The 57,671-nt window shown below is 49.6% G+C and carries 47 protein-coding genes (1 of these 47 running past the window's edge); 31 read left to right on the top strand and 16 right to left on the bottom strand.

Translation table 11 applies throughout. The features are described from left to right. The 3 genes from MELB17_RS17650 to MELB17_RS17640 form a co-directional block, all read left to right on the top strand. Positions 1 to 4,905: the 3' portion of an LPD1 domain-containing protein gene (locus MELB17_RS17650; RefSeq protein ID WP_007351687.1), read on the top strand. Its footprint begins 558 nt before the window's first position; the window shows 4,905 of its 5,463 coding nt (coding positions 559-5,463); the start codon falls outside the window, past its left edge; the stop codon is at positions 4,903 to 4,905. A gap of 173 nt (positions 4,906 to 5,078) precedes the next feature. Beyond that, entirely contained in the window at positions 5,079 to 6,302 is a 1,224-nt protein-coding gene (locus MELB17_RS17645; protein ID WP_157133342.1) for an EAL domain-containing protein, read from the top strand. Between the two features lie 18 nt (positions 6,303 to 6,320). Continuing rightward, positions 6,321 to 7,958, top strand: coding sequence for a hypothetical protein (locus MELB17_RS17640; RefSeq protein WP_007351685.1), 1,638 nt, complete (start codon positions 6,321 to 6,323; stop codon positions 7,956 to 7,958). A gap of 119 nt (positions 7,959 to 8,077) precedes the next feature. Here the strand turns inward: MELB17_RS17640 and MELB17_RS17635 are convergent, their stop codons facing one another. Together MELB17_RS17635 and MELB17_RS17630 are read right to left on the bottom strand one after the other, a co-directional pair. Next, positions 8,078 to 8,632, bottom strand: coding sequence for a hypothetical protein (locus MELB17_RS17635; RefSeq protein ID WP_007351684.1), 555 nt, complete (start codon positions 8,630 to 8,632; stop codon positions 8,078 to 8,080). A 125-nt stretch (positions 8,633 to 8,757) separates the two neighbouring features. Next, positions 8,758 to 10,047, bottom strand: coding sequence for a hypothetical protein (locus MELB17_RS17630; RefSeq protein WP_036185366.1), 1,290 nt, complete (start codon positions 10,045 to 10,047; stop codon positions 8,758 to 8,760). Between the two features lie 216 nt (positions 10,048 to 10,263). Between MELB17_RS17630 and MELB17_RS17625 the strand changes: the two genes are divergently transcribed. The 8 genes from MELB17_RS17625 to MELB17_RS17590 all read left to right on the top strand — a co-directional run bounded on the left by MELB17_RS17625 (position 10,264) and on the right by MELB17_RS17590 (position 17,465). After that, complete coding sequence (locus MELB17_RS17625) at positions 10,264 to 11,043, top strand: DotI/IcmL family type IV secretion protein (RefSeq protein WP_007351682.1); 780 nt, start codon at positions 10,264 to 10,266, stop codon at positions 11,041 to 11,043. Between the two features lies 1 nt (position 11,044). Continuing rightward, positions 11,045 to 11,998, top strand: a complete 954-nt coding sequence (locus MELB17_RS17620; protein WP_007351681.1) for a DotH/IcmK family type IV secretion protein — start codon at positions 11,045 to 11,047, stop codon at positions 11,996 to 11,998. Between the two features lie 3 nt (positions 11,999 to 12,001). Continuing rightward, on the top strand, positions 12,002 to 13,345 hold the full coding sequence (locus tag MELB17_RS17615; RefSeq protein WP_007351680.1) for a DotG/IcmE/VirB10 family protein: 1,344 nt from the start codon (positions 12,002 to 12,004) through the stop codon (positions 13,343 to 13,345). Between the two features lie 100 nt (positions 13,346 to 13,445). Further along, a complete protein-coding gene (locus tag MELB17_RS17610; RefSeq protein WP_007351679.1) occupies positions 13,446 to 14,888 on the top strand; it encodes a peptidoglycan-binding domain-containing protein in 1,443 nt (480 codons plus the stop codon). 11 nt (positions 14,889 to 14,899) lie between these two features. Continuing rightward, positions 14,900 to 15,505, top strand: coding sequence for a hypothetical protein (locus MELB17_RS17605; RefSeq protein WP_007351678.1), 606 nt, complete (start codon positions 14,900 to 14,902; stop codon positions 15,503 to 15,505). Positions 15,506 to 15,549: 44 nt separating this feature from the next. After that, complete coding sequence (locus MELB17_RS17600) at positions 15,550 to 15,945, top strand: hypothetical protein (RefSeq protein WP_007351677.1); 396 nt, start codon at positions 15,550 to 15,552, stop codon at positions 15,943 to 15,945. Positions 15,946 to 15,965: 20 nt separating this feature from the next. Beyond that, positions 15,966 to 16,751: a hypothetical protein gene (locus tag MELB17_RS17595; protein ID WP_157133341.1), complete on the top strand. Its 786-nt coding sequence runs from the start codon at positions 15,966 to 15,968 to the stop codon at positions 16,749 to 16,751. Positions 16,752 to 16,829: 78 nt separating this feature from the next. After that, positions 16,830 to 17,465 (top strand): porin family protein, encoded by a 636-nt coding sequence (locus MELB17_RS17590; RefSeq protein ID WP_007351675.1) that lies wholly within the window; start codon positions 16,830 to 16,832, stop codon positions 17,463 to 17,465. A gap of 207 nt (positions 17,466 to 17,672) precedes the next feature. Here MELB17_RS17590 and MELB17_RS17585 read toward each other — a convergent pair whose 3' ends face one another. Next, the gene (locus MELB17_RS17585) at positions 17,673 to 19,697 is read right to left on the bottom strand and encodes a type IA DNA topoisomerase (RefSeq protein ID WP_007351674.1); all 2,025 of its coding nucleotides are present in this window, start codon (positions 19,695 to 19,697) and stop codon (positions 17,673 to 17,675) included. 99 nt (positions 19,698 to 19,796) lie between these two features. Between MELB17_RS17585 and MELB17_RS17580 the strand changes: the two genes are divergently transcribed. The 11 genes from MELB17_RS17580 (at position 19,797) to MELB17_RS17530 (ending at position 31,590) form a co-directional block, all read left to right on the top strand. Further along, complete coding sequence (locus MELB17_RS17580; protein ID WP_007351673.1) at positions 19,797 to 20,654, top strand: hypothetical protein; 858 nt, start codon at positions 19,797 to 19,799, stop codon at positions 20,652 to 20,654. Then, the gene (locus tag MELB17_RS17575; RefSeq protein ID WP_007351672.1) at positions 20,651 to 21,205 is read left to right on the top strand and encodes a TcpQ domain-containing protein; all 555 of its coding nucleotides are present in this window, start codon (positions 20,651 to 20,653) and stop codon (positions 21,203 to 21,205) included. The genes MELB17_RS17580 and MELB17_RS17575 overlap by 4 nt, the downstream gene beginning before the upstream one ends. A 13-nt stretch (positions 21,206 to 21,218) precedes the next feature. After that, the gene (locus tag MELB17_RS17570; protein ID WP_036185363.1) at positions 21,219 to 22,838 is read left to right on the top strand and encodes a type II secretory pathway protein; all 1,620 of its coding nucleotides are present in this window, start codon (positions 21,219 to 21,221) and stop codon (positions 22,836 to 22,838) included. A 1-nt stretch (position 22,839) separates the two neighbouring features. After that, positions 22,840 to 24,171, top strand: coding sequence for a type 4b pilus protein PilO2 (pilO2, locus tag MELB17_RS17565; RefSeq protein ID WP_007351670.1), 1,332 nt, complete (start codon positions 22,840 to 22,842; stop codon positions 24,169 to 24,171). Further along, complete coding sequence (locus MELB17_RS17560) at positions 24,171 to 24,746, top strand: hypothetical protein (protein ID WP_007351669.1); 576 nt, start codon at positions 24,171 to 24,173, stop codon at positions 24,744 to 24,746. The genes pilO2 and MELB17_RS17560 overlap by 1 nt, the downstream gene beginning before the upstream one ends. A 15-nt stretch (positions 24,747 to 24,761) precedes the next feature. Continuing rightward, entirely contained in the window at positions 24,762 to 26,618 is a 1,857-nt protein-coding gene (locus MELB17_RS17555) for an ATPase, T2SS/T4P/T4SS family (RefSeq protein WP_007351668.1), read from the top strand. Beyond that, on the top strand, positions 26,618 to 27,706 hold the full coding sequence (locus tag MELB17_RS17550) for a hypothetical protein (protein WP_007351667.1): 1,089 nt from the start codon (positions 26,618 to 26,620) through the stop codon (positions 27,704 to 27,706). Before MELB17_RS17555 ends, MELB17_RS17550 begins: the two co-directional genes overlap by 1 nt. 112 nt (positions 27,707 to 27,818) lie before the next feature. Further along, the gene (locus MELB17_RS17545; RefSeq protein WP_007351666.1) at positions 27,819 to 28,400 is read left to right on the top strand and encodes a type 4 pilus major pilin; all 582 of its coding nucleotides are present in this window, start codon (positions 27,819 to 27,821) and stop codon (positions 28,398 to 28,400) included. A 98-nt stretch (positions 28,401 to 28,498) separates the two neighbouring features. Continuing rightward, positions 28,499 to 29,074 (top strand): type 4 pilus major pilin, encoded by a 576-nt coding sequence (locus tag MELB17_RS17540; RefSeq protein WP_007351665.1) that lies wholly within the window; start codon positions 28,499 to 28,501, stop codon positions 29,072 to 29,074. 14 nt (positions 29,075 to 29,088) lie between these two features. Beyond that, on the top strand, positions 29,089 to 30,198 hold the full coding sequence (locus MELB17_RS17535; RefSeq protein ID WP_036185359.1) for a hypothetical protein: 1,110 nt from the start codon (positions 29,089 to 29,091) through the stop codon (positions 30,196 to 30,198). A gap of 150 nt (positions 30,199 to 30,348) precedes the next feature. After that, positions 30,349 to 31,590, top strand: a complete 1,242-nt coding sequence (locus tag MELB17_RS17530) for a S8 family peptidase (RefSeq protein WP_007351664.1) — start codon at positions 30,349 to 30,351, stop codon at positions 31,588 to 31,590. Between the two features lie 55 nt (positions 31,591 to 31,645). Here MELB17_RS17530 and MELB17_RS17525 read toward each other — a convergent pair whose 3' ends face one another. Further along, the gene (locus MELB17_RS17525; protein ID WP_007351663.1) at positions 31,646 to 33,988 is read right to left on the bottom strand and encodes a hypothetical protein; all 2,343 of its coding nucleotides are present in this window, start codon (positions 33,986 to 33,988) and stop codon (positions 31,646 to 31,648) included. Between the two features lie 170 nt (positions 33,989 to 34,158). Here MELB17_RS17525 and MELB17_RS17520 point away from each other — a divergent pair, with 170 nt between their 5' ends. From MELB17_RS17520 to MELB17_RS17510, 3 genes are all read left to right on the top strand, one after another. After that, positions 34,159 to 34,503: a hypothetical protein gene (locus MELB17_RS17520; RefSeq protein ID WP_007351662.1), complete on the top strand. Its 345-nt coding sequence runs from the start codon at positions 34,159 to 34,161 to the stop codon at positions 34,501 to 34,503. Between the two features lie 710 nt (positions 34,504 to 35,213). After that, a complete protein-coding gene (locus MELB17_RS17515) occupies positions 35,214 to 35,906 on the top strand; it encodes a hypothetical protein (protein ID WP_007351661.1) in 693 nt (230 codons plus the stop codon). 30 nt (positions 35,907 to 35,936) lie between these two features. Further along, positions 35,937 to 36,248, top strand: a complete 312-nt coding sequence (locus tag MELB17_RS17510) for a hypothetical protein (RefSeq protein ID WP_007351660.1) — start codon at positions 35,937 to 35,939, stop codon at positions 36,246 to 36,248. A gap of 357 nt (positions 36,249 to 36,605) precedes the next feature. Here the strand turns inward: MELB17_RS17510 and MELB17_RS17505 are convergent, their stop codons facing one another. After that, positions 36,606 to 37,199 carry a hypothetical protein gene (locus tag MELB17_RS17505; RefSeq protein WP_007351659.1) on the bottom strand — a complete coding sequence of 198 codons (594 nt, stop codon included), beginning with the start codon at positions 37,197 to 37,199 and terminating at the stop codon, positions 36,606 to 36,608. 582 nt (positions 37,200 to 37,781) lie between these two features. Here MELB17_RS17505 and MELB17_RS17500 point away from each other — a divergent pair. Both MELB17_RS17500 and MELB17_RS17495 read left to right on the top strand, forming a co-directional pair. Continuing rightward, positions 37,782 to 38,834 carry a hypothetical protein gene (locus tag MELB17_RS17500; protein WP_157133340.1) on the top strand — a complete coding sequence of 351 codons (1,053 nt, stop codon included), beginning with the start codon at positions 37,782 to 37,784 and terminating at the stop codon, positions 38,832 to 38,834. Continuing rightward, the gene (locus MELB17_RS17495) at positions 38,827 to 39,963 is read left to right on the top strand and encodes a hypothetical protein (protein ID WP_007351657.1); all 1,137 of its coding nucleotides are present in this window, start codon (positions 38,827 to 38,829) and stop codon (positions 39,961 to 39,963) included. Before MELB17_RS17500 ends, MELB17_RS17495 begins: the two co-directional genes overlap by 8 nt. 31 nt (positions 39,964 to 39,994) lie before the next feature. Here MELB17_RS17495 and MELB17_RS17490 read toward each other — a convergent pair whose 3' ends face one another. Both MELB17_RS17490 and MELB17_RS17485 read right to left on the bottom strand, forming a co-directional pair. Further along, positions 39,995 to 41,320 carry a hypothetical protein gene (locus MELB17_RS17490; RefSeq protein WP_007351656.1) on the bottom strand — a complete coding sequence of 442 codons (1,326 nt, stop codon included), beginning with the start codon at positions 41,318 to 41,320 and terminating at the stop codon, positions 39,995 to 39,997. Next, positions 41,317 to 41,652: a hypothetical protein gene (locus MELB17_RS17485; protein ID WP_007351655.1), complete on the bottom strand. Its 336-nt coding sequence runs from the start codon at positions 41,650 to 41,652 to the stop codon at positions 41,317 to 41,319. Before MELB17_RS17485 ends, MELB17_RS17490 begins: the two co-directional genes overlap by 4 nt. A gap of 177 nt (positions 41,653 to 41,829) precedes the next feature. On the opposite strand from MELB17_RS17485, the gene MELB17_RS17480 reads away from it, so the two are divergent. Further along, on the top strand, positions 41,830 to 43,602 hold the full coding sequence (locus tag MELB17_RS17480) for a hypothetical protein (protein ID WP_007351654.1): 1,773 nt from the start codon (positions 41,830 to 41,832) through the stop codon (positions 43,600 to 43,602). Between the two features lie 896 nt (positions 43,603 to 44,498). After that, on the top strand, positions 44,499 to 45,344 hold the full coding sequence (locus MELB17_RS23340) for a hypothetical protein (RefSeq protein WP_007351653.1): 846 nt from the start codon (positions 44,499 to 44,501) through the stop codon (positions 45,342 to 45,344). A 477-nt stretch (positions 45,345 to 45,821) separates the two neighbouring features. Here the strand turns inward: MELB17_RS23340 and MELB17_RS17470 are convergent, their stop codons facing one another. The 4 genes from MELB17_RS17470 to MELB17_RS17455 all read right to left on the bottom strand — a co-directional run bounded on the left by MELB17_RS17470 (position 45,822) and on the right by MELB17_RS17455 (position 48,280). After that, entirely contained in the window at positions 45,822 to 46,232 is a 411-nt protein-coding gene (locus MELB17_RS17470; RefSeq protein ID WP_007351651.1) for a hypothetical protein, read from the bottom strand. After that, entirely contained in the window at positions 46,229 to 46,603 is a 375-nt protein-coding gene (locus tag MELB17_RS17465; protein ID WP_007351650.1) for a hypothetical protein, read from the bottom strand. Before MELB17_RS17465 ends, MELB17_RS17470 begins: the two co-directional genes overlap by 4 nt. Then, on the bottom strand, positions 46,603 to 46,794 hold the full coding sequence (locus MELB17_RS17460) for a hypothetical protein (protein WP_007351649.1): 192 nt from the start codon (positions 46,792 to 46,794) through the stop codon (positions 46,603 to 46,605). The genes MELB17_RS17465 and MELB17_RS17460 overlap by 1 nt, the downstream gene beginning before the upstream one ends. An 82-nt stretch (positions 46,795 to 46,876) precedes the next feature. Further along, on the bottom strand, positions 46,877 to 48,280 hold the full coding sequence (locus tag MELB17_RS17455) for a hypothetical protein (RefSeq protein WP_007351648.1): 1,404 nt from the start codon (positions 48,278 to 48,280) through the stop codon (positions 46,877 to 46,879). A 312-nt stretch (positions 48,281 to 48,592) separates the two neighbouring features. Here MELB17_RS17455 and MELB17_RS17450 point away from each other — a divergent pair, with 312 nt between their 5' ends. Continuing rightward, positions 48,593 to 49,288 carry a helix-turn-helix domain-containing protein gene (locus tag MELB17_RS17450; RefSeq protein ID WP_007351647.1) on the top strand — a complete coding sequence of 232 codons (696 nt, stop codon included), beginning with the start codon at positions 48,593 to 48,595 and terminating at the stop codon, positions 49,286 to 49,288. Between the two features lie 36 nt (positions 49,289 to 49,324). Next, positions 49,325 to 49,960 carry a nucleotidyl transferase AbiEii/AbiGii toxin family protein gene (locus MELB17_RS17445; protein ID WP_007351646.1) on the top strand — a complete coding sequence of 212 codons (636 nt, stop codon included), beginning with the start codon at positions 49,325 to 49,327 and terminating at the stop codon, positions 49,958 to 49,960. A gap of 241 nt (positions 49,961 to 50,201) precedes the next feature. Here the strand turns inward: MELB17_RS17445 and MELB17_RS17440 are convergent, their stop codons facing one another. The 5 genes from MELB17_RS17440 to MELB17_RS17420 form a co-directional block, all read right to left on the bottom strand. Continuing rightward, on the bottom strand, positions 50,202 to 51,098 hold the full coding sequence (locus MELB17_RS17440; RefSeq protein WP_007351645.1) for a hypothetical protein: 897 nt from the start codon (positions 51,096 to 51,098) through the stop codon (positions 50,202 to 50,204). Further along, positions 51,079 to 52,338 carry a hypothetical protein gene (locus tag MELB17_RS17435; protein WP_007351644.1) on the bottom strand — a complete coding sequence of 420 codons (1,260 nt, stop codon included), beginning with the start codon at positions 52,336 to 52,338 and terminating at the stop codon, positions 51,079 to 51,081. Before MELB17_RS17435 ends, MELB17_RS17440 begins: the two co-directional genes overlap by 20 nt. Then, positions 52,338 to 52,976: a condensin complex protein MksE gene (locus MELB17_RS17430; protein WP_007351643.1), complete on the bottom strand. Its 639-nt coding sequence runs from the start codon at positions 52,974 to 52,976 to the stop codon at positions 52,338 to 52,340. The genes MELB17_RS17435 and MELB17_RS17430 overlap by 1 nt, the downstream gene beginning before the upstream one ends. After that, positions 52,966 to 56,775, bottom strand: coding sequence for an ATP-binding protein (locus MELB17_RS17425; RefSeq protein ID WP_007351642.1), 3,810 nt, complete (start codon positions 56,773 to 56,775; stop codon positions 52,966 to 52,968). Before MELB17_RS17425 ends, MELB17_RS17430 begins: the two co-directional genes overlap by 11 nt. 229 nt (positions 56,776 to 57,004) lie before the next feature. Beyond that, positions 57,005 to 57,388 (bottom strand): hypothetical protein, encoded by a 384-nt coding sequence (locus MELB17_RS17420; RefSeq protein ID WP_227498958.1) that lies wholly within the window; start codon positions 57,386 to 57,388, stop codon positions 57,005 to 57,007. Positions 57,389 to 57,671: the final 283 nt, after the last annotated feature.

Here is a 57,671-nt window from a genome sequence, read left to right as displayed (position 1 = left end):
GCGGTTACCGAACCAATTATAGGCTTGGGCCTTGTTAAAGCAGGGCAAGCGTACGGCCCGCTGCAGAATTGGCCGCCCAATTTGCGCGAATGGGCTGACAGGCTGGCGGATGAGCGCGGGGAAGCTCACCCTGAAAGCACCCCCTTACCGGCAAATCTTTTGCTGGCGAACTCACTGACTCCAGATTACCGACCGGCTGTGGGTTCCGATATCAGTTGGACGGTCAACGGTCAGCGCGGCAAGGGTGCGGTCGTAGACCATGACCCGGATACGTTCGATGTGCTGTGGGTCAGCTCATCGACGTTAACAGAGACCATCAATGGTGTTTATTTTCCAAGTCGGAAGCGAATCACCGCAGACTGCATAGATGGATTGAACATCCCTGCACCGGTGAATGCCGAATCAGTCGTTTCAGCACCAGCTCCACCGGTGCGGTACGAGCCTTTAGTGCCGGTAAACCCCGATCTATTGAAACCGCAGGAGCGCTTGACGCCTAAGGAAATCGGGTCACCGTTTGATCAAACCCTGAAAAACGATCCGGATTTCTGGGACGAAGAGCTGCGCTTGCTGGAGTCCATGTTCCGGCTTGGGCGCCTGCAGGGGGAATCTCCACTCACTCCGTCAGCAGAAGCACAAAGCCACACAATGATCGAATACTGGTACGGCGGTACCCGCGATTTGATCATGAAAGATGGCATGGGCGATTCAGAGATCCAAGCGACCGTTTTTCTGCGCGACATGATCATGGACGACTTCAATCGTGCGCAGCCACCAACGCCCAACGGTGAACGCGGCTTCTTTGCTGTGTACCCGTCCAGAGCATTGGGAACGAATGACTACACGAACGACCTTACGGGTGCCGAAATTGAGCAAGTTCGCGCCCAGGAAATCTGCAGAGTTGGTGTACACCCAATCCACACAGTTCGGGTGCGTGAAGCCCTGCGTGACTGGGCTGTTCGTTTAAGCGATACCGCTGATGAGCTATCTCCTGAGCTTATCGACTCGTTAAAAGAAGATGTCGATGCAGTCACCAAGGCAAAACTGTGGACGCGTGGCTTGATTAAGCCAGCGATAGAACCGTTATACGCGGCATCGCAATTCGTCGCACACCGGGCCGGTAAGGATCGCATCAGGAATACAAATACCACTGAGAGCCTGAACATCCTGGCTGAAAATGCTGAAGAATTTTGTGCAACGCTTTTGGATACCATGTTTCCAAACTACAAAAGTGCCGGAGATTGGATCAACGGGCTGTCGCCGAACATAGTCCGAGTTACCGAGACGAACGAACGCATCCTACAGGCATTGAGCGATATCACCGATTCGTCGCTGGCCGACATTGAAAAAACGGACCACCCAGCGTTCGTGATCATAGATGCCCTGCACGAAGCAGGTTTGCCGCAATGCTCTAAGGCCCAGGCACTCGGCATGATGAACTGTGATTTGAGTAACCACTTAGACTGGGTAGGGCAACTGTCCTACCTTAACGGCACCAGCATTCGTTTAAGTCAAAGCACTAAATTGAGCCATGAGCATCCCGCCGAGACTGACATTAACCAGTTATTGTCCTACAACTTTCGTGAGGTAACGCAAGCTATGACGTCGACAGGCTGGATCGAGAGCCGGTCACAAAAGCGCCCATTCCAGATAACCATTGCTGCAACCAGTGAAAACTTGAATTTTGAAACGCAGAAGGCGTATCACGATAAATTGTTTACAGGCACTAACATCCTTTCCGTATCGAACCTGTTCTCACAAGAAGATACCCGACCCTTCCGACACGACTACACAAAGGTTCTGGCTGGCCTTGGCCGCATGGTGTCTCTACACGCAGACCACGGCCTTGAATTTGGCAAACCGATACACGACGAAATCGTGCACCCCGATTCTTTGGATGAGTTGCCACTGAATATCTTCACCATGAATCTCATTGCGGATATGGACAACTTCGGCAGTAGCTTAACAGGTACCTTGAAAAACACGGGTATCGCCAAGCTTGAAAACATACCTGTGGAGGCCATGGGTGACCTTCAGCCTGATGCCCTGTTACAACACTGCCAGGGCGCCCGCGACAGCTTGCTGACATTGGTGCCGAGCTGGCGGGACGACAGTGCTAAACGCGATCAGATGATGGAGGCTATTGAACTTTGGATTGATGAACAGAAGCATTTGAAAGTGTTTGCGAACAAATCGAAGTTTTGTCAGAAGGTGTCCGACAAGCTGGTGAGTTCCGTCGATAATGAAATCATCATTATGGCCACGAAGGGTACGCGCAATAAAGTATACAGCGACGTAACGGCTATAACGCGTGACGGCATCCTGGCCGCGGACAACAATCGGGCTTTGGCGGTTGAAAAAGCGCTACTTGAAATGAAATCGTCGCAGAGTTCTTTCATGTCTGGCTGGGACTTCTCGGCATTTGATGCTGCCACCGTTATGCGCCCGCAGGCACTGCGCGTGCTCAACGAACATCGTGAAGCCCTGCGATTAAAGTTCAACCAAGGCAATTCGGAAAACAACCTTCCGGATGCACCGGCCGTCAGTAAGGGCAAGCGCGGCAAGCGTCAGGACAAAGGGGTGGTCGCCGGGCTCTCAATTAAGGATCTGCGCGGCAAATCCACGGCGATCTTAAGCAACCTGTTATTTGCTTCATCAGAAGATCAGGCGAAGCACATCACCAAAGTGAAACTGTGGGAGACGCCCGACTGGACCTCGTTGGAAAGTCCGGATGATGAAGCTATTGATGATGGTGCTCGGGCAATGGAGCCCATCGTTGCCGCTTTTTTTGCGGAGGCGCGCAAAGACATCATGCCGGTGCCACCTGCTAATGTCCCAGAGGCGAATCAGGCGTTTGCAAAGCTTGTTCTGTCCTTTAGAGACGCGATGGGCGAGATTCGAACAAAAGACGAGCTTAAGGACGCCATTTTGCCGTCTGGTGCACTCATGCAGGCGTTAACTACGGCATCCAGAGAGTTCATGAAAATTGGGTTTACCGGCGACTTTATTGCTGGGCCTAGCTGGGCCATTTCATCCGTGCCCGAATATTGGCTTCGCCAGGCCAGCAGAAAGTCACTCCAGAACACAAAATGGCCAATAAAGGACGCAAAAACGGGCGTCAATCGACGTCAAGCAATTACCGATGAGACTGGGGCCATGCCAATGCTGTCAGCCCTGGTTCGGACCGGTGGAGATAACCATCGAGCTGACACCAGCATTGACGAACAAACCCTGATCACCACTTTCGGGTTCTCCGGTATTGAGTACGGTAATTCCATGACTCAGGCTGACCGGACCGAATACTTGAACCAGACCTATGACGGGTTTATGGATCTATCAAAGGTTTTGGGTGTTCCGCCCCTGGCAATGAGTCTGGGCGGGTCGCTGGGCCTGGCATTCGGCTCGCGCGGCCGCGGTGGCCGCAATGCGGCATTAGCCCACTTTGAGCCAACCAACAACGTGATCAACCTGACGCGCATGAAAGGCGCAGGCTCGGCCGCCCACGAATACGGTCACGCGCTTGCGAACTATTTTTATAGGCTTTCCCGCGGCATGCCTGGTAGTCGTAGCGGGGGGGATATCACTGAAACGCTGGACAGGCAGTTAAAAGCCACAGCAAGCGACCCTAAATTTATCTCTGGTAATTTGCGGAACCCCGTGGCCGAAGCGATTGGTGCAATCCTACAAAACATTCGTTACGAGCTGCCAAAAAAAGAAGATGGGCAGCCTTATACGCTGCAAGAGGCGTCCGAGCATCGGTACGCTGAGTCATCTTTAATTAAAGGTGCAAGAGTCGCAGACGCCAACAGGTCACGCAGTAGAGACAAAGTGAAGGCCTACTGGAATACACCTGAAGAGTTGTTTGCGCGTAGTTTTGAAACGTGGGTTCATACGGGCCTTCAGAAGTTATATCCAAATTTCCAGAATGACTTTTTAGTTCGCAAGGATAAGCTGGAAAGCTGGGGGTTACCCATCAGCATGCAGGACAAAGACAAGCCTTCGAAGGCACAACTGTACCCATCTGGAGATCAACTAAAGAACTTGGATCAAGCATTCAAAGGGCTCTTCAAAACGGTTAAGCAGAAAGATATTGAGGTCAACCACGAGCACCTGGGCAAGACCACACTCCCGATACTATACAGCCACGACACCGGCTCCATTGAGGCTATCACAACCTGTGAGCACCAAATCATTGCTGAGTGTGTCATGAACGAAGTGGCGCGGATGTGTGGCGATCAAGTTTGGGTTCAGTGGTCCCAGCACCTACAAGATAACAATGGGAAAAAGGTGGCCGGTCAATATCGCGACTTGGACGCCGCTGGATCTCGCATTGAGCGCAATGTTCGAGGGGTCATTGACCTAGCATACGGCGCCCGCATGGGTACCGCCTATCATGAAGCGTTCCATTTTGCCCAGTCAGCGCTGCTAAATGAGGGTGACCAGCAAATGCTGGATCGCGCGTACACCCCAGGCTCACCACTATTTGATGATCTGTGTGAGACCTTGGAAGGCACAAATAGGGCTCACTTAATTCCTCATTGCGAGAACAACCCGTGGGAAGCACAAGCTTATGCTTACGAATCATGGGTTGCCGGTAGCCTGAAAATAGAAAGCCATCAAAAGCCGGCAACCACCTTTGGTCGAATCAAGAAATTCTTTGGGGACATATTGAAGGCGGGCCAGCAAGCCAGTTTTAAAACACCAGACCAGCTCTTCAAGGCATTTTATTCTGGCCAGATGGCAAAACAAAATATTGAACAAAATCATACTCAATCCGTCGGTCAGGCGCCGGGAAAGCCTATGATAGACACTGCAAACGACAGCCCACTGGAGGCTGACACGAATTCCGTAAACGAGCACATTTACGAGGCGAACTCTGATGACGAAGAGTTGCCCGTCTGCCGTTGAAAACGACCCTACAGAGAAAGTAGAAGCCAATGATTAGCACCACGAAGGACAGCGAAACCATGCAGAGTCAGGGCGAAGGATTAGAGCAAATGTCAGCGGCATTTCTGATGATTCAACTGCCATCCCTGGACACATTTAAGCAAGGTTATGATCAGCCCGGGGAAGTAGACTTCATGATTCAGGGCGCCATTGGAGAGCTCGTTGACCTGCACATCGGGGATCACACGCTTATACCTATCAAGGGCAAGCTGGGCATTCAGGTCCATAGCGATCTACCAAAAGGCCATGGTCGAACCTGTATTGCTAACTTCGCAATGGCATTGGATCAAGGCATCACCCTGAAATTCAGTACAGCACATACTCAACTGCAGTGGGTAAGTCGCCCGCGAATAGGGGTACTGGAATCCTGCAAAAACGTTGACCTTGCGCAACGGATTGCCCAAGCCGCTGAAGCACTGGATTCTATGTCAAACATGGGGCACCGGTTGCGCGCGCCCATGAACGTGGCCTATTTCAATGATGTCAGTTCTGTCGTGAAAGGCGATCGCATGAGCAACTGGCGTAAAGAGCGCGTTCTTCGTGTTGCGCTTCAGGACCAGGAATTGGAGCTTGAATTTATCCCGGCTAAAGATGCGATCACTGATTCGCTGACAGGGTTCCGCGCTAGCTTTGCATCGATCGTGAAATACGATGGCGCGGAAGTTCGTTTGAAACACGCAGATATCATGCAAGCCAGCGACCGCCTTGGCTTGGCTAAAGAATGCAGCTTTCTCGCACTCAAGTCTGCACTGAATCAATGCAGGGTATGGCAACTCTTGGTCCCGGGTAATGACACCAGCATCACGATCTCGCTGGATGCCGATATCCTGATGCAAACTCAATCAAGCATCCTGGCCATGCTGAGAACCTACAAAGAGGTGGCAAACCAGGTAATCATAGCCTTGAACGTCAACAGCAATTCAGTTGTGGCCAACCAGCTTCGGTCGCTAAATGAAATGATCACTGACTTAAATGAATCCACCGGCGTTCGATTTGCCATTACAGAGTTTGGCATGAGCCACCTTAACCTCCAGATGGCGCAAGAGGTCGATGTCCAGGTCATTTATTTGGCTGGCCAGTGGCCTGATACGTCCACAAGCCACACCTTCAACGACCCAATACTGCCGAGCCTTATCGAATTATTGCACAGCTTCAGAACCGAGGTGGTTGCAACGAACATTGGCACAGAAGCTCAGCTAAAGAACCTCAAGTCCGCCAGGATCGACCGATACGAATCCAGCACTCTCAGGCATTCAGCACTGTGTGAGGACGAGGCTTTGCACCTTATCGAGCAACAACAAGTAGCCATATCAAGCACCATCATCAATGCGCAATTTCGTTTTAGACACGCAAACTAAACACTTTCGGAGGCACATATGAGCGAAAATTCAGAAGACCAAACCCTTCAGTCGGACGCGATAGGCGATATCTTTGCCGATTTTGCCTTGGCTGATGAAGACAACCCCGAAGTTTTTAAAAACGACATCCCAGAAGCTGTCATTAATGAAGCGGGAGAGGTGCCGGCACCAGAGCCCGAGCAAGGTCCAACCCAGGAAGCGCGGAGCAGGATTCATGCATTGGCTGACAAAATGCGCCAATCACAAATGCTGGAGCCGATGCTGATTGGCAAAGATGCAAATCTACTGCAGTACAATTCTGACACCGGTGCATTTGAACCGAAAAACGAAGAAGCACGACACATGCTGGCTGCCCTTGGCGAAGCTGCAGATATTGGCGTTGTGAATCCGCTAAGCGGCTCGCGAATGACCAAGCCAGTGAAGTTCAGTCTGACAGATGGGCTGGTGCCAAACAGTGCGAATAAGCCCGTCAAGGTGGCCACAAACCTCGACAGCAAAGAGAGCATGCAGATCAATTTTGAGACGACCGGAAAGCGCTTGGAGCGCTTAAGCGCCGACCGAAGTAAATCTGATGCAGTCGCTAAGGCAGCCGCAGCTGCGGCCACGCCAATCCCTGGTGACCCATCTTCTACACCAGGGGAAGGCGAGGATAAGGATAAGCCAAAGACAAAGACAGATGATGAGACAAAGCCTCCTGAGCCGAATCTACCACCAACAAATGGCCAGCTTTTGGCAACTGCTGCTGCCGGGCTCGCTACAACGGTTATTACCGCTGCGGATAAGACGATTAAGTTTGCTATTTCTGCGATTTCAATGACCTACTCGAAATGCGCTGAATGGCTGGATAGCAACCCGCAGGGGGGCTCTGAGGGCCCATCAACTCAACCTGGAATTATCGGAGGTCCATCAGCAAACGATGACCTATATGCACATGACGGGCAAGACGAAAGTGCGGCACATGTACCGAATCATGCAAACGATCCTTCAGCGACCGGTGATCCCATCACACCGACAGCGGAAACCAATGCAACCGCTGCCATTGGCGCATCGGGCATTGCCGAACGGGTGAGGCAATTTAACGATAAGCAGGCAGCCCCGGTAATAGCAGAAGCTAACAGCATTCGTGAAACCTACAAGCAATCCATTTCAGACGGGCTTAGCCAGGTTGAATCGGCATTGCGGCTCAACGAGATTGGACAAATCCCATTGGTGTCGCGGGACGACTTCGAAAACCGCCTGAAAACAGCTTCACCCGACGACAAGAGCAGAGCAGAGCAGGGCGTTAACGCGATGATGGCCGCCTCGGAGAAGTACCAAAAGGACACTAATAATTTTGTAATGGGGAACGGTGAAGGCCGATCCATCGATAAACTTGATAACGGAGAAGCAAGCCGTCAAATTGATGCTTTCGACAAACTGGCGGCTAATCCAGGCCAGGACATGGAAGACCATCAAAAGAGTTTACTCGACAAAATTTCTATGGGCGGGAAACCGCTTGGTGAGAGCATTTCAGATATGTTCGGGGCGTTGCGAAACATGTGTCAGTCCGCATTTTCACGCATCGCATCCTTGGGCAGCTCTCAGCGTAATGCTGAATCTGTACAAGGCCCATCGACTGCATCGCAGTCTTCACCAGCGGAACAGCGAATGGGATAATTGGCAAGCCCGCGGCTGAAAACAAGCGAACGCCCGGGCACAGACACAGAGGCTTCAATAGGCATAAAAAAGCCGCAATTGGTGCGGCTTTTTTATAGATCCTACGCTGCCATCCAACGTTACGGCCACCAGGCGACGGCCTGCCAGCCCGGGTTAGCGGGTGTCTTAACCAGCTTCGGGTTGTGGCCGACCACTTTAACGCAGCCACCATCAATAATAGCAGAGCCCAACTCAAGGGCGTCCATTGTCCAGCGCTGCTCGTCGCCTTTTTTACAGACTCCGATAATGTACTCGGCCCACCAGATCCAATCCTCAACGTGCATTTCCATCCTGGGTAGCAGCGGGGCCTTTTGAATGGCTTGAGAGCGTGTTACACCTTTTTTCACACCATCCACATACGCGTCCCAGAGGTCCTGGACGTTCATCATTCCAGCTAGCTGCTCGCGGAACATCGTGAACATCCAGTCTCCAAGTATGTGATACCCAAATGCGCCACATTTATAGATTAACTTGGCGCGATAGAATCGCCGGCTCCGGTCCTCCAATACAGACAACAGGGTGCTTTGGTCCATGTTGGCCCGCTGATTGACAGCCAACTCCAAGCCCTTCTTAACAGGAATGCGCATCGCGCGACCAGCTTCAGGGTTATCAAACATGTGAGTTCTGCGGGTCATGGCGACCTCCTTTTCTTTTCTAATTTAGCAATGTCACTATCGTATAGTACATCGTCTTTGGAAATAATAGAGACATACCACTACATATACAAGCGAATCTTATAAGAACACCCACATCTAGTGGTTCATGGGTTTTTCGCACCAATTGTGCCAATGTACCCACCTACCGGTATACCACCGCTGATCGAAAGGCCCCCTTCCGAGGTCTGAAAAATAAGCAGGGGTGTTTCTGCTTTTGCCATTGCCATAACCGCTGTATTTTTCAAAACCGGTTCCATGAAGGGCGTTAAAGCTGGCACCCGATCACTCTGATCAATCGCATTAATGAAGCCTGGCTCGGTCATGACGCGCTTCAGCATACCAACACCACCATCGTCACTGTTCACGCTAGCGGCCAATGCGGCCGAGACTGTCAGGCTTGAGCGCTGATCCGCGAAGATGATAGCCGGCAACCAATGAACGGTCACACGACCCGATGCAACATCGTTGCTAACCTGGGAGTAGTAGGTGTGACACACCGGGCAGTTAGGATCAAACATTACATAAATGTGGCGAGGCCCAGAACCCTGAACGATAGCTGGCAAACCCTTTACCAGCTCGTAGTACGCATCCTGTAGTTCTCGTGGAGACTCCATGTTTCTGACCGCATCGATATCCGGGTCTGTATCCAGGACGCGCTTCACAGTTGGCCCAAACACGGCACCCCCAACCATGGATTCGATTGAGTCAATTAAAATAGCTGGGACAGCCTCGGCAGTCGCCTTAAGATCCGGCGCGCTGTCTGGCGATTGGACAGCATCTGCAACGACATCCGACTTGACAGGGACCGGTGGCGCCGGAATTCTAACAAAGGAATCGGTGTCTTTTTTAGTATCAACCTGCCGGGAAGCTCCTGGAGCTGGGATTTCGGTTGGTGGAGATGAGACAGCAGGCGAGGCAGGCGCTGGAACAGAAGCCGGTAGTTCGGGCTCAACTTCAGTTCCCTCGGGGAGAAAGGACGCAGTCACTGTCGATGCACTTATAGGCGTGACTGGCTGAATCACAGACCCAGAAATGACGGTCTGGTTATCCCCAAGCACGTATAAAGGCGTCACATCAGCACTACCCGACACATGAACCAGAACTATCGTCGTGTTAGCCGGCCCTGGCGACTCGCCAATAATAACGACCGATGGAAGCGCCATCGATACTGTTCGCACGGCCTTACTAGCCCTGGAATACCCAAGAGTCGTAGCAATAGAAGTCCCATCCGTCGCTTCACTCCCTGCATTGACACTGGGCACATCTGCTCCATTGGCAACACTTCCAAACGACCCAAGGGCGAGTGTGGCAAGCATAGCCATTGCTAACTTCGTATTTTTGCGGGCAATGACGGGTGTGAGTAGCTGTTTTTCCACGGCCATAGGGTTGTACATAAATGCTCCAATAAATTTAAGAGGTTACTGAAAACAGTATACTATGCGATGTTCAAAAAATGGCGAAATGCAAGATTTTAAGGTTTTAGAATATTTGAACGGTAATTTTGGTGCGTTGGACCAGATAACAACGTCGGATGAGGTAACATAAGCGCATATTTCGGTAGAGGTACGCCTCGACCACCTTCTGAGCCCGCATCGACAGCGAATGGATTTATGAACGCAAAAGCAAAAAGCATCCAAGGGGATGCGGAAAAGAGTCGGAAGCCCGCTAAAACGTCATCGGCTCGTAAGCCTGTACCCAATGTGAAGCCTGGTGTTGCGATGGCGCAGAACACCAATACGGTTTCGCACTTGCACGGTGCAGAAGCCCTCGCGGCTATGTCTGTGTCTGAATCGAAGCTCTCACGATTCAAAAGCAAGGTGATACTAGGTCTAACACTGTGTCTCATGCTGTCGCTTGGATGGAACTCAATTCAAAGTGCAACGCGTCCGGAGCCCAAATTGTTGGCAACCACAGCAGATGGACGAATTTTTCCACTTCCATTACTGGATGCCCCAATTGAGTCTAGAACGGTAATCCTTGACTGGACTCGCCGAAACATACCGACACTGTATGACCTGGATTACGTCAACTACAGAAGCTCGCTGAATAAAGCGCTTGATTTCACGCGCCGTAAAACGCTGGACAGCTTTAATGAAGACCTAGTTACATCTGGAATACTCACGAAGATTCAGGATGAGTTTTTGATCCTTCGTGCCAACATCGTTAATGAACCGGTGATTATTAACGAACAACTTATCCAGAATCGAAGAGTGTGGATTATCGAGGTTCCAATGGACCTCATCTATGATTCAGGCGACGTTGTCCAAGGCCAACGGAAAAAGATAACTCAACCGATTCTGTTTACTGCATGGATAGCGCGAGCGAATCCTGTGGAATTTGATGGTGGGCTAATGCTCGCGAAATATAACGTCCAAAACCGGAGCAATTAACATGCGCCTACACGCAACAATACTGGCTATCGCCACGCTCGCGTTAACTCCGATTTTCGTAGCTGCAGCAGATGGCGGGGCGCCGAAGTCCAAAATTACAGCTGACGCCGTACAGATACCGGTAGACGTGTCCGAAATGCCGAGTGATCTCGACTTTCTGTTCAACCTTGACCCTAAAGAACGAGTGCTAATCCGAGAACGCCAACTAATAGACCAAAACGCCACATTTCAACCTTTAAGAGATGTTGAGCCGCTGCGCAGTCTCGTGAGTATATCGGGAAGTGCAGACAGCATCCCCGAGGTGTTTGTTACGCCAGATTACCCATCCGCAGTAGTCTTTACAGATATCACAGGCAAGCCATGGCCAATTCAATACATTGGCCAGACAGGCAGCTTAGCCGATGTCATACAAACCGAGGGTAGCGATAATTCCCTGGTCTTACTGGCTAACAATGGCGCTGGGCGAAAATCAATTTCGGTCTTCTTAAAAGGGCTCTCTTTACCCATTACAATCACCGTGACCGGTAAAAATAACGAATACCACGCCTTGAAGCACATACGCATTACCGAGCGAGGACCCAATTCGGTTGTTGAGCACAGTCTCTCTGCAAGATCTGGCATGACAGCCGTTGACCTTGACCCACTGGATGGAAGCGAGACAGTTGGTACCAGCCTCGACAACACATTAAACCAGATTGCCTATAACGTGACCCCGGAAGGCTACAAGAAACTCAAAAGCAGCGACAGGCGGGTCAGCGCGTGGATTGACAAAGGAAATCCAAAGTACATGTACCTGCGAACCGACTACTCAGTGACCGCGCCCGCGCCTGTAGCTGGCGTTCGCGGCGTAACTCCCATTCAAGACAACTTGCGAATTTATGTTTTGCCCAGAATTAACCCAATCATGGTTCTGGACGAAGCAGGCCAGCGCATCTATTTGTCATTTAAGGAGTAAACGATGTCTCAAGAACAATCTACAGCCAAATTCCTGTTCTCCCGCGAAGGCCGCGGCATCCTCATTGGCGTTATCGTTCTGGTAGCTATTGTCGGAATGGTTGGGACATTCGCGTACAACTCTTTATTTGGCTCGGACGACCCGCGCACAAACAGAAGAAACACGGGTGAAGAAACTGTCAAGGCCGGCAACACTGATATCCGAGCTTCAACAACTGAGATACGACCAAATCTAACCTCTGAAAACCTTAATCAAGAGTCCCGCGATTTGCTTGACGACTATAACGATCAGGCCGGCTCGAACAACGTTATGCCGGTACCCACCCCCGATAACGTGTCCCTTGTATCCATCAACCCTCCAGCTACAAGGATTGATGGCGCAGAAAATCAGCAAGGCAATAACATCGATTCACAATTCGAGAGCGATGCTGCCCGACAAGAGCGGCTTCGCGCTAGAGAAGCTGCCAGAGTGCGTGAGTTAGCTGCAGAGCAGGCGCGACAAGAACTTCAGCAACGCCGCTTTGAATCTGCAAGTCAGGTGCTTGCAATCTATGCAGCACCTCCAGTGAATGCCAGTTTTTCAGTCAATGCGGCCGGTACAGGCAATAGCGGCATCGAAGGCCCGAATCAATTGGCGCGAGTGTCCCGTAGCGAAGACGGAACCACCCAGTTTGTTAAAGGCTCAGATGCTTCAGTTAGCCAGGGTCAATGTAAGACACCACTGATTAAGGGTGGCGAGTTCCGCTATGCCCAAAGCGATATTGCACTGAATACCGACTTCCAAGGCCCTGTTCGAGTAACATTTCTCGACGGTGATATCGCCGGATTCACCGGTATGGGGAAGTTTGAGCTAAATGAATTCGGCGCCAAGATGAAACTAACGATCAACACCCTGTTTGATACCGACGGTCAAAGATACGGCGTCAGCGGGTATGTTCTCGACCCAGAAACTACATTGTGGGCAATGTCATCCGACGTGGATCGGCACATCATTTACCGTTACGGGGGTTTCGGCCTTGGAACGGTGTTGTCAGCGTTTGCAATTTTAGCCGACAACCGTGCAACTGAAAGTGAAATCACTACACCTGAAGGCGGACAATCCACTGTAAATCGCGACCCAGACGGCAAGCAGGTTACTTGGACAATTATAGGAGAGTTCAGTCGTTTATTTGAAACCGCCTTTAGAGATAACCTGAACCGGCCAATCACAGTAACGCTTGATCCACTCGAAGAAATCGCCGTTCTTTTCGAAGATACCGTTTGTGAGCTGGACACTAAAATCACACGAGATCGGAAAGCGTCATTGGCGCGCATACAAAGCGGATTCTCTGACCCGGTTAGCCAATAAAAGATAGTAAATTTGGTGCTATTTAACTTCTTATTGGCTAAACACGTTTTCGCACAAGCTATACTATTCCAAAGTTATTCAAGAAGCAGGATTAAGCACAATGGCAAAAGATGATGATGACCTGATCAAGAACAACGGGCCGGACTTTGACGCAAACTCAGATGGTGAAGATTTTGTCATTCCAAATGATCCTACAGATGATTCGAACGAAGGTGACTTTGGTGACTCGCTCGAATTTGGGGAAGCCTATGGAAATGACGACGCTTTGAGTCTTGAGTTTAACGAAGATCTACCAACTCTCGAAATGGATAGTGGTGACAACTCCGGAGACAATCAAGACCCTCCGGACGAGCCTGGTAACGGGCCAGACAGCGAGGGGAATGAAGAGTTCAAACTTGGATGGAAGAGCTACACAGGCCTAGCCCTTGCAGCGGTTATGAGCGTCGGCGGACTGTCGTATTTCATGTTTCCCGCTGACGCTGTGAACAGTGTGCAAATGCAACAGGCTTCGGATGCTGCTCGTGAGATGATTCGCCAAAGAGCTAACGAGTCTATACAAAATGCAAATCGGCAGGAGCGTGCACCCGTAGAGCTGCAAGCATTTCCTGTAAATCAAGTGCCAGCCCAACCTCCTGTTGATGAAGTCCAATTACAAGCCGTACTAAACAAGGGCGTAACCGAAGTGTTTCCTGCAGTTCCGGTTGCCGACAGCTCACAGTACCTGCCCGCCACAGATTTTACGCTACCCGTCCGCCAGGTGGCACCTAACAATGGTGCAACAAGTGATCTGATTGAAATGCGCCAGTTACCGGAGTTTCAAGCTCTTGCGCAACTGGTGACAACTCATACCAGCGATATTGGTGGGCTCAAAACCGACACTGGCGAGCAAGAAGATACGATCAATGCCCTTGAGCTTCGTGTAGTTGCCCTAGAAGAAAAACTGGAGCAACTACTCATTGGGCAAAAAGAAGAGTCTGTCGAAAAAACACCAGTAAAAACCGTTAAAACTCAGAAGCAGGTAGAACAAAAGGTGCCGATTTCAACATCAAAGGAAAGCTCAAAGCCAAGTCAAACTGCAGATCCAGTTGCTTACAGCGCAAAAGTCCCTGGCACGCCCGCCGAACTTAAAGCGCTCCAGCGCCAACTGGCGATCTATGGTTACAAGCCAGGCACTATCGATGGGATCATGGGACAAAATACCCGTAGCGCGATTAAGCGACTACAACGCGAACATGGGCTGCCAGAAACGGGATGGTTGAGTCGTGAAACTCTGCTGTCACTAGTTGAACCAAAGCATTATTCAGGCGTTTATGTCGAAAAACAGCCCATAACGTTTGCCGATCACCCTCGCGATGAAGATCAGTACGTAGCGACATGGTATGTGCGCGGAGTGACCCCTGATAAGGCAGTCGTTTTCCGACTTGACGGCATGTCGTACGCGGTCTCTGTCGGAACCGAAGTCCCAGGTATGGGCCAGGTTACGGCACTTGATCCTGGTAACCATCAAGTAAAAACAGTTCGCGGCACCATTAATAAGCGCTAGGCAGAGAGATCATGAAAGACGACATCATAGGCGGCATTCAAAATTCTGTTGGCAATGCTATCGATTACTTTCTCAATTTTGGGAAAGAAATTTCGGTGCTTCAAGATGTCTTGCTTACGTTGATCGTACCGGGCGTAGGGATATTGATTTCTGCCGGTGCTGTGCGTGACTTCATGCGAATGAAGAATCCAATACACCAAAACAAAGTTACAACATCGTCAGTCGCAATACGCTTTGTCATAGGCCCAGCAACCGTTCAGCTCGTTATTTTGATGAGGGCGATGGCAGAGTCGGTTTTTGGACATGAAGTGGCCTCCAAGTCAACCATGAAGGCGCTGAGTTACTCGGGGGCGCCCACAGGTGGTGACCCCACGGCAGCACTGCTTATCGTGATTGTGTCCTTTTTGATTTTTGTTGGCTGGGTTACTGCGCTTCGGTCAATGTTGGCGTTCTCGCGAGTAGGTCATCCACAGGAAAACGGGTATCAAATGTTTAGGAGTGGGGCCGCAAGGCTTGTAGCGGCAACATTCTTATGCATGTTTCAGTTTGCATTAGACGATGTGATTGCAAGTTTCACCGGAAAAACTGGGGTATTTTCCAGTCAACTAACACTTTAAAAACCTAAATAACCAATCAAGAACCCAAAACAGGAAGCAATGTAATGATTAAAAAAAGATCCAAAAAATTGAAAATCAGTGTTAGCCAGCGAATGACGAAAGCGTACTTTGCTTTTTTGACGGCCATGATTGTTCCAGGCACAGCATTTGCCCAAACTGCTGCCGGGATCTCGTCGTGGTTCGTTAATATTGGGAAAGAATTCGCAACCATTGTCCCCGTCATTGTTGTGATTCTTGGCTCGGTCGGTGTCGTCATGGCAGGCTTTGGCATTATTTCGGCTGTTATGGCTAAGAAAAACCAACGCCCACTTGAACACCAGGCTTGGCTAATCATTGGTGGCGTCTTGTGCGTATTGCTGGTTCCTTTTGTTATTGCCATTGGCGATTCTCTTTCCGGTGCAAGTTCGGAAAAAGCGGTAGAAGGCTTTTTGGATCAATAACTTCATATAGATGAAAGGGAATGTCATTGAGAACTCCACGCTTCTTTTCGCACCCAATAGCAAGAAAGCTGCTACCTGAAGCGATGGCTGGCAACTTTAAGGCGAAGGCAGAGCCGGTATGGCTGGCAGCGGATTACCGCTGTCAGCTTAGCTATTACGACTACCGTCCAGTACAAGATAACAGCCCATGCTGGCTGATGTTAGAGCCACGGGACCACCTTGGCGCCAAAGGCGAACAAGCCAGGCCGGCGACACCTGAAAGCATCAGTAAGGCTTTCAAAGCCCACGGCGTATCTTCGAAGACAACGCAAGCGATCGATCCGCTTTTATTCTGGGCGCGCCATGTTGACCTTGCACTGGATCATCGCCGAGGGACGCTGATCTTTGCACCCTGGATCACCCAGGGAGAGCTGCTTTCGCTCTTTCGGTGCGCTGCAGTTGGCGCCATACAGCCCAACTTTGCCGGAAGCGCCAGTGCCGGGCAAATAATTGAAGACATTGAGTGCTTCGGAAACGATGAGCTGATGCGTGAGGCGACTGCTACAAGCAGCCTTAACGAGCCATGGAGCGCCGATGAATGGCTAAAAGGTGTGCGCAAGCTCCCGCAAAAAGAGCGCCGCGCATACTTAAATGAGTTTGGCGCCAATCTACGATTCTGGCCTGACCAATCTGTGTTTCGGCCTGTTATTCAGACCTGGAAAGAGCAGGCGGACAAGCATTTAGGCAACCCTCAATCTGATACCGGGAATCCTTGGTTCAGTCATTACATGGAAATGTTCAGTACCTTGCGAAAAAAAACTTCCTAAATCTTGGCTATGTAAACAGCCACAAAAAACACCGATTAAACACAACTGACACTGCCAGTTAACCTCAGAGGTCATACGATGAACTACACAAAATCCAAGCTTATTGGCGCAATTGCTGCGCTTATTATTTGCGCGCCGATGGCGTCAGCGGCACCTACTGTCACGGCTACCGGCTTTTATCTGGGCGCCCAGACTGGGTGGAACGACACCACACTGGAAGGCAGCTCAAGCAACTCGTTAGTAGAAGGAAATTCGGCTTCTGGGGTTTCCGGTGCGGCGTTTGCAGGCTATCAGGCCAAAATTCCAAACGGCATACTTGCCATAGAGGTCAACGCAGGTGCCAGCTCCGCGGAGTTTGAAAAAACAGAAACTGCAGCACGACAGTTGATTACCAGCGATATGTCTTATGGAATCAGCGCGAGATTGGGCACTGACATTGCACGGTCGACACAGTTTTACGGCCTCGTCGGATATCAATCCACGGACTTTGAGCTGACCCTGGAAGATAGCACGCCCGGTTCTGTAGCCAATTTCAAAGACAGCAAGTCATCGGCGGGCGCGAGCATAGGATTCGGTATTCAAGCGCAGATTACAGATGCACTCGCCATGCGCGTACAATGGACCAGAACACTGCACGACGAAAAAACTTTTGGCGACCTGAAATTAGACCCCAGCACCAGTCAAGTAAGCATCGGCGTCATGGGCTTTTTCTAAGCCCACTAGGACAAAAGCCTGCCTCGTTTGTGTGGCAGGCTTTTTATGCCTGGCGATGCGAAGCAGAAGGCGGGTCATTTATGAAGGTGTTATCGTTAAAGCGCAATCTTTGCACCCATGAGTAACGGAGAGGCATTCACTGCACTTAGACGCCTTTTCGCTAAAAGCCGCACTGCTGTGTGGTGCTGTATTGCCGCGCCATACCTCCTACGCCGGTGATTTGGTGTTTGTTTTTAGGGCTGGTGCCCCGTTTTTGTCATCAAGGAATGTATGGCTGCACGCTTCGGTATCGGCTTTGTCTATATGCATCCAGTAGTGGCCTGACGTTTTGCCTTTTCGCCTGACGACGGTTTTTTTACAGCCCGGACAAGGTGCTTCTGGGGCCTTGACAGGAATCACTGGTTTGCCGCCTTCGTCAGAGAGAAATTGAATGCAACCAGCCGCATCACTGGCATCGTGATGCACCCAAAACGTATTGGCTTTCTTTTTACCTTTTGCAGATTTTGAACGCTGCACTACGGTCTTGCCGCATTTAGGGCAGGACTCGCTTTTAACCAATAGTTCGCCTGATAGATTGTGTTCAATGTCTTCTTGCAGCGACTTCAGAACAGGGCGCACTATATTAAGGTAACCCATCGTACCTGTTGAGACCTTATCAAGAGATGCCTCCACACCCTGAGTGTATTTGTAGCTCATGAAGTTAAATTGCTTCAAAGCATCTACGATGTAGAAACCGTTGGGCCCTGGCCGAAGGTTCGGAGTTTTGGATTTGCCATCTGTGTCTAACGTGATGTATCCGCGTGAAGTGATATTTTGAAAAATGGCGGAGTAAGTGCTTGGCCGGCCAATCCCCGCGCGCTCAAGTGCGACAGTCAAGCTGTGTTCGTTGAAGCGGGATGGTGGTTTTGAAAAATCTTCCTTGGTTGTGACCATGCCAGAAAATACAGTGCCTTTCTTCAGTAGAGGTAGTGGTGTGTCTTTGGTCGTGTTGATCTCTACTTGTGCGTATTTGCGCCACCCTAAACTGCTAATGACTTTACCTGAAATCATATAGGTAGGGTTTACCGGATTGCCAAAGCGGTCAGATACAGTCTTGTGAGAAGAAAAAAGCATTTTTGTCACTTGATCAATGCCAGCTGGCATAACACTGAGCATTGCGCGTTCACGTATGAGTGAATAGAGATTTTGCTCAGCTGTGTTTTGCCCAGCAACCGGTACAGAAACGTCGGTGGGCCGGATAGCGCCGTGCGCCTCCTGTGCTCCCGCCTTTGACTTGAACTTAGGGATGGTTGTTGTAACAGGGATGCCCTCAGACGTTAAATACGCCTGAATTCTTGCGTTATCCTCTTCGGACAGATTTCCATTGTCTGTCCGGTGATAGCTTATCAGGCCTTGCTCATAAAGCTTTTGCGCCGCCGCCATGCTTTCTTTTGAACCCATCCCAAATACTTTGCCGGCTGCCGACTGCATTTCCACGGTCGTAAACGGTGCCTTTGGTAGTACATTTGAGGGCTTTTCCTCCAACCGCCCAAGGGTGACCTGTTGTGGGCCCAAGAAGGGTTGGGCTTGCGCCTGAGTCCATAGGCTGTCCTTTTCAGCCACAAATGGGCGAATATCGAGCTTCGCCTTAACCTCTGGATGATCTGCCAAGGCAAGAGTTACGGACTGAAATGCCTTGGGGATAAATGAGGTTATTTCGCGTTCGCGGTCCACAACAATTCGCACAGCTACCGACTGCACACGCCCAGCAGATAAGATAATGCCGGACTTCCGACACAAGGCAGGGGATACCAGGTAGCCAATGAGGCGATCAAGAATGCGCCTGGCCTCTTGCGCGGCTACAAGGTTCGTATCGATTTCCCCAGGGTTCGCAAAGGCCTTCTGGATTTCGGTTTCCGTTATCTCGTAGTACAGCACCCTTTCTACATTGTCGGGCAGTTTTAACGAAGCCTTTAAATGCCACGCAATCGACTCGCCTTCACGGTCTGCGTCAGTCGCAAGAATTGTCTTTGCGCACGATTTAGAGAGCCGAATTAGGTCAGTTACGATTTTTTTCTTCTCAAAGGATATTTCGTAGGTTGGTGCCAAAGTGTCCAGATCAACCCCAAGCTCATTCTGGGGCAGGTCGCGGATATGGCCAATAGACGCTTTAACGATATACCCACTGCCTAGAATCTGTTGAATTTTTTTGCTCTTGGCCGGCGACTCGACGATCACGAGTACATCTGACATAAATTTTCCTAGTTTTTTGTGTGTTCAAGCCATTACAAACTTCGCATGAGGTATTATAAGCCCAACTAGGCAGATCAACGGGAATTAAACAGGATTAGCATGAAGAAACCAATTGCGACTGCAATAACGTTAGTAATAGCAGGGACATTCCTCGCTGGCACAGCCCAAGCAGCCTTCCAGATAAAAAAAGATCAGCCTTCAGTTAGCGAGGCCACTACGGTTTTTGATCAGTCTGAATATTCCGTCTGGGTTGATAATACGTATTTAGCTCTTCACGAGTATGGAAAACACGGGTATACGGAGTCAGCCCCTAGCTATGGTGACCCCATGCCACTGGCGGACGCCTTAAAGATTTTGGTACCGCAAAGCTGGAAGGTTTTGCGGGCCAAGAACCTGGAGCAAGACGGTCAGCTATTAGTGAGCTGGGACATGAAGGACGCAACCTGGATAGACGTACTTAGCAACCTTGGTCAGCGTCACGGCATGCAATTTCATGTTGACCACAACCGAAACGAGGTTTTCATTAAGGATGGTCGTCGCTTGGTCTTCGATCGCCCTGTTGATTACGGTATGGAAGAGCAATACCCCCGTGCAGGTACTCAGCGAGTCGGGCAAAGCAGCCAAACCACAATTTCTAGTAACGCTGATGTAAGAGCTTCAACAACCTCAATTTCCCCAATGTCTAGCCGTGAGATCAAGCCAAGCACAGACAGTGCATTCACGATCTATACCGGTGATTCCGCTGAGGCTGTGATGCGCGACCTGGCCCTCATCTTTGGCTATGAGACTACGCATTGGTTGATTGACCCCCAGACAGTAAATGAAACCATCACGTTTACCGGGAATAAGACCCAAATAATGGCCGAAGTGGCTAAAGGGTTTGGTGGGCGAATCTGCCTTTATGACACCGACATGAATGCCGCAATTGTTCCGAAGACTATGGAGTGCCCACAATGAAAATTCTTGTCTCGGCCGGAATGCTTTGCATTGCTGGTCTGTCGCCGTTCGCGGTTGCTGGTGTTGATACTACCGACAATACGATCCTTCCCTACGGTGTGATTGATGAGCCAGTCACGATGGCTGACGTCGAGGCTAATAAACTGCCTTATAACCCGATAGCTAATCCTTTGGAGCCGAGTACTCCAAACCACTTGCCATCCGTTGAGCGTGTATCGGCAGGATTTCCGGAGGCCATGCGCGGCACTCGCGGAATAATGGAAGCGACAGCCGCTGCGGAACAAGATGAAGTTGTTGAGTTCTTTATTCTAAAAGGCGAGAAGTTGCGTGAAGCAATGGAGCGCTGGACTAAAACAGTTGGTTACGAGCTGGTCTGGCAGCCACGGCCAGAAGATGGCGATGTCCGCTTCGCCGCAAACCAGTCGTTCACTGGAACGTTCGCTGAAGCAACAGAAGATTTTTTCAGCATCGTGCGCCAACAAACTATTTTTGATGCCAAGTTCCATGGCAACGGTGTGTTGCGTGTATTCGTAGCCACTGCACAGCGTTAATTCGGAGAACTCAATGAAGCGTTTTTTACTAACTACATTGGTATTGGCCAGCCTTGGCCTCAGCGGGTGTGCAACCTGGTACCCAGAAACGAAGGCAGATAAGCCATCATACTTGCCGTCAGCACAGTCGCTCAAGATGCAGAAGCTGGCAGCAGACAACCGTCTCGCTCAGATGAGCGCTTTTCAAACTGACACTCCGTGGTTAATCGCGGGCACGGTTGTTGAATACGAGCAGTATCCGACACTGAAACGCAAGCTTGTAGAAATTGCGCAATATAATCGAACGCTACCCGAGATGGTTAGCCGCATTGCAGAAAAATCGGGAGTAAATATTTTTCTGGCCTCCGATTTGTATCTCTCGCCTAATGAAGATGTGCAGCGTGTTGGAACTGACCTTGCAAACGCTGTTGGTGTTGACTCGACGGGAGTAGGTGCAGGCATCGATGATGGAAATGTCTTAACTCTACTAGGGTCTGCCTCATCGAATGGTGGTACACGTTTTACTGCGCCACTTGAACAGCGAATCTCTATTGTTGTCGATGGCAGCGCATCTGAACTTATCGAAAGCGTCGCAACTCAACTAGGTATTGCCTGGAAGTATGATGAGGCCCGAAACCGGGTTACGTTTTACCGGTTAACGCGAGAGAATTTCCAAGTTTTCTTCCCAGGTCTTGCTAAAACTAAAATTGGCATGGGTGGCAGCTCAGAAGACTCTGTTATCAACCAAACCTCTGAAATGGAACTGCAAGGCGGCGATTGGGAAGAGATCAGCGACGGAGTACAAACTCTTCTGACATCGTTTGGTGAAGCAACTATTATAAAATCGACGGGCAACATCATAGTCGTTGATACGCCAGAGTCTATGGAAGAAATCACATCTTTCATAGAAGATATCAATGACGTTTATGGACGTCAGGTGCATCTTCAGATTAGAACCGCGTCTGTAACAGTTGAAAATGCCAACGATTTCAATTTGACGTGGAATAATATTCTGAACACCGTTAATAATGGCGATTTTGATGTTGGTCTTAATAGCGCCGCTGTTTCCACCGCTGCAAATCCAAATATATTAAATGTGATCCGCACATCTACTGGCGCTTCTCTTGCCTTAGAAATGCTTGCACAAGAAACGGAATCTACAGAGATCAATGAGCAGTCAGTAACGACGTTGAGCAATCAGCCGGCTAGCCTCAAGGTATTGTCTGAAACTGGCTACATTAGCGGTATTTCTCAACAAGAGACTTCTGGTGACCTGAATAATGTCATTAGTGACGTCGAGGTTACAACAATTACAACGGGATTTGATGCAACATTAGTCCCCCGGGTAGTAAGTGATTCAGTTCTTCAGTTGCAGGTTGCTTTGGAGCTATCAAATAACCTTCAACTGATCAATTTTGATTCCACCATTGTTCAGACACCTACGCGCAACCGAAATACAGTTGTTCAAAGAGCATGGCTACGTAACGGTGAAACATGGATTTTGGCAGCCTTTAATTCTGAGAAAACAACGAATAAAATCAGCGGGACCGGATCTGCAGGGTTCTGGGGATTGGGTGGCGGAACCAGCAAAAGTAACAATCAGCAAGTACTTCTGATTATGATAACCCCTCACATTCAAGAAGGCATGTTCTGATATGAGTGTCATTGCGCTTACGGATTCGGCCGGTGGTGCGAGCGTTGACTGCATCGCAGAGCTCATATGGGATACCGTCAATAAAAACGACTGGAAAATTCAAAAAAAACAGGCACTGAATGATAAGTCGCTTGTGGTTGAAATACCAATAATTAGGGGAGCCGGAAGCTCTTTAAACGTCGGCATTCTGAATTCTAAATCGGGTAGTGGAAAAGTAGGAAATCCCTCTATTGCAGCATGGGTTGCTCGATCATTTCTGTCCGGGACAGTTATCGCAGCAGAGCATGTAAAGCAGGATGGTGTTGACACAGTTTGGTTTTGCGCCGTACGTGACGGACAAGTAATTGCTGGAACAGACATTACGGGCGACATAAGCGAAATCGACGAGCGTGTAAACGAAATCTTTGAAATGATTTCGACGGAAGACGTCGGGTTTATGGGTTCCGCTTGCGGTGAGCTCACTGCAAACCAGATAGGAGAAGTTGAAGCACAACCGCTTCTTTTTAACTTGTCAGGAAGCCTAAAAAAGAAAGCCTTAGTAAGAGGAGGCTCGTCAGGAACAACCTCTCAAAAAACGTTGGTTATCATTGCGGTTTTGTGCACGATTCTGGCGATTGTTGGTGGGTCTTTTCTCTACATTTCGTTTAGCAGTAGCCAAAATACAGCAGAGGAAGCACGCAAGCGGAAAATACTGCAAATGCAGATGGCTAAAACTGAATATGCGGCGCTATTAGTTGAAACGGCCAAGAAAGCCCAGGGAGGGCTACTATTGCAAAGCCTATTAAGAGAAAGAGTTGGCAAACTTGAAGCTAAACTCGGCGGATGGGTCTTACAAACAGGCGCTTGTGAAGCGCAAAAGTGTACGGTTGGGTATCTAAACACAAATCTCACTGACCCAGCGGTTTTGCGCGAAGGGCTTGAACAGAATTGCGATGAAGTTTTGGTGTCGATGGATGGGACTCAGGGATCATGCATGTTTGGTTATGGTTTTGGCATTCTTGATGATGAGAATATCAAAACTCCAGAGTTCATGGAGGATGCCGACGTAAACCAATTCAGACTGGCCCTCATGCAGTATGCTCGTTACTTTGAAGGCTCAAGCTATGCAATAAGTGCTGCTTCCGAAGTGATGTTTTCAAAAAAAAATCTGCTAGGCAGTACAAATGTATTTCACACCGGGTCATGGGCATTGAATGTGCCGCTTGCACAATACCCTTATGCAATAGATTTGCTGCAAAACCTGAATTCTATTTCAGTTGATAAAGTAGACCTAAACTGGGGTGGAAAAAACATTGAAATTAAAGGTCTATATTTTAAAGAAGGAATCCGCTAATGAGAGTATTAGTTAAAACGTCAGTGATAATGTGCTTTGCATTTTCGGTTGTTGGTGGGTCTGCACAGGCTGAAAGTGTGGAAGATTACATCCTGAAGCAAACGCACCTGGAAACGCTAGACCACTCGATTGAAAGATATAACCGACTTATTACGTTAAGTGAAGCTGAATTTAAGCTTGAAAACGTAGGCAAAGAAACGGTGCGTACAGCGCCAGATCAAGGCGCCGGTAAATCGCGCTTCTTTGCTCCGTCAATGCAAAATCAATTTAGTGATGAAACCGGTGGTGAAAAACGGCGACAGCTAACGGCTGAAGAAGAGCAATTTGAAGCAGAACGAATTGCTAAAGAAAAAGAACTTGGCTTGATGGGCAATGCCACTATCGTAGAAGTCTTCAGGAATAATGGTTCAGGGAGTAACTACGGTGCTGTATTAGAGGTCAAGGGCCGATCTATACAAGTTCAGCCTGGAGATTTAATATCAAAGTGGAAAATTGCGAAAATTGGTCTTGACGAAATTACAGTAATTAATGAGCGCTATAATGGAGCCACAGTTCATATCAAGCAAATCCGGTAACCTGAGGCTTAGTTAATGTCATCTAAAGGTGGAGTCAAGAAGTCGTTGGGCGAGGTCTTAAGGGACCTCAACCTAATCAGTGTGGATGACTTGAATCGTGCTCTGAAAAAGCAAGCAGAGTACAACGCGAAGCGCCCCGATAATAAGGTCCGAATTGGCTCCATTTTAATCGCCAATAAGCTTATAACGCAAACCCAACTGCAAGAAGCACTGAAAGTACAAAATAAAAGAAAGCAGTTTGAGTTTAAAACAAAAGGTGAGCTTGAAGATATATATGGTCGCCTTAATTATCAACTAGAAGCAGCTGGGACAAAAGAGCCATTTGTCGATAGTGAACATGAAGCGGAAGTGATTGTTGCCGAAAGTCCTAGCTCCGGTCATCCGTTTATTCTTGTAACAATGAGCTTCCAAGAAACGAATCTGAATGCGCTACTTGCGGTTCGTCGGCGTGTTACTAAAGCATACAGCGCAGAAGACAATTCAAAAGTCGAATTGGTTACTCTTCATGCCACGAAAGACGTACTGATTCTGTACAGACAGCAAAAAGGATTATCGAACGATACTGGTGAAGATGGCTCACAAACGGATGCTGAATTAGAGTTTGAAAACTTAGTTAAGCGTGCTTATGAAGCAAAGGCGGTAGATCTACACTTTTTCCGTCGTAGTGATAACTGTCGTGTTCGGTTTCGAGTATGGGGATCTATGCGTGACCATGAAGACTGGGAGCCAAAAAAAGCGGACGACATATTAAGCGTGGGCTTCAGTTCTTTTGGTAAAGGTGGGAAACATTCGCACTGGAAAAGCAATATCAAACAGCGGATACGAATAAAGGTCACATATTCACAATTCATAACGCTTGATTGTCGCTATGAGCACGCTCCTGGTGATGATGGTGCATATCACGCCTGCATACGAATTCTGGCTAACGATAGACGGGATATCGACAAGCTAATAAATCTCGTGAATCTGGGCTTTACCACGGCGCAGGCGAAAAGCATTGAATCCGCAGCGTCAGCGGCGTCCGGTATGGTTATTTTAGCTGGACCAACCGGTAGCGGTAAAAGCACCACACTTGCCGGCGTCGTGAAATATTTGAACCGGAACGATGACGTAAACATATTGACGGTTGAGTCACCTATTGAGCGCGAGCTTCCGGCTTTTCAAATAGCAGTTTCTGACGATGATAATGCAGACCCGAAAGAATTTGCCATGGCAATTAAGAGCAATTTACGAAGGGACCCTGATTGTATGATGGTCGGAGAAATCCGGGATCAAATGTCGGCGTCTGCTGCAGCAACAGGTGCGCAGACGGGACACACTCTCTTAACCACTGTTCACGCTCAAAGTGCCATTGAGATTGTGGAGAGGTTATCCAGCCCGGCGCTTGGACTGCCTGCTCAAACAATTGGTTCGCCATCTTTTATTTCAATACTTATTTTTCAAATGCTGCTACCTGTCATGGATTCAAAATCAAAAACCCGCTTAACAGCAGGAAACATTGACGAGCACCTAACAGCGGAAGAAAAAAACCGTTTACTAGCACTTGTTCCAGATTTTGACGCCCATGAAATATGTGTAAGGGGAACGAGCAGAGAGTTTCCCGAAGGTATTGCAGAAATGACTATTTGCGCTGAGGTAGTGGTTCCAGACCTGAAAATGCGCCGGTTGTTTCGTTCTTTAGACCTATCTGAAGCGCTCGAACATTGGTTGTCTCTCGGACGCGAAAAGAATCAAGGACTACCACTGGACAACCAAGTAACAGGGCTTACCGCCGCGTCACACGCTGTCAGTAAAATGCTATCGGGAATGATTGATCCGAGAGATATTGAGGGCTCATTCGGCCACCTAAACTTGCTGAGTAATAACTTCTAATGAAAACAAAATTAGCCGCATTTTTCCAGAATATACCAGCCCAAGATCGTGTCGAATTTTACGGGTTTCTCCGAACTCTTCTCGAATCGGGAATGAACTTGCAGAATGCATGTGGTCTTGTTGCGTCAACTCTCGAGGAGCAAGCTGCGACCCGAATACTGGGAAAAAGTCGCATCTTAAAAGTTGCGAAGCTCTATCGGTATGCTGAGAGTGGTCTTCGCGGAGGGCAAACGTTGCACGATCTACTTACCGACCGGGTACCTGAAGCGGAGGTTATGATGCTCATGGCTGGCAGTAAAGGCAGCCTTTCGGATGGATTGAAAGCCGCAGAGCGCGCAGCCCATGGAAGTTCGGTAATACAGGACACCTTTATAAAAGGGCTTCTTTACCCCGTTGGTATGGGAATAGCCGTTGTAGTGTCCATGTACTGGATCGGCAATAACTTGCTTCAGACGCTGATCATGTTGAAGCCTCTCGAAAAGTGGGAACCTACCGAACAGAGTTTCTACTGGGCAACTCAGAACATAGGAATATGGCTTCCAATAGCCTTGCTTGTCATCACTGGCTTGATCCTTCTTACGTATTTTACCAACAAACTCGTCGTTGGTGATGTTCGTGAAAAACTGCACAGCATTCCGCCTCTTAACGTCATTCGGCAAACGACTGCTGCAACACTGTTAACAACTCTTTCAAGTTTAATCTTGGCGGGAGAAACCATACGTGGCGCCCTTAATCGTATGGAAGAGTCGTCGGCGTCTGCTTACATGGTTCATTACATTCGTCTCGCCCTTATCAACATCCGAGTGGGCTTGGCCGCGAAGGGTCCAGGCAAAGCGCTTGCCTCGAAACTTTTCACACCTTGGATCATCGTAAAACTGGAGATCTATAGTCGCGGTGAGGCAGATCAGTTTGCGCATAAGATGACCGAAATTGCGGACGATGCTCAGCAAAACGCTGTTAAAACGATGCTGGGATTCTCGAAGCTAATCGGCAACGTAATGCTGATTGTGGCGGCCACCGTGATTGGGTTCACCGTTACCACCATGTACTCGATCACCGGAAGCATTCAATCAGGAGCAGGAATGTAGCAGATAAAATCACCCTAAGTGTCATTGGGAGGGTTAGATAGGATTCGAATAGAGTGGTTCATGCGAAATCTCGCTGTGTTAAAAGTTATCGTTAACCTAAAAGGTATTGGACATGCGTACAAATGATTTTAAAACTATGAAAAATGGGTTCCGGAAGAGCGTTCGTGGTTATGCATTGACTGAATTGCTCTTGGTTCTGGGTATTATTGCTTTGGTTCTCGGTGCTATAGCCGCAATTGCGGTAACCACGAGTGCGGGCCAGACGGCACAGAATGAATCACGCCTTATTGATAGTGCCGCAAATAAAATCCGAACAATCTACAGCAGTCAGCCTGATTTTTCCGGTCTAAACAACACTGTAAGCACGCAAATCGAAGCATGGCCAACGAGCATGGTGTCCGGTCCAGCTGCCATCTTTAACTCTTGGGGCGGCGCAATCAATGTGGTTTCTCCTGCAACGGCTGTGTCTGGACAGGTTGCAAGTCGACTTTTCTCAATTGATTCCGAAAACGTAAGTCAGGACTCCTGCGCTGATCTAGCAACAGCCAGCACTACGGCTCTGGGTATCTCAGTTGCTGGCACCCCCGTTTATGAGCGTGGCGTTCCTGCGTTGGACCCGGTTGATTCTGCCGGCGCCGCCGCAGCCTGTGGTGAAGGCGTGACCATCATGTTCACCTACGGAAAAAATAGCTGATTAACTGGATAGTTTATTGACCACGGCAGGATTCGCTAAACGGCCCCTGCCGTCTTTACGTTATCACCGATGTTGCGGATGCGAAGGCTAAAACGATCATGAAAACCAAAACTTCCATTTCTGCCGGAAAAAAACAACAGCGTGGATACATGCTCACGGAGTTGCTGCTTACTGTTGCCATAATTGCTGTCGTTCTTTCGGGCATAGCTGGGGTTATCGCAACCCAATCTGCGACCCAAATTAGTCAGCGTGAGGGTGGCATCATCCAGATGGCTATTAATGATTTACGGCTTATTTTCCGAAGACAGCCGAGCTTTATCGGCTTTAACATGGCAACCAGTACACAGGTTCGATTATGGCCAACGAACCGTGTGACTGCGCCAGGCGTTGTGTCGAGCGCGTGGGGCAGTAATATCAATTTCGTCGTTGACGGAGCCTTAGATCCCTCTAACCAAACAATGCGCGCTGATATAGAAGATGTTCCCCAAAAGGGCTGTTCTGATTTTGCATCCTATGCATTTAGTGCCTCACGAATTGCAATAGATGGGCAGGTTGTTCTCAATACTACCGGTTTTGGCCCGCAGTTAAATCCAATTGACATTGTGGCCGTTGCAGCACAATGCGATAGCGCGCCAAGTGATGTGTCAATTTGGTTCACCAAAGACTATTTCTGATCAGGACATCCGCCATGAAAAAGCTCAATCCCCGTTCTAACGCCGGTTTTGCGTTGGCGGAACTTATGCTGACAATGACCGTTGCTGCGGTGTTTTTCGCGGGCGCGGCAACGTTTATATCCAAGCAACGCACAGAGCAGGCCGCTAACGAGCAGGCTATGTGGATTGCGCAGTACGTGAACGGTTTGGCTGCGTATATGACCATCCAGGGCGTGACACCACCAGCAACACTCACGGTAACCGGAACGGATTGGCTGAAGAGTACCGTGTGTGGAGGCTTACAGCCGCCAAGTGATTACCTTTTATCGTGCGATATCCCGACTAACTTCAACGGTTCCTACGGCATGCCTGCTCCGTCTGTAACGTTTGACTGGAGCGTTCCTACTGGGCCCCGGGCAGACATCACATTTGGATCGGTAAGATCTGGAGGATTACCAAGTGCAAAAATTGCTGCACTTCTTGCCTCAAGCATTAATAGTCGCCTTGAAGTAGATGGCTACATTCACGCGAGCGTATTCTCTATTGATGGCGGTATTGACCCGGTAGCTAATCCTGGTGCTTTTCGAGCTTCCATAATTGCGGCCAACCTAACAGGGTCAATCACTAGCTCAATTACATCGACAGTGTTTGTCCGTCGTGACGGCAATACAGTGATGAAAGGTCCACTGGTTACCGAGCACGATAACTGGGCGATGATCGCACGAGATGAAGCTGGCAACGAAAACGCCGCGGCTCAAAGCAATATTGCGAGCGCCAACGTAAATGATGTGTATGTACGATCCAATGCGGCCTGGGCATCCGAAACCCACGCACTCGCTGAAGAAGCGTATCGCTTAGCTGTTCGTACCCCTCAATTTATGACAGAAGTGCCGAGCGCAACGATTATTCCTCAGCCATCGTGCCCGGCAGGCCTAACCGCGCAGATTTTTACCTACCCTGTGATTTTTGTGGGCGGAGCATCAACAGCCAGTACCCGCTTCATAGCCGGTATACGGACGCCGGTTGATATCGTTAGCGCTGCAACCTGGAGGGTGCGAATGTTCATCTTGTACGAAGGCAGCGCCTCGTGGGAAGAGGCGCCATCTGACATGGGGCGCATAAGCGTGACCACTCGCTGCTCATAAAATTGGACGTTAAAGGCGCCACGCTCGCAAGGGTTGTGGCGTTTTTCGTGTTTCATAAAAAAATATAATTGTCAATATGCTTGCGATAATAAATTGCCAGAGTATACTAGATAGTAAGCTAATAATTCTCATACGCAACAAGGTTAACTTATGAAAACTACATTAATTAGCATGGCCATTTTTGCAGGCACACTGACACTTGCAGGTTGTGGTGGTGGTGGTGGTGGCGGTGGCTCATCACAAGGTTCTACAACAACACCTGTAACACCAACACCCACGGTCGTTAACGGCGATGCCAAGAGCCTGATCAACGCTCCATCCACACTGAGAGCAATAAATGTGGTTGTCGCTATTGCTGATTCTGGAATCAACGACAGTCATGATGAGTTTGTTGGGACGAGCATTGATGGGCGAAGCGGTGCGTTTGTAACAAATGATCCGCTGGATGCCGACTGGGATTCAACCTATAAATATTCACAAGTATATTCCGATGGCTATGAGCCGGAAGGAACTGGCGGCTTGGTGTCTCACGGTACTGCGGTGGCTTCCTTAATTTATGGGAAAGATGCCGGCTTGCTTTCGGATAGCACGCTACTGGCAATGGACGTTTTGTACTCCGGGTCATTAGCTGATAACGATTTTGATCCGGCAGGTGGGTCGCCAAATGCGCTTGCAGGAATCCTGGCTACCGCAGATTTCGACAAAACGTTTGCTGTCGACTTTTTGAACCTTTCTATTGACGGAACTGGAACATACCTAAACGTAGCTACCTTTGGAAATTCAGAGAAAGCCGTCTATGATGAATTTGAAGTGTCAAATTCTGCGATAATCGGAGCCGCAGGAAACGCTCAACTGGATCTTACTGAGATTTATGCGAGCAGTACTTCTGCATGTCCGGAAGATCCTGACGGGAGTTTTTCAGGAGACCCACAAGGGTATGCTTACGAAAGATGCTACGCCTTGAAATACGATCGTAATGAAAAAACACTTATTCCTTATACGAATGATAATCTTCGTGACACTCTCATCATGGTTGTAGCCGTGGATAATAGTGGGTCTATTGCCAGCTTTTCAAATCGCCCAGGTACTGACATAACCATTCAAGAGCGTTTCATTGCTGCTCCAGGAGTGAACTTGTCAGTGGCAAGCCATAGTTCTAACAGTGGTTTTATACGTAAATCTGGAACGTCATTTGCAGCACCTTTGGTAACCGCAGCAGCAGCAGCTGTCAAATCAAAGTTTTCATCCCTGACAAACAGAGCTGTATTACAGGTTCTACTGAACACAGCTGATAATAGCTTTGCCGGATACAAACCTGAGCTACACGGTATGGGTATCCTGGACATTGAGGCGGCCCTGAACATAGATCCGAGCAACTACATTACACCCTAACCCACAGTAGAAAGTGCAAACACTAAGCGCCCATTTTTGGGCGTTTTTTTGTATTTCAGCTACCATTCTTGCGGCGGAAATCCAAGATTATTTTGTTCATTCGCTCATAGTGCATATAGTAATGGTACGCAAAACTTAGCTGATCCATGTTTGCCGGACTTGCAGTACCAACCCCAAACCCAGGTTCAATAAGGCGCCGCTCATCGATTATCTCATCGGCGTTGGCGTAACGGCTGTTGTCAGAAAAAGGATGTACGGCATTGTAATTAGTAGATAGAAAATCAACTATTGTTTGGGACGACTCGCGGTGTAGTTCAAGTGGTTGCTTGGAAGCTATCACCACCTGGTAGGCCAAATCAGAGTTTGAGTCGGGCTCTGACTCATCCCATGGAGACTTGGGGTGTACGACAATGCGCTTGACGTACTCAAATTCAGATAGCATCGCGGATAGTATTTGAGGGGCACCATCTTTTTGGTTAAATCGATCATCCATCCAAAACGCAAATATTCCATCGTCTGACAGCGACTTCTTTGCAACCTGAAAAAATTCTTTGGTGTAGAGCATCGCTGAGGACTGGTAGCCCGCACCAGTGACCGTCGAAAATATTAAGTTATATTCAGCATTGCTTTGACTGCCCTCGGATAAATAGGACAGCGCATCCCTTTTTACAATGCTGACCTTATCTCCCACTCCACCATTCAGAGGCTCAAAGTAGGAAAGCTGACTGTTAGTGTCAGGACTGATATCGACGAGTGTTACGTCATCGAAAGAGTCAGCAACGAGTGATGCGCTCACGCCCGTTCCACCGCCAAGAACTAAAGCCTTTCTTTTGGATGCTGCAAATAGAGAAGGTATTGCGGCTGCTGCAGCTTCGGCATACATAGTTCTTTTAGGGTCACTCATTTCAAGGCTCACAAATCCATCGATCACTAAGTAATCATCGGTAAATATGAGATCATCATCCTGCCACCCATTCAATCGTACATGGTCAGTGGTCCAGCCATAACTGCTCCATGACTCTATTACCTTAAATTCATATCTCATATAATCGTCTTCAAGGACGTTCGTTCCTGGTTGCAGCCGATAAACATTTCGCTCAAGAACCTTAAAGTCGCTGATGACTCTATTTGCAAGAATAATGTGATGGGTAGCAAAATACTGATCAAGGACGATTGGTACGGACGCGATAACAATTGCTGGAATTGACAAAAGCACAAGTCTTTTTGAGCTAAAACTAATTAGAGAAATAGAAACTACGAAGAGAATTAGAGCATCTACATTGTATTGCCCAAGAAAAATAAACGCCCAATAGCCAATGGCGTTTCCTATGGAGATTACAAAAAAAGCGTGTTCAGTTTTTACACCTAAACGGATCGCGGACGGTATAGAGACGCCAATAAGTGCGTAAGAGGGAATTATCAGTATCGCCGCAACAGCGAAGTATAGTATCCATGAACTGAACCCCGTATCCATAAATAGTGGAATCAGAATGTTCAGAAAATAAATTCCGACATACAGCAAGAGGATTCCTATCCCAGTTAGACCAGCAATCATCCTAAATGAAAGTTGCAGCCTTCCTGCCAAAACGGCAGATAAGCTTAGTCCCAGGAATATAAATGCCGTGATCGTCGAGTAATTACGAATGTTTGGACCAACTAAATAATCAAACGCTTTATAACTAGATATTCCAAAATAACCTGTAACAATAGAAAGACAGAGTAATCCAAAGAATAGGGAGTAAGAGTGTGCTTGCACTGTATTGGATCGATAGCATGGACTCAATGATGATGCCCGGTACAGCATCACCGTGAAACCATTCACCAATGACACTGCAGCTATTAAGCATCCTACAAATGGCCATCCAGATAATGGGAAGCCGTAGCCCTCAATGAGCATTAAGGATATCGCGCCACCAACGTGAAACAGTATGTAGACCGGCTTGAAAGCAGAGAACCCCGAACGATTTACCGTATCGGTCGTTCGATGCTGGTGCAACGGTATTAGCGCTCCAGTTAGAACGGCTATTGGGGCAACAACAATGACAAAAAGGATCATTTTTACTGAAGCGCTCATCGTTCCTGAGATCATAAATACGGACTCAATACCAAAGTATTTCAGCCCGCCAAACACAATCAGCCCGTAAACCCCTAGCAATATTTCCAGCGGCCCGGTCAGAGCAGGAGAAATTCGGGTCGAAAGCAGAGCTCCAGCGGCCGAAAGCGCGACAAATGCGGTCAGGCTGGTGGCTACCGAGGTTGCATCGCTGAGCCCGGATATTGATATCAGTTTATAGCTAACAATCTGATAGGAAAGCGCGGCAAACCCGGCAACAAAGAAGATTAGAAGGTTCAGATATCCCTGCGTGGCCGTGCGACCAAGAGGTTGAGTGCTGCTCATTTGAAGGTTCCACGCATAATTGGAGGTGTTTGAGGTTCAATTTCCGGCATTATCTGGCCACAGAGAGCCTGTAGAGCTTGGTTACGCGTCATAAAAATTGACTTGATCCTTATTATGGATAAAGATACATCATGCGAAGTTATAACGGTGGATCTAAGCGGAAATAAACGATGAAACCCATGATTAATACCATATACCTGGCCACTAGCTGCAGGTTGGCATTTATTTTCTGTTCAGTTGTTGGAGCTGCCAATGCTACGTCAAGTTTTTCGACGGAAGCGGACTCCCTCGACAAGCGAGACAGGGGGCAGCTCTTTAACACTGTTGGTGCGGCTGAGCCTTATAAGGTAAATGCTCTGGAAAAATCGTTTAGCACAACGCTGGCGCCGGATGCAGCCCAGTCAGCGGAGTCTCCTAGCAAACCATCAGCTGTAAAAGATGACAACGCACTGAAAGAAGTGCTGAAAAAAGAAAGTTCTGACACAAAAAGTCTGAATCCCTCATCGCTGCAGTAGGGCACTGGCGAAAACTGAAGGCTAGAAACTCGAAAACCGTCTTCTAAATAAAACTGCTTGCTTTCTGAAGAGAGAATACTTATGGCTGGATATAAAAATATTTGCTGTTCTTGTGGGCTTTACGTCCGCATTGACGCTTAGTTGGGGGGGGTCTGCCTATGCCGACTCGAAATTTACCACCGAAGCCGACAACCTGGGTAATCGTGAAAAACTTGGTTTTTATCACGGTATCGCGACCGGTGAACCCATAACGATGGGTGCTAACGCAGGCGTAGGGTAATCGTCGGTTCTCGACGCTGCACAAACCGCAAGTAGTGTCATCAATGAAAAGGCAGAGGATGTCGAACGTGTTGCGCAACAAAATCTTGACGCTATGAAAAGAGCGACAAATCTAAAGATTAGCGCCTTAGAGCGCAGGCTCGCCAGCGCACCAACGTCGGGCGCAGGCACAGTATCGGAAACCACTAGGATGGGTTACACCACCGAGTTGGGTCCTTACCAGTGTATAAAATATCACTTTAAAGGCGGTTGCGATCGGCGAGGAAACCCTCAATATACCTATGCATGTAGGGAAACAGCAACGCGTCTGGATGGGCACGTAACGGGCAAAACATTTCAGCGACTAGGAAGGATAAATAGAGCAAGTGGGCCCCAGTTTTCTGGCTGCTAAACACAAAGAATTCCCTAAATTTTAATAAAGGAAAGCACCAATGAAGTTAGCCGTGGCAAAGAATTCAGTAAAATTTATAAGTATTGCTCTAATGGTCGTCGCAGGCGCTCAGGGTGCTTATGCCTCATCAAAGTTTTCAACTGAAGCAGACGAACTTAGCTCCCGAAACAAGATTGATTTCTATACAGGAGTAGCGGCTGAGACGCCCATTATGGCGGGTTACTCCCAAGGCAACGGCCCCGCAAGCAACTCATCACTGGACGATGCCGCGCAATCTGCGGTTCAGGTCATCAATGAAGAGGCAGAACAGGCGCGTGACGAGGCTTGGGCGATGGAGCAGCGTATGCAGATAAAAATGTCCGCACTTGAGAAGAGGCTCGCAGGAGCCGGTGAACCAGCCGGTGGTAGTGTTGAGACCAAAGACATTATTGTTAACAGCAATTATGTAGATATGTTTGCAAGCAAGCAAATGGGGTCAGTGACAACATATAGACATTGCTGGGGCAAGGACAATCGAAATTGTGAGTACCGTACTGATACTGGGAGTATTTGCAAATTTCATACAAAAAAGACCTTTCGAGTCCTTACTACAGACGGCAAAGAAGTAGATCGTCGTGAAATAAGTAGTCGTATAGTGATGGAACGTAAGGTGAATTATAATCGCCAAGATACCGGTTGGCTTTTATACCGTGCGGGCTATTCCAACAAGACTAGTCAACGTCGTGAATGTTAAATAGAGTAGCACCCAAAAAAGGACGTGAGTATGATCTTTCATTTTCAGCCAATAAAATTCATAGCCGCCATAAGCTTTGCGAGCGCTTTATCGGTCATTGCTGGTAATGTTTTTGGGAGCAGCGAATTCACTACTGAAGCTGACAGTTTGGATAAACGTGAAGAACTTGGTTTTTATCACGGTATCGCGGAAGTTAAACCTATAACGATGCGTGCTAGCCCAGGCATATCGTCTGTTAACGACATCGCAGGAGGAGTTAGTGACGTCATTAATGTACATGCAAAGGACGCCGAGCGTGTTGCGCAAGAAAATCTTGACGCCATGAAAAGAGTGTATGATTAAAGCTTAGTCAATTAGAGAGCAGACTTGCCGACGCCGGCACAACGTCTTGGGATTCAATGCCCTGCCGGTACTCAATGCGGCATATACATGAAGACAGGAAACAGAATTAGAGCTTACACGCCATGTCAAGGCAATAATCCCCGGTACGGTTGCCCAGCAGGTTTTAGCCGGTCTGACTTAGGATACTTTGAGGCAGGTGGTGGTGATCGTAATTTCTCTACGTGCCTTAAACAATAATGCTCAAAGCGATTTTAAACCCGTCGGTCAATTGAGGTCAGGGTTTTGTGGATGTTAACCGCAGTTGAGCCAAAATATATACCCAGCAATTGTGCTGGGTGATTCCCATTAAGCTGCTAGTCAGCCTGGAACAGTGAAGCTCACTTTGGTCAGATCCCGCGGCATAACCACCATAGAATCATAGTCAATCGCGTCCATGTTATAGACGGTAACAAAACGAGCCAATCCAAAGATCGTCATGGCATCAAAAACGATGGCGTTCAGCTCACAATAAGGCTCCTGCTCAACCAACTTGTCGAGTAAGTCCATCCGCAGTGACGGTTGCCTTGGGAACTTCTCAACCGGGGCCCCATCAAGCGACAGCCAGGTATTCCATTTTTTGTTTACATCGTCCATGACTTCTTTTGAGGCTCGCGCCGGCAAATTAAGAACATGGCAACGTGAAAACGCTTCCAACCTGGCCTTATCCGGGCTCCACTCGCCCACGTTGACCCTAACCTCGACCAACCCAATACCAAGACCCTTATCGTTGGCATGGCGCACCGCGGCACCTATGAGATTGCCAGGGCCTCGGTTCCCATAAAGGAAGGTAATTCCCTTGCGCGGAAGACGTAAATTGGCATGCTGGAAGTAGTTTGGATTAGACAAGGTAAGTTGTTTCGGAGGGTTTTTGCCTTCGAAAAAGAAGAAACTTTTTGCCCCAATACTCGACACAGAATACCCTCATAACCACTGCGACACGCAGAAAATACGCCCAAGCAGGAAGCCTGCAGGCGAAACGAATAACCTTATAAACAGTATAGTAATGAGCTGCGTCAAATTTGTCTAAGAAAAATTAAGAAAAAGTCATATAGACACTATCTTTGAGATAAAAAACCAGCAAAAGTTCATTCAAACAATAGCCGATACGATAATGAATATCTGAATTATGCTAACCTTAATGGCATCGTTAAACCGAAATAGATGGATATTATGACAGCTAATTTTACCTCCAGCCTTTGCCCAGAAACTCCCATTGAAGGACGACACCTGGCCGAGTTAGCCAACTTGATGGCTGCTGAATGGGGAGAAAGCGAGCTTCGCGACTTAGACCTTGCAATGGCGCTGCACATACCGCCGAACCGGATCAGTCACTTCAGGCATGCAAAGACGTCGTATCGCGCTGCGAACACGCCGCGGGAAGGCAAGGCCAGGCACGATATCCCTATGGTACACCCACACCAGGCCATTCTGATTCGACTGCTGATGCGGCACCCAAAATATGCGCGTCTGGTTAAACGGCCATCGAACACGGAGGTGTGGGACATCATTGCGCCTTTTTTACCTGGCTCCGGGCCTGTACGCAGCGCTTTCACAGCGGGGCGCGATCAGCCGGTCCAGAAAAAGGGGTTTGCACCTGTTTTTGGGCGGGCCGCTATTTCATCGTACAAAATGCTCCCCGGAGATCTAAGTACGTCTGGCGAGACCTCTTTGACCGTAATTCGGCTACAAATGGTAATTATGAGTCGTTTTGCTGACATATTTCGCGATTGCTTCAAGCGCTACGCGGCAAACCATATGTTCTCGGCAGATCGGAAAAACCCATTGTATGAGTCAATCACGCAAGATTGGACGATCCTGCGAGAAAGGGATTCGCTTACAGGATGGATGAACGAGCCATTACTACAGGCCTTCTGGGCAGAGGTGCATGAAAAGTGGGAAGAATGGTTCAACCAGGAATACCTGTCTGTGTGCCGCCGTGAAGCCTTGTCAAGAAACCTGGACCCGGAGGAAGTTTTCGTACAAGGCAACTGGTTGAATAAAAGCCCGGTGACCGACGAGGAATACCTGCACAAAGACCCGGGTTCAAGGCCTATTACGGGTGCGCGTAACGATGCCTTTGCAACATTCCGTTTGCAGGCTGGCATCACTTCATCCGAAATGTTTTGGGTGCTTGGTGTTCAGGTAAAAGCGGTTTACCGGTACCGGAGCCGCGGGAAGATCCGCATTGAAGCGCCAACATCGATTTTATTGCGTTACTTCATGAGTAACTTGAACGATCTGAACTATTTTCTTGAACAGCCACCGTCTGGCACGTGGCTACTGCAAAAAATAATGGGTATTGATCCGGCGTTTAAGCAATCTCAGCTTTCGCCACTGTTCGGCTCTACCAAGCTATCTAGTTACAACTTCGCCGCCGAAACACACAGCTGCCCGCACTTTGCCCGGCGCCTGGCGTCCATATTCGCTCGCGAGCTTCCGCATGAGCCACAAATTTACTGGCAGATCCGCGAATGTGTAGAAGATGAAGTCCGAGCCCGCGGGCTGGACGTTAAAACTTTTTGGGAAGAGGGAAGATGGAATGGCTAACGCTCCGCGAATGCAGTCAGAATTGAAGTTGGCTGGCGCAGCCTTAAATGCTGAGCCAATTTTGAACGACGACAACGAAGCGCATGATCCAACCCATTGTCTAATACCCAAGGCATGGGAGACCCCGCTGCAGATGCCCATGGACGGCATGAGCCCGAACGATCTGTGCAAAGAGGATCGTAAAGCGTACTGCGAGCAAATATTGGGCAACCTGTCTTCGGTATTTAGTGCGTTAAGAGAGCAAGCGCACGTTGCGCGCGCTCGTTTGTTGTCGGATGGGCAGAATGGCCATCCGGCCACAATGGAATCGCCTAAATGCGAAATCGCCGATGAAGCGCGTCTCCATGCGATAGAGGCGCTTTTGAATTGGTATTACCGTAAGGATCAAGATCAGAAGGAAACGGTTGCGTATATCGGCGCTGTGAGCGCTTCACCGCATACATTAAAAGCATTGCATGAACTAAATCGGCTCAAACACGAGTTTAGTGACTTGCTGGTAACGCTCCGGGATGCACTCGACCCATTGAGCAATACACGGGGAGATATGCACGACATATTGGGAATGTTGAGCGAGAACGCACCGGTGAACCTAAGTCGAAAAGCAGCAGGATCATTGGTGCGCCATTTACTGCATTCAAAGCTGAATATCCGCCAGCTTGTGAGAACAATCCCCATAGTGGATGAGCTACCGTACAGCATCCGTTGGCGCTGGATTGATTCGCCTTCGTCCGTGCGCATTGACCGTGTGAAGTTGCTGGATATGTTGGAGCGTAAGTACGATCACCCCGAGTCTCGGTATGACTTTGAAACGGTGGCTGGGGTGACTGACCCTGATTTTTGCTTGAAAAAGGGCCAGAGCAATGATTTGAGGATATCAATCAAATTGAGCGGAATTGCGGGTGCGAAAGCGCAAGAGAATGAGCCCAGTAAGCCTTATTTGGATTTCAAAAGCCGCTTGCCAGTGTTTTACGAGGCAGCGCCGGCTGATTATTACCGGAAGGAGCCGACCTACTCCATGGCGCCGGCCAATGCACCAAAGCGAAAGCGAAGGGGTTTGACTGAACTCGAACCGTTTTTAATGACATTGCCAGTACACCGATACAAGAAAAACACCGGGTTAGCGGAGTAGGGCTGCTAGGGGATCTGCGGTCAGGATGCCGTCACACAGCCACGGTATCAGCCATATCGAGCAGCTGGTCGTAAAGCGCCCCCGAGGACGTGACATTGGTTAATATGCCCAGATATTGGGCAGGTTGATCAGGTATAAACGTATCAGCAATAATATTGTAAGGCTTACATTGGCCAGAAACAGTTGTACCCCCAGCGAACCCAACGCACCAATTTTCATCTTCATTCTTCATAATGACTATCCAGCCTTTGTCCGCAGGGCAAACCAGCAGCGCATTAACTTCTAGACTAGGATCGGTCGTCAAATCGACAAGCCCATCTAAAGTCTGGCAAACGATGTACCGGGTGATGGTTCGATAATCTGGTAACGGTTTCTCTGGCACAGCGTAGGCTGTTTGGTTGGTGAGTACCTGTGCAAGTGATAGTGGTGATAGCGGTACTCCAAAACACGTTTTGGTACAGCTTTCATTGGGTAAATGGGGGGTACACAACACCTGAGTACCACTGGCTTCCAAGATGGCCTTCCAAAAATTTGGAGCGCTGTATCGACGCTTCCGGTCGCTTGAAAATACGAAATGCCCAGCACTTATCCATTGCGCAAACGCCGCCGCTATAAATTCACTAAGTTCGTGGTTTTGCATGGCATCGGAGCTTTCGTCCAATGCGCTGATCGAGCGAGAGTGATTATGGAGTGCTTTTGATGCGTGCTTTATCTGTGCCGTATACAGTGTTGCTAAATCCAAGCCAAGTGATACCACTTCAGCCTTTCGTGCCGGGTATTGGCCTCGATAGTAAGACAGGGCCGTTTCTAGCCACAATTCTGTCAGGCTGTATTGCTGCCCAAGTAAGCTGCCCAACTCTTTCGCGATGGTCGCGTCATTGAAGTCGTAAAATTCCTCTCGGTCAGCGCTGCACAAAGACGGATCAACAGAGTTGGCAAAGGCACTTTCAGCCCGAACATCAGAAATCCATTCGCGCAAGGTTTTATGACGAACGCTCGTGACCACTGCCACAAGTAGGCTTTCAAGATGAGTGGTGAACTCTATACAACGATCACGCCATTCCGCGAACTCAAGGGTGCCTGGTGACTCTGACTTTAGCTGTGCTTGTGAAGAACAAAGGAAGTCGTTAAGAATAAAAATTGAGGATGACTGAACCAGTTTTACCGACCAAGCCTTATCGAATGGCTGGTGAAGTGAGAAGTTGCCTAGCCCAACCTTAATAACCTGTGTGATGGCGACCAGTTTTTTGATTGAAACAGCCAACTCTGCGCGCGACTGACTGGCCTGAATCTCGTTTCGCAACCGGTATAGAGCTTCACGAGCAGTTGACCCAAGGAAAATGATGGGTCCAATCAACGTGATTTCCTCCCTAGCTTAACCCTGTCAATGCCCTCAGGATTCAGGCATTGATCAAGCGGAATAAGCATTTGCAGGTGCACCTGTAACGCTCGGACACCCTGCAGTCGGTAGGCGTCAGCCAGGGTTAAGGCATGAATTTTTGACAACTCTCTTGAAACGGCGATAAACGCCGCAGCATCTGAGTAGGTCAGCGTTAGATACTTGCCGCGATCATCTTCAATGACAACAACACTCGCGGGACTGGCCGTCACGGTGACTCGGAAACCCTGGCGCCGAAAGGCCTGAATTTTCGTTATGACGATATTTTTCCATTGCCGTGTTTGGTGCATCTGAACACTCATTTCAAAAACTGACTAAAACAGGCGAATACTGACAACCAAAGTGAACAACTTTGGCCGGAATCGCTGCCCAACATCGCATGACATAGTATAGTCTCAAATTATGAACCTTTTCGGTTATTTTTTTCAGAACAGCCCGTGTTTATTGGGCGTGCGTCGGAGTGAGCTATGTCAGCACAGCAGATAACCGAGACCCAAGCAGAGCATGGCTACACGACTCGCACGTTTCGGATAGCGGACATTCGCATAGACTTGGCCATGAAAAAGTTGCAGCAGCTTAGTAAGCGTGCGGAATCCATCGGCATGCCAGCCTTTGGTTTGGAACTAGGAGAACCTTATTTCGTCATCGCCGCAGGCGAGTATGGAATGATTGGCGGCAGGCTAAAAATGTTCCCATTAACAGTGACGGGCGGCGCTCCGGTTATCCCCGGCTGGAACTTCTTTGCCAAGATCGATCACGAAGACGGTGCAAACGTTGTACGAGGGTTCGGGGCGAGCCGGGCTGTCGAGAATGACCCTGTACTCCTGAAGGAACTGCAAACCTGTCCACCGAACTGCGACCACTGCAGCGTGAAGCGCGCACGAAACACGACATTTCTGTTTGAGAAGACGGATAACCCGGGCGAGCGCATTCAAGTGGGATCAACGTGTGTTGCCGACTTCAGCGGTCACAAGACTCCCGATCAGCTTGTATCACTTGCAACCCGGTGGTGCGAGCTGTCTGACGAATTTTATAACGATGAGGGTGACATTGGCCCCACCAGTTCAGGGCGCTCCCGTAATTTTGACGTTGAATCTGTCCTGGCCGCTGGGCTAGCAGTCGTACGCAAAGACGGCCACTGGATCAGCCGGGAAGCGGCCGGTGATTTTGGCAACAGTAGCGTAGACATGGTGCAGCAGCTCTTAACCAATCCCAAAATCTACATAAATCTTGTCGAAGAAAAAGACAAGGCCGCGGCAAAAGAGATCAGCGATTGGCTATGCAGTGATAACTACGATGTTAAAGGCAGTCTATTCCGGAGCAACCTGCAAGCTATCGCCATGCGTGGCGACGTGCCATTTAAGATGACCGGCTTCCTGTCCTCGGCTGTGGCCGTCTGGCACAACGACCAGGCAGACCTGCAGAAGAAAAAAGCCAATCCAGTTGTAAGCATGAAGCTCGGCAATTGCGATGAAAAGCTCACCCTGAGTGCCAAGGTTGAAAAAATCATTGTGCTGGAAAACGATTTTGGCACGTCTGATATGACCATTCTTAAAGACACCGCCAGCCAAGCCAAGATGATCTGGTTCAATTCTGGCAAGCGCACCATGTTTGAAGGCGACACTTACCACATTACCGGTATGGTTAAGAGCCATGAGGAACGGGATGGCGTGTGGCAAACCAAATTAAGCCGAGTGAACAGTTCAGAAGCCGCACTTCAAAAGCTGATCTCGATTAACCCAACCTTTTCCAAGCCTTTTGAGAAAAAGCTACAAGCCGTTATCCATATTGACGCCCGTGACCAAACCGGAAACACAGCACTGTTCAATGCGTCATTATCTTATTCCAACGGCCAAGCCGACCGTAAGGTGGTAGTTGCCCTTGTGGCTGCTGGCGCCGATCCGAGCATCCAGTGCGGTCAGAATGACGCTTGCTCATTTGATCAGTGGGTGGTGGCCGGCGACAGTGAACTTATTCGTCGAGGCATCGAGAGCCACCCAGAGCTTACAAAAGCTTGGGGCCGGGAGATGCTGGCGGCAATGGACAGGTTATCTCCAAAGGATGCAGAGCTAATATTGGCCACCTGGGAGCAGATTTTAATTCAATCTCCAGTAAATAAGCCCGAACTTGAGCCAGAACCTTTGGCCGACACGCCCGTAGTTAGCGACGATCAACCAAAGGGTGAAGTTGGCATTGACGATCAGTTTGACGAAGACCTTACGTTTCTCAGAATTGGCTGACACCGTTTCAACAACAAAGGATAATAAGTGTGCTGAGCAACCTTTGATATGACAATAAAGAAGGTCTGGGCCGGTCATTTTCTAGACCTATGCTTTTTAAGGAATCGCGGTATGGCTCACGAATTTATAGCACCCCGATTGATGAAGCCCAAATTGCCTGCGTAGCACTATGCACGGTCAACCCACGGCCATCATGGCATTTATTCCGACAGGGAATATGGAGACTAATAGCATGGCAGGTTTGCCTATGTCGGTGCTAGGCAGAGCTTCAGTAGTTAAAGAGGTTCGACCAAATTATTGGGCGTTGATAGGAACCGCAGTAATCGTAAAAAGTCCACAGAATGCAACGGAAGGTCCAAGGTATCGGTAACCGTGGATTTAAATCAAAAAAGTGCAAGCGCGGCACGTGATGGCAAGGAATTGCACCGTGAGCAGGACGCTACCCGTTACAAGACAACCCTAACAATCTGTTGATGGTTCGGTGGAAATCAACCCGCGACTTCCTGGCTACCGACAAGCAGCCGCTGGTGGTGTCATAAGCTCTCAACTAGCGGCGTTTTCGAAAAGAAACCCCGAAGCATCATTGACCGGTTGAATAAAAATAGAAGGGGTGATCATGGCCGAAGTCGGAAGCCCGAGCTGTCACGGCTTGGAAACTGAAGTCCTAAAAGACACGTTAGCGGATGATGACGAAGATTTCAGATTAGGACCATCCACATAGACCTGAGGTGGGGAGCTTTCAAAATTTTTGGTTTATAAAATCGTTAATAAGCCCTAATAAAACCCGAAAAGTATCGAAAAGCTAACTTCGTGTTAGCTTTAGTGGTCTACCATTATGCCTTGAGTGCTGATACGGTTTGCATAATAGCAACCCACAAGCAGAAGGATTTTGGCAGATGAGTTTTACCGGAACTCGATCCCAGATGACCTCATTGTCAGAGGGCGCGCGCATCACATTGCGCATAGCCTTCCTAGCAATGGAGCAGCTAACAATAAGAAAGCCGGCAGCGTATTTGCGTAGCCGGGTTGAAAAAGTGGAACTAAGTTCTTCCAAAATTATTTTTTCTGCCCGGAAACTATTGAACGAGATGCCCTCAGAAGATTCTACTATGGACCGCGATGTAGCATGGTGGGCTCTCGTCCTCGACAGTATAGATGAACTCGGAAGTTTGAGAGCCTCACTCACAACGTCTGAATCGCCGGAAGTAAAAAAATTGATTAGCGAGACTATGCCTGATCGTTTCTTAAGGCCAATTGAAAGCAATGTGCAAGGAATGCTTAGAAGCGGCGACTCCAAGGGATTTCTATTAAAGCGCGCACTAAAACAAAGCTCTGATGATGAACCAGCAAAGAAGGCAATTTCCGCACAATTGATGGACGCTGTATTCGATCAGTGTGCCGGATGTTTAGGTATTGCTCTGGCTGACAGCAACCTGCCACACGGTGCCAGAGTTATTCTGTCAGACCTTCAAAGTCAGATCGATTATTTCAGCAGCGGAGATGAGTGGCCCAGTCCCGACCGATCCCGTATTGGCGTTGCTCTGTACGAGGTTTCTCTTTACCAAGAGCGATCAGATTTAGCCTTGGGAACAGCCGGTACTAAAAGTTTAAACAACACCATTCATCGAATGTTGATGAAACACTCCCTAATCCAAATCGGAAACCATACTTACGGTGCTGAGATCGTAGCGTTATCTCAGCCTCCGCATGACGCTCACCAACATAGTGATTTCAGCGTCTGAATTTCGGGGGTTAATGAACGCCTTGTTGTCATCATGGCCCCACGAATTGCCTTTGGGCCCAGCGATACGTCGGATTTTTTCACCCTCGGCGTATAACAGTCCCCAGCCATCTGGAAGGTCAGCCACTCCTATAACGCCAGGAAGGCACAGGTAAAACCGATAAATACCCATACCCAAATCAGGGTCCAACCGGAAAGGCTTATTACGGTCTGCCAAAAAGTCGCTGCGGGATGCCTTGCACTCAACGAGAATGGAATAATTCGACCGCCAACCAAGGGCGTCTGGACTTTCACCGCTGGCGGTAAACGCTCGAAGTTCTGTTGCGACTGCACTACAGCCACACGAACCCTTAAGCCACCGGCCAGCACGCTGAACCAGATCGTCGTGGAGTGTGGGCTGGCGGGCAGGAAGTGGCTTAACGGGATTTGCCGCCGCTACGCCTCTACGCTTAACAACGGCCACGACAATCCTCGCTTTTCACAAAATCTTTAAAACGACGATAGCCACCAGAACGCCGATCACGAAGGCTACAGACGACTCAATTCCCAGGCTCATCAGAACCTCGGCAGTCACATTGAACGACCAGTACGCGATCAACAGGGATGCCAGGCTTGCGATGACAGCAAAGCCCACAGCCCAAACCACAGTGGGTATAAGGGGACTGCCCGATACCCTTGCAGTTTTAACATGGCCAACCAAAGCCCGCAGCACCCCCAGCACGATTACGCCCGTAATGATGCCGACCGTAACCTGCGTCGATACTAACGGCTCCCAGAGTGGATCAGCGCCTGGCATGAGCAGTAATTGGAAGGCCGGAAAGGTAGCATAGGCAAACACTGCCGCAATAAAAATAGTAATCGTAATGCCAATCCGCTCGCTGACACTCATATTAAAGTCGCCTTTTCCCATAAGTGCATTGAAAGCTTGCAGACAAGCAATGAAGTGATCCCCGCAGCATAAAGACTGACCCAAACCGCAACTTCCAAGCCACTCCCTGAAAACAGCATGGCCTTTGTGATTGTACCGTATGCTAAATAGCCAACAAAAAGCGCCACCAAGCCGGTGAAAACCCCAAAGCCAATAGTCCAACTCTCAAGAGCCTCAACGGAGCTTTCGGACGGTTTCAGTGACCCGAGGTAGCTTGGTATCATGACCAGTGCTGCCATTAGAGCAACACCAATAACAATATTGCTGGTGTCTACGCCAGCGCCGAGTTTTACCATTTCATGCCAAAAAGAATCGCTTGCAACAATAAGCATCAAACTTCCTTTTCAAGAGTCTTCGTTTTGTAAGGCAACCCCGTTGCAGCATCAATATCACGCTGTGACGAACTACCGGCAACCCGACTCATTTGCCGTTTGCTGACACCCCAGCGCTCCCCGATTTCTACCAGCGTCCAACCCTTTTCGCGAACCAGCTTGTGAAATTCCGTAAACTTTCTGCCAGTCATAGAATTTTGCGCCCTTTAATTGCTTATAACTCGTCATATTTGACCATTATAACGGGTTTGAAGTTCGATTCGCCGTTCCGAGCTACAAAGTCCGCGGCCGCTGATCTACGTAATAGAAAAGATCGGCAGCTGTGATGGTGCACACAGGCTCCGCTGGCCAAAACTCGCCAGGAATAACAGCTTCCTTTCCCACGAACGCCTGATCTAGCGATGCACCCTGACCCAAAAGGTAGGCCCGGTAGGCTATTACGGCCGCCCCATGACGCAAGCCGTGACTGAGCGCCTTTCCAGTAACCCTATCCAATCGTAAGTAGCTCAGTGTTAATGTTTTGTTTCGGACAGACTCGGTGCGCTGGTTCACCTTTAACGAGAATGACCAAGAAACGTCGCCCGTTTTTTCTGAAACCCATTGTGCCGGCTGCACAACAAATCCGGGTATGCCGGTGTCGAGCAAAGGATGCTTAACCGGTTTATCTCGGCCAGTTGTCGCCGGATATTCACGGTACAAGGACACCAGATAGGTCCAAGCCTCGCGCAGCCCCGTCAGCATGCATCCTTCACAATCGGCGTCAGGCACCGAATCGGAGAACACGCCTTCCGTATGAATAACCCGAACCCGCCATTCGCCTCGCGCCCGATATAGCCCGGTTGGAATGAAGAACGTCCGGCCCTCTACCAAGCGTTTGTAAAATTTGACGTTGCGGCCTTCAAGCCAAACATCAGCGTGTGGCTCCGTCAAATCTCTGGCTTGCAACCTGGCGGCCAAGGCATCGGGGTCACCGAATGTTGTTTTGGGCCGACGCTCCCGCGGCACAACAATAAACGAGTCCATAATCGCAACAATGTCGAGATCAGGCGCCTCAACGTGTTGCCGTCGAATGTCATCCGGCACTTCGAGATATTTATAAGCTGCAGTTGAGTAAACGCCAAGACTGCGCTGGCGGTTGTAATAGCGGCGTGCCGCCACCGCCTTTCTGATCAACTCGTGAAGTCTTGTGGATTGACCAACAGGATCATCCATTACGGATTCTTCTTTTATGCTACCTGCGTAGAAATTCCGAGAGTCAATTCGTCCATCCGGCAGCCTAACCATTTGCATGGCACTGACCTCAACTCGCTTACCGGCAGGCTTGGATGTGCGGCTGAGAACAACACCGGTATAGCCGGTATCAATCAATGGATCACGCTCAAAACCTAATCCTCGGTTTCGCTTATCGACAACGAAGCGAGACACCACGCCTTCTAGTGATTCAACCAGGAGCGCGAACGCACGGGACAGAGAACTAAGCGGGCAGGGGTCGTCTTCGACCTTGGTTGTGATTAGGCCGCCCTCGTGAACCACGTAGAGGCGCCAGCTTGCGCCGAGAGGGTGACGTGATATGCCACGGGGCACCCAGACAGGGGCTCTGCCCGGCAAAATAACCTCTCGAAAGGTCACCGGAAAACCGGAGATCGACTGGGTTGCTTGGGGTTGAGTGAAATCCATGGTAAGAGCAGCCCTAACGGGTGAAATTATGAAGTCAGAAGTTGACACACATTACGTTCATGGCAATTATACTTGTATAGCCATATATGGCTAGTATGCACCAGTGAAAGCGCTGAGCCTTTTACTCTTCCCAGTGTTGAGAAATACACATCCAACTTTGGGAATCGGTAGTTTCATCTGTTGAGTAGGCTTCCAGAAATGCTCGTCCGTAGCCTCAATGGGAATTTTAAGGTAGGTACGGATGCCTGACAATGTGCAGGAATCTGCGCAGTTCTGTATACTGCGCACAGAAGCAGAAACAAGGAGCGCGTCGTGTTAGCGGTAGAAACAAAAAAAACTGTAAAGAAGGCTGTCACGCCCGATGAGGGTATCGGTGCTGCGCTTCGCCGTGCCCGGAACGCCCGTGAGCTTTCAGGGGAAGCTCTGGCAAGCGCAACCGGCTTATCGCGAAGGACGATTATTAAGATTGAGCAGAACGACGAGAGTGTGGCCTTCGGCAGTTACCGGGCCGTGGCTCATGCCCTTGATCTCGACTGGTTGATGGACGTGTTTTCTAGGGACGCCAATCAAGGAACAACTCAGCCTCCGAGGTTCTATTTGTCGGGCGCTTCTGCACTGTCGTTGCCCCCTGAGGATGGTCGGCCGCCTGCACTCTGGTACTCCAGCAGCTTGAGTAACCCGAAGAGCTGGCGAATTGCCGGCAAACACGTAACTCATACTGGGTATCTCATGGGAGTCTTGGACTTGTGGGACGCTACAACAGCAATCGCTCGTTACGGGGTAACAGTGCCCTGCATCTGGGCCGCCAGCCCGGAACGTGCTGTGTTTGATTTGTTGGTTCACCATTGCGAGATTAAGCGCAAACCAGTGCCGAACATCCAGGCATCCGACATTGATGATGTCGTTGACCTAAACAAAGTGGCCCGATGGATAAAGCAGTGCGAGGCGTTTTTATCCCGGCAGGGCGCAAAGACAATCCAGGATTGGCTGGAGGACAGCTGCCAATGAGCCCGACCAAACAACACAGTATTCCGCCAAGCGATCATGCAGGCGATCTGTGAGGTTATCAAAGAGGAGGGCAAACCCCTTGTTCTAAAGGGCGGCACTGCGCTTTTGCTGGCGTACAACCTACAGCGATTCAGCGAAGATCTGGATTTTGATTTAACCGTGCCCCTTGAGGGACACCTGAATATTAAGAGTATCTGCAGGGACGCCCAAAAAAAGCTGGTAGGAAAAGGCACCAAGGTAAGCCTCCTACACTTTAAAGAGTTGAAAAAAACCGAGACAACACACCGATGCCGCCCGACGTTTTTCGTAGGAGAGGACTTGCCTTCCCATACGATAAAAATAGAAATTTCCGCTCGCACAACACCGGACCCGCAGTGCATTCGAGTCGTGAACGGAGTCAATGTTTACGCCGTGGGTGAGATTGCCCGGCTGAAACTCCTGGCAGCCCGGGAAAACGAGTTAAGCTCCCATCGCACGGCCGCCCGAGATCTTCACGACCTGGCGTTCATAGCCCGTCAATGGGAAGCCGACCTGTCACCAGACATTATTGCCCAGATGGAAGACTTCTTCAGCGATCCGATTTATCTAATGGAACGTTACAATGACGCCTACGACGATGACCCGATCATCAATGGGCGCTTGTTTGATGATCTGAGCACCATAGAGAAGTGAATGGACGACAGAAGGGATGACGACACGCTCTCAATGTTTGCACCCAGTTAACGGTACTACCGTCGAAATTATGCCTTCGAACGTGCCACCGGCCAAGACAGAAAAGTTGCGGTCAGCGCCGCAGCATAAGGGTGGCACGCGAAGCCGAACCGAGAGTGAGGCGCAGATAAGGGAAAGGCGCAGCCGCTCCCGAATACAAGCAAAGGGCGCAGCCCGCCCGAGGCGAAGCTGCCAGATATTATCACTTGTTAATTGCGTTTTCGCTCTGCAGTGGGGGTATAGCAGGCCCCACCACCAAAGGCAGACGTTTCGAGGCGGTATGCTCTTCCATAATGGCGATCTGCCTTTGATCCATGTAGCTGAGCATGGCTTGCCACGAAGCCTCGGTGCTCCGCGCTTTTAATCTGCGAAAAGAAACGTGGTGCCGGTTGAATACCTCGCGCTGGCTGATTTTCGCCAACGCTGCGGCATCAAAAGAGGCGATTACCGCTAGGTCGGGGATCAGCAATACGCCCTTACCGTGGCGAGTGGCAATATCAATGCCGGCAGGATCGAAGTCGCCCAGGAACGCAAGCGTTTCGGAGGGTTGATTACGAATAAGAGTGTCAACGTGGGGAACGTTCTCTCCATGACCGCGGTATACGACAAGCACATCGCACCACGATTCAGGCAGCACTAACTTTTCACAATGCTGAATGGTGGTGCCGTTTTCAAGGATTAGGAGTTTTTGGCTTTGGAGTCGGTCGAGGTCTATGCGGTCCAAATGTGTGCTCATCAGCACGTTTGCCGGCGCCCGCGCAGATTCACCGGATTGCAGGGGGATGGAAGAATTGCCCAGAGTAGCCATCACCACCATTCGGCCAAATACCAATTCGTTGCCGAATTTTTCATTGCCCGTTTTCGCCGCTACTTCAACGCGGTTGCCGGATAAATCCTGGAACAACGGATCAAGGTTGGTCAGATATTTGGCGTACTGGCGTAAACTGTCTATATCCTCAGTTGTAAAAACGAGTCGCTTTCCAATGCGGGCGCCAAGGGACGTTTCCTCGTGTATCTCGGCCCAAACATCCGAGACAGCGATATCCGTTTTATGCCCCCTGACGACTTTGGAAATGGCGTTAAATTGCGCTGCCGACATTGGCTTGCCTCAAAGTCATATCATGAATAGAGATGTTGTCCGGGTACGTGAGGTGAGGGTGGGTATGGTAAGACACATCCACACACTCCCGATCTTCACCCGGCAGAGCGGCCAGCTCGCTTTCGATGGTGTGAAGCCATGTGGCGGCATCGCCAATTAAGCCACTGGCATTAAATACGTCCAGTGCCCGAATCTCTTTGTTTCCAATGTTGCCGTAAACGATGTGAAGAACCAGTCGTTCCGCCAGCAAATCCATCGGATCGTTGTCATTAAGTTCTACTGCACCCTCACGATCGTTACTGATTGACTCGGCACGCTCAGTTTCCTGGGTGATCGGCTCACTGGTTTTGCTGGTCCGCACCGCCTCTGCCATCGCAATCAGAGCTTCCTCGTCTGAAGGGTCGTAGATATCGGGCTGGCCGTCGATATGAAAAACAGAGGTGATGTTCAGTCTGGGCGGACAATAGTCTAAGTCCAGATTGGCAATAGACGGAATAAAACCTGGCGTATTGGCAAAATATTCCTCAAAGCCCCCTACAAGCTTACTGAGCCGTTGATCCTCGCGCATCCTAACCAGCATCAATCGAAGTTGATGAAGGGCATAAACAAGGTTCTTGCGACCTTCCTCAAGTGCAGCGGGTAGGTGTTTTCGTAGGAGGCGCCGTAAAAAAGGGTCGTTACCGGCCTGATCCGCCAGCTCCCGAATGTTAAAGCTGTCAAATAAGGCGTTGAGCTTGCCGGCCCGGGAAATGGCCCGCTCGTTCTCCCGCATACGTAACTCAAGATCGGTGACGTATGAAAAGCCACTGTTCAGATAACCCACGTAAGTCTCAGTAGCCGAGCGAATGTCCTCAATTATGATGTTCAGGTGTTCTTTGATGGTGCTTTCAAGGCGCTCTTTGTCGGCATAGGCACCCAGACGCTTCGCTTCGTGATAATCCTTGAACAATTCCTCCAGGGCCCCCCAAAGGTCTTGAATCTGCTCACTGGCCCAGCGCCGGCGCTGAGCACCGGTAATATGAATCAGAAGGTGGATGAGGTCTTTGTTCAGGTTGGGGTCAGGATCGTCATCATCCCGGTACCGCCAGACCAACCTGTGGTGTTCTAAGGTTTCCAAGATAGCGCGATTCTCGCTTGTTTCGCGCAGCCGGTTACCGTTATTGAGGTGGGCATCGAGAATCATGTCAGCGTGCCTGGCCAGAGCCACCAACGCCGCCTGGGCATCATGGGTTCTGGCCATTACATAATCCTCAACTGTTGATCGTCGTCGATGCCGCTATCCGCGATGCCTTCATGGGTTTGGATGAACGTCATCAAGTCGTAAAGCCAGCTCCACTTGCCGGTGGCTTGATATACGCTGCCCGATGTGCCGATGCGCGTTAGAAAACCTGTTTTTTCCAAGTTGCCCAAGACGATTTTGAGCTGGCCAGCACTGTCCGATTTTTTACTGTGAAAGTATTTACTCTCCGTGAGCGTCCGCAGCTTCGTCTCCAGCGACGGCGCACTGGAAACGCGCTCAAGAATGCGGCCTTCGGATATCTGGTCACCGGGTACAATCGGTCGTTCGTTGCCCTCGGTGGCCATGATGAGCCGTAAAAAATGAACTAGCGGCTCAAGGTGGTTGGCAACCTCATCAAACCGACTCCTGATCGCATCCTTTACTGTTTTGGATGTGGTGTCTTCATACGCGCACAACCACGCGTCGTTACTGCCGGTTCGGCGCAGTACGCGGTTCATCTGGCACAGAAATCCGGCTACTTGTTGCTGGTTATTCTGCATCATGAGGTAGTTGTAAAGACTGTCGTATCGGTACTCGCAAATAATCTCGCCAGCCAACAGGGTAGTGACGGTTTGCTCAAACAGTGGGTTACCCGACATTGTTTGCGACCTCCGCGGTCAGTTCTTTGCGTGGCGTGGCTAGGCTCTCAATAAGGGCATCGTCCGATCCTTCGCTGGTAACGCTCTCAAACTTGAAGATCTGGCCACCCCGGATGAATGACTTGGTTTCAAAGAATTTCCGCAGCGGACGACTCAACTCAGGACACGCCGAAATCATGGTCAGGTTGTTCTCTTCCAGCATGGCCGCCAGTCTGGCAATGTTTTGCGGGTCAAGTTTACCAATCTCATCAACGGGCCAGGTTATCCGGGTTTGCAGGTCAGGGCAGAGGTAGCGGGTCATCCCCATGAAAACCGCCATAATAGCGAGGTAACTCAAGCCTTCGGAACTCACCTGCCGGAAGTCGTTGTCGTTTCGGATGCGCACCGGGTTGCCGTTCTCTTTCATGGATAGCGTCATGTCGATCATTGACTCGATACTGTCCCCGAGGTTGGCCGACGACAAGGTATCGCAGACCTCTTTGAATGCGATGATGATGCTTTCACTCGGTATTTCACCGGGATTTAACGCATGCCAGTCTCCCCACGCGCGAATAAAGGCTTTCAGTGGCCGCCAACTGTCATCGTCTTCGATCCGGGCGCGCAAGATCACCTCAATATCCGTGATTGATTCAATTTTCTGATTCAGGTTCATCTGTTGACGAAGCAGGCTGGATACGCGGCGCACTTCACGCGCCATAGACTCAAGGCTATCGAAATAGTCTTGTAGTGTGCCGGCTTCAGACGCGAACAGGTGACCAACAGTGGCTTTTATGTGAGGTATGTCGTTGTCCAGAAGGAAACTCAAGTCAGCTATTTGGTCTAGTTGGAAGGCTTCATCAAACTCGCTACCAATATCGCTCAGCTGGTTGCGCCGATACTCCGTGAATTTTTTCCACGCAGCATGGATGAGGGTGCCGCTGTAGCGATTCAGAACGGTTTGGGTTCGCTTAAAGGCGATCAGGACTTCTTTGCGAAGCGCCAGTAACGCAACGCCTTCCTCTTGCAAATCTTTGGTCAGCGCAACCAAATCACCGGGAACACCAAGAGCGCCCTCATCAGGCGCAAGTTCAAGGGATTTTCTGAGGGTCGTATTCGCGTCCTCAATCTGGATATGTAGGCGTTTTGCTTTTCCATCAGAAGTCTGTCGTATCTGCTTTTCAGCGGCTTCGGCAATCTTAAAGTCGCGCTCCAGATCTTTTAGCCTGGTCGAGAGGTCTTGAACTTGTGCCGATAGGCGGCTCACATTTTCGGTCAACGTTTGCGCCTCACCCCACTCGGACTTTAGCCAGCGACGGTATTCAACAACCAAATCTTCGGTTGCCCGTATTCGATCAACCGTCTTCTGTGCCTGCTCTACTCGTGTTCGTTGTCCCTGGATAATGGCTGGATCAACCCCGTCAGCTTCCAACTTTTGGTTATAGGCAACCAAACGTCTTTTCAGGCGCTCGGTGTGTTCCTTATCAGCCTGAGCAACCAAATCTTCAGCAGCTTCAATCGAAAGCCGAGCCTGAGCCTCAATGTCTGCCCACAGACCAATTTGATCCATTTTCTGTGACGATGCCCCGTTGAGCGATCGGTCAAGAAGATCGCGGGACTCAGAGTCAAATTGCCGAGCCTGATCCTCAATGGCAATCACAGCCTTAACATGAGCAGCCTGGCGCTGGTCTTTTGCCTGACGAATATCTGTTCGTGCATCCCTATGGTGACCACGCTGGCGGTCAACGGTTGCCCGAGCCAATCCCAGCTCTGTCTCCAGCTTCTCGACGTTTTTACGCTTAGCGATGTACGCCTTATTACCGGCCTCAGCAGCATCTTCAGCCTGCCGAACAGCCCCAAGGCCCTTGTCGATTGCCAATGCAGCATCTTCAAGCTGGCGGATTAACTCTTCATCGGACGCTGCAAACGTCGGTACCGGAACATTATCCAGTAACAAGCTCCAACCCATCACGCCCTGGTCAGCGCCATCACCGGCAATTCGTTGTGGGTTTAAGCCTTGGCGATAGAGCAGGTCGGGGTCGACCACTTTAGCCAGAGTATCTGCCCAGCCGACACCTTCTTTACGCAGCGTAGAAATCCAGGTTCCGTCTTCCGGATGTAGCAGACGCTTTAACGACACTTCATCATCCCGCAAAGCCACCAACCGGCGCTCAGTCTGCTGCAGTACCGCTAGCGCGCTGTTCTGGTCTTCCAATGCCTGATCTTTGAGCATAATGGCCGCGAGCTTGGCTTCATCTGCCTTAATGGCCACACGCTCGGCCTCGGCTACCGCAGCTTCGGCTAACTCAAATCGTAGGGTTTCCTCTGGGGTTTCACCTACGTTGTCTCGCAGAGTTATGGCCCGGGTAAGCTGATCGCTCAACACCGAGCGCTTGGCGCTTCGTTCGCGCTCAATTTTAGCGTGCTCTTTCTCGCCTTCGAGTTCGATCTTGTGCAGAGTGGATTGGTGCTGGCGGGCAAGCTCTTTGAGCGAATCTCCTGCATCCCGAACTTTGTTTTTCCGGCGCCCCTGCTCGTCAGCGAATGCATGATTGAGATTCTGAACATCTTGGGCGTACTGATCTTCAACCTGGACGACACGGCTTGTCATCTGTGCAAAATCGGCCTCTGCCGTGGACAGTGATTTCTCGCGCTCTGGCAGGTTAGTGAGTTCCTGATCCAGTTCCGCCGCTTCCTTGTCGTCATAAGTCTGGCGCTGCACGTACAGCGCATCAAGCTGAGATTTCTGGAGCTCGTGCTTTTGCGCAACCGTGGTGTGATCGCGGATTAATGCTCTTTGGTCGTCGTTAAACAGATCGGCAAGATCGCCCAGTCGCTCTTCCGACAAGTCAACCGCTTTGCGATGCGCCTGCAATGTGTCTTGCTCGCAAGCAATAGACGCCCGTACGTTTGCGGCAGTTTGCTTAGCGGACTCAAGAGTGGCCTGGCGTTCCGACTCCTTACTGATACACACACGAATGCTGTTTTCTTCACTGGCGAAATCTCTCACGCTGCGAATATCATCCACCAGCGTTTGCCGATCAACAGGCTTGGGCCGGCGATTCAGGTGTACATCATCGAACTGGGTTTCGCAGATCATGGTTTTAAAGCTGGACAGCAAGCGGTTCTTGTTCAGTACAACGTGCGTCAACCGGTCGATGTGGGCCATCTTCGTATCTGGCCCACCCAAACCGAAGTTGCCAGCCAAGTCCCGCAGGTGCCGTGTCTCGGCCGGCCGGCGTCGCAACAACCGGGCGTTGCGCTGAATAACAGCTCTATAATCAGTGATCGTATCCAGCTTCTTAGACGGTTTTATGCCCAACTCGCGGAGCCTGGCAAAGATTTCCCTGTTATCAGCCCCAGCTTCCAGCAAACCCATAACATCAGGGTGAAAGAACGTCTCAGTGGCCGATCCCTCAACAAACCGATAACACAGCTTTCCGGTGTCGTGCCGGTACATCACCGAACAACAGGGACCACCGTGCTTTTGATACTCAAAAATGATCAGGCTTTGTAGAGAGGGCAGATAATAATCCAAAAACGACTGCCGCCCCGAGCTCTTAGCGACGATACGTTCAGGCTCTTCGCCGTAGAACGCCGGGATCAGAGCCAGTATGGATGTTTTGCCCGCGCCGTTGATGCCACCCAAATGTGTTCGTTGCCGGCAATCCACCTGGATGGTGCGGCCACGGACGTTTTTAAACGAATGGTGAAGGATGATGGATTCCAAACCATAGGACGGTATTTTCACGTCATCAGTGGCGGCAATCCGAGCATCATCTGAACCCTCACTGTGACCAATACTCCCCATCAGATTACTCATAAAATACATTCCCTTTAAACCGTAATGTGAAATTTTGGACACCAATGAGACAGCTGCCATATAGCGTATTCAGCGTGTAAATATAGGAAACCTAATATCGTACGGTATACGATTTTATCGTAATTGAGTGTAGGTAGACCAAAACACTTGAATTCAACCACTGCGGTACGACAACTAAAACAACCTCTGTAGTGAGTCGGGGCGCGAGCCCTTGGCGGCTTAAACAAAGTTAAGCAGGCCCAGGCCCGCAATCCGCACCATCTAGCCAGGTTAAACTAACTCGATCAGCGTCAACCGAGCCCATTTTGCTTTCCAGAAAACCCGAAAATCCAAGCACATCATCTTGCAACCAAAACAAATCAGAATCTGTAAACAGAAAGGTTTTGGCCGGCGCAATGCCAATGCAATCTGAAAGACACTCTTGCCGCATTTTTTCGATCAGCTCATGCTCAAATTGCAGTCCATCGTAGTCAATGTAGATCGCCTCGCCATCCTCCCGAATCATCAAAACGTGATCAGAAACACCCTCATCGATACGCCCAACAACCATTAACTGACTATCTGGAATTAACCACTGCAGAGATTCCGCAAGCAACGCGCAACCACCTTCCATCCACGAACCGGATGGCAGGAAAGTGTAAGCCTCGGGTGAGTCCAGAACCGCGCGTAAATCGTCGTTAAAGGGGTGATCCATTAAAACGCTCAGAAGAGGTGGTGCGGCGCCGCAAAAAGCAACCGCACAGAAATGAAGGATAAGCTCAATTAGGCAGGGCTTGGCTGACTATAGCCCTCATCAATCCCATCACCCTGGGTTGCCTCGGCATTGGCGTCGGGCACCAAGCTTGGCTGGTAATTTTGAAAAACTGATCCAATTTAAAGGCAAATTTACTGTCGGT

This window comes from Marinobacter sp. ELB17, assembly GCF_000169375.1.
Classification (GTDB): domain Bacteria; phylum Pseudomonadota; class Gammaproteobacteria; order Pseudomonadales; family Oleiphilaceae; genus Marinobacter.
The sequence above is the reverse complement of the archived record's forward strand: the minus strand, read 5'-3'. Positions and strand labels throughout refer to the sequence as shown.

Excerpts from the sequence above, each read along its gene's own strand:
- MELB17_RS17645 (WP_157133342.1), top strand. The coding sequence starts at position 5,079 with ATGATTCAGGGCGCCATTGGAGAGCTCGTTGACCTGCACATCGGGGAT.
- MELB17_RS17640 (WP_007351685.1), top strand. The coding sequence starts at position 6,321 with ATGAGCGAAAATTCAGAAGACCAAACCCTTCAGTCGGACGCGATAGGC.
- MELB17_RS17635 (WP_007351684.1), bottom strand. The coding sequence starts at position 8,632 with ATGACCCGCAGAACTCACATGTTTGATAACCCTGAAGCTGGTCGCGCG.
- MELB17_RS17630 (WP_036185366.1), bottom strand. The coding sequence starts at position 10,047 with ATGTACAACCCTATGGCCGTGGAAAAACAGCTACTCACACCCGTCATT.
- MELB17_RS17625 (WP_007351682.1), top strand. The coding sequence starts at position 10,264 with ATGAACGCAAAAGCAAAAAGCATCCAAGGGGATGCGGAAAAGAGTCGG.
- MELB17_RS17620 (WP_007351681.1), top strand. The coding sequence starts at position 11,045 with ATGCGCCTACACGCAACAATACTGGCTATCGCCACGCTCGCGTTAACT.
- MELB17_RS17615 (WP_007351680.1), top strand. The coding sequence starts at position 12,002 with ATGTCTCAAGAACAATCTACAGCCAAATTCCTGTTCTCCCGCGAAGGC.
- MELB17_RS17610 (WP_007351679.1), top strand. The coding sequence starts at position 13,446 with ATGGCAAAAGATGATGATGACCTGATCAAGAACAACGGGCCGGACTTT.
- MELB17_RS17605 (WP_007351678.1), top strand. The coding sequence starts at position 14,900 with ATGAAAGACGACATCATAGGCGGCATTCAAAATTCTGTTGGCAATGCT.
- MELB17_RS17600 (WP_007351677.1), top strand. The coding sequence starts at position 15,550 with ATGATTAAAAAAAGATCCAAAAAATTGAAAATCAGTGTTAGCCAGCGA.
- MELB17_RS17595 (WP_157133341.1), top strand. The coding sequence starts at position 15,966 with ATGTCATTGAGAACTCCACGCTTCTTTTCGCACCCAATAGCAAGAAAG.
- MELB17_RS17590 (WP_007351675.1), top strand. The coding sequence starts at position 16,830 with ATGAACTACACAAAATCCAAGCTTATTGGCGCAATTGCTGCGCTTATT.
- MELB17_RS17585 (WP_007351674.1), bottom strand. The coding sequence starts at position 19,697 with ATGTCAGATGTACTCGTGATCGTCGAGTCGCCGGCCAAGAGCAAAAAA.
- MELB17_RS17580 (WP_007351673.1), top strand. The coding sequence starts at position 19,797 with ATGAAGAAACCAATTGCGACTGCAATAACGTTAGTAATAGCAGGGACA.
- MELB17_RS17575 (WP_007351672.1), top strand. The coding sequence starts at position 20,651 with ATGAAAATTCTTGTCTCGGCCGGAATGCTTTGCATTGCTGGTCTGTCG.
- MELB17_RS17570 (WP_036185363.1), top strand. The coding sequence starts at position 21,219 with ATGAAGCGTTTTTTACTAACTACATTGGTATTGGCCAGCCTTGGCCTC.
- pilO2 (WP_007351670.1), top strand. The coding sequence starts at position 22,840 with ATGAGTGTCATTGCGCTTACGGATTCGGCCGGTGGTGCGAGCGTTGAC.
- MELB17_RS17560 (WP_007351669.1), top strand. The coding sequence starts at position 24,171 with ATGAGAGTATTAGTTAAAACGTCAGTGATAATGTGCTTTGCATTTTCG.
- MELB17_RS17555 (WP_007351668.1), top strand. The coding sequence starts at position 24,762 with ATGTCATCTAAAGGTGGAGTCAAGAAGTCGTTGGGCGAGGTCTTAAGG.
- MELB17_RS17550 (WP_007351667.1), top strand. The coding sequence starts at position 26,618 with ATGAAAACAAAATTAGCCGCATTTTTCCAGAATATACCAGCCCAAGAT.
- MELB17_RS17545 (WP_007351666.1), top strand. The coding sequence starts at position 27,819 with ATGCGTACAAATGATTTTAAAACTATGAAAAATGGGTTCCGGAAGAGC.
- MELB17_RS17540 (WP_007351665.1), top strand. The coding sequence starts at position 28,499 with ATGAAAACCAAAACTTCCATTTCTGCCGGAAAAAAACAACAGCGTGGA.
- MELB17_RS17535 (WP_036185359.1), top strand. The coding sequence starts at position 29,089 with ATGAAAAAGCTCAATCCCCGTTCTAACGCCGGTTTTGCGTTGGCGGAA.
- MELB17_RS17530 (WP_007351664.1), top strand. The coding sequence starts at position 30,349 with ATGAAAACTACATTAATTAGCATGGCCATTTTTGCAGGCACACTGACA.
- MELB17_RS17525 (WP_007351663.1), bottom strand. The coding sequence starts at position 33,988 with ATGAGCAGCACTCAACCTCTTGGTCGCACGGCCACGCAGGGATATCTG.
- MELB17_RS17520 (WP_007351662.1), top strand. The coding sequence starts at position 34,159 with ATGAAACCCATGATTAATACCATATACCTGGCCACTAGCTGCAGGTTG.
- MELB17_RS17515 (WP_007351661.1), top strand. The coding sequence starts at position 35,214 with ATGAAGTTAGCCGTGGCAAAGAATTCAGTAAAATTTATAAGTATTGCT.
- MELB17_RS17510 (WP_007351660.1), top strand. The coding sequence starts at position 35,937 with ATGATCTTTCATTTTCAGCCAATAAAATTCATAGCCGCCATAAGCTTT.
- MELB17_RS17495 (WP_007351657.1), top strand. The coding sequence starts at position 38,827 with ATGGCTAACGCTCCGCGAATGCAGTCAGAATTGAAGTTGGCTGGCGCA.
- MELB17_RS17485 (WP_007351655.1), bottom strand. The coding sequence starts at position 41,652 with ATGCACCAAACACGGCAATGGAAAAATATCGTCATAACGAAAATTCAG.
- MELB17_RS17480 (WP_007351654.1), top strand. The coding sequence starts at position 41,830 with ATGTCAGCACAGCAGATAACCGAGACCCAAGCAGAGCATGGCTACACG.
- MELB17_RS23340 (WP_007351653.1), top strand. The coding sequence starts at position 44,499 with ATGAGTTTTACCGGAACTCGATCCCAGATGACCTCATTGTCAGAGGGC.
- MELB17_RS17470 (WP_007351651.1), bottom strand. The coding sequence starts at position 46,232 with ATGAGTGTCAGCGAGCGGATTGGCATTACGATTACTATTTTTATTGCG.
- MELB17_RS17465 (WP_007351650.1), bottom strand. The coding sequence starts at position 46,603 with ATGCTTATTGTTGCAAGCGATTCTTTTTGGCATGAAATGGTAAAACTC.
- MELB17_RS17460 (WP_007351649.1), bottom strand. The coding sequence starts at position 46,794 with ATGACTGGCAGAAAGTTTACGGAATTTCACAAGCTGGTTCGCGAAAAG.
- MELB17_RS17455 (WP_007351648.1), bottom strand. The coding sequence starts at position 48,280 with ATGGATTTCACTCAACCCCAAGCAACCCAGTCGATCTCCGGTTTTCCG.
- MELB17_RS17445 (WP_007351646.1), top strand. The coding sequence starts at position 49,325 with ATGCAGGCGATCTGTGAGGTTATCAAAGAGGAGGGCAAACCCCTTGTT.
- MELB17_RS17440 (WP_007351645.1), bottom strand. The coding sequence starts at position 51,098 with ATGTCGGCAGCGCAATTTAACGCCATTTCCAAAGTCGTCAGGGGGCAT.
- MELB17_RS17435 (WP_007351644.1), bottom strand. The coding sequence starts at position 52,338 with ATGGCCAGAACCCATGATGCCCAGGCGGCGTTGGTGGCTCTGGCCAGG.
- MELB17_RS17430 (WP_007351643.1), bottom strand. The coding sequence starts at position 52,976 with ATGTCGGGTAACCCACTGTTTGAGCAAACCGTCACTACCCTGTTGGCT.
- MELB17_RS17425 (WP_007351642.1), bottom strand. The coding sequence starts at position 56,775 with ATGAGTAATCTGATGGGGAGTATTGGTCACAGTGAGGGTTCAGATGAT.
- MELB17_RS17420 (WP_227498958.1), bottom strand. The coding sequence starts at position 57,388 with ATGGAAGGTGGTTGCGCGTTGCTTGCGGAATCTCTGCAGTGGTTAATT.